The sequence below is a fragment of the Roseibium sp. AWQ4_290 genome (assembly GCF_056160985.1).
Window position 1 is genome coordinate 56336 of the sequence record NZ_JBSWYG010000016.1, and the last position, 57671, is coordinate 114006.

A 57671-nucleotide genomic window follows, 5' to 3' on the forward strand; every position below is an offset into this window, starting at 1 on the left:
AAATTATATCGGCATTCTGACGTCGGTGAACTGCTCCGGGTCTGTGGCCCGTTTCATCGCGGAAGCGGCCCAAAAGAACGGCTTGCTTGACCGGTTTCCCAATGTGGACGGCGTGGTGCCCATCGTGCATGGCACAGGCTGCGGTATGTCCGGGGTGGATGAAGGCTATGCGGCCCTGTTTCGGACCCTGTCTGGCTATGCGCAGCATCCCAATTTCGGCGGCATCCTTCTGGTTGGTCTCGGCTGCGAGGTCATGCAGATTTCCGATCTGGTCGGTGGCCGGCCGATCCGGGCCGATGGCGCCCTGCGCTACATGACCATCCAGCATGAGGGCGGCACCCGCCGGACCATCGAAAAGGGGCTGCAGGAGCTGGAAGGCATTGCGGCGATTGCCAACGCGGTCGAGCGAAGCCCGGCGCCGGTCAGCGCGATTACGGTCGGTATGCAATGCGGCGGCTCTGATGGGTATTCGGGTGTGACGGCGAACCCGGCCCTGGGCTATGCGTCGGACCTTCTGGTGCGCCATGGCGGCACCACGATCCTGTCCGAGACGCCGGAGATCTATGGGGCCGAGCACCTGTTGACCTGCAGGGCCGAAACCGAAGAGGTTGGCCGCAAGCTGATGGAGCGCATCCGCTGGTGGGAGGACTATACGGCCCGCAATGGCGGCGAGATGGACAACAATCCCAGCCCCGGCAACAAGCGCGGCGGCCTGACGACGATTTTGGAAAAGTCGCTCGGGGCCGTGGCCAAGGGGGGCACGGCCCCGCTTGCCGGTGTCTATGAATTTGCCGAGCGCATCGACAAGGCCGGGTTCGTCTTCATGGACAGCCCGGGCTTTGATCCATGTTCTGTCACCGGGCAGGTTGCTTCCGGGGCGAATATTGTCGTATTCACAACCGGGAGGGGATCTGTCTCCGGATACCAGCCCACCCCTTGCATCAAGCTCGCGACAAATTCTGAAATGTATGGCCGCATGTCGGAAGACATGGATGTCAATTGCGGCGACATCGTCAGCGAAGGTGTGAGCCTTGAGCAAAAGGGCGAGGAGATCTTCGAGCGGATGATCCAGGTCGCGTCCGGCAGTCAGACCAAGAGTGAAAAGCTCGGCTACGGTGGTGTGGAATTCGTGCCCTGGCAAATTGGAGCGGTGATGTGATGCGTCTCGACGGAAAAACCATTTTGATTACGGCGGCCGGCCAGGGCATGGGCCGGGCCACCGCGCTGGCCTGCGCGGCCGAAGGTGCCCGGGTGATTGCGACCGACAAGGACGCGGCCCTGCTGGCGGGTCTTGACGGCATGGAAACCCATGGCCTTGATGTCACGGACCCGGCAGCGATCCGGGACTTTGCCGAGGACCTTCCGGATCTGGACGGGCTGTTTAATGTGGCCGGGTTCGTTCATCACGGCACGGTTCTGGACATTTCCGATGAGGATTGGGCGTTCAGTTTTGACCTGAATGTCACCTCCATGATGCGTCTGAGCCGGGCCTGTCTGCCGGGCATGCTGCGCCGGGCGGAGACACGTGGATCGGCCTCGATCATCAACATGTCCTCCATGGCCGGATCGATCAAAGGGTTCCCGTTCCGCACTGCCTATGGGGCCACCAAGGCTGCGGTGATTGGCCTGACCAAGGGCATTGCGGCTGATTTTGTCAGAAATGGCATCCGCTGCAATGCGATCTGCCCGGGCACGGTTGACACGCCGTCCCTGCGCGGCCGGATCGAGGCGGCGCCGGATCCGGTGCAGGCGGAAAAGGACTTCATCGCCCGCCAGCCCATGGGCCGTCTGGCGGTGGTCGATGATGTGACGCCGCTGGCCATTTACCTTCTGTCCGATGAGAGCCAGTTTGTCACCGGACAGGCGCTGCTGGTGGATGGCGGTGTGACGATCTAGGCCTTTGGGGCACGCCCGGGCGTCTTACCGCGTCAGGAGGAGTGCACACCCGAGGTGTCCGGGCAGCGGAAGCGGGGGAAAACCCGGTTGGGCATGGCAATGGAGGTTGCCGTCAACAAGATTGGGGGGCGTAAGGGTGCAGGACCGCACGCTTCTCAAGATATCATCCTGGGGAGGAGAATGTGACGCCAGTCATCAAGATGACCGGCATTGAAAAGCGCTTTCCGGGGGTTCATGCCCTCAAGAATGTGCAATTCGAGCTGAAGGCCGGTGAAGTCCACGCCCTGATGGGCGAGAACGGGGCGGGCAAATCGACATTGATGAAGATCCTTGCCGGGATCTATCTGCGCGACGGCGGCGACCTTCAGATCGACGGCAAGACCGTTGATCTGACTTCGCCGCGGGCCGCGCAGGACCAGGGCATTGGCATCATTCACCAGGAACTCAGCCTGATGAATGATCTGACCGTCGCCCAGAATATCTTCATTGGCCGTGAGCCGCGCAAGCGCTTCGGCCGTCTGGATGAGGCGGCGCTGAACCGGCAGGCCGCGGATATTTTCGCGTCCATGAACCTGGCGCTGGACCCGAAAGCGGTTGCAGGCACCCTGACCATTGCCAAACAGCAGATGGTCGAGATCGCCAAGGCTCTGTCCTACAAATCCCGTGTTCTGATCATGGATGAGCCGACCGCAGCGTTGAATGATGCGGAGATTGCCGAACTCTTTGTCATCATCAATCGGCTGAAGGCCGAAGGGGTCGGCATCATCTATATCAGCCACAAGATGGACGAATTGAAGCGGATTGCCGACAGGGTCACGGTCATGCGGGACGGGGAATATGTGGCGACGGTGCCGGCCGCCGAAACACCGATTTCGAAGATCATTTCCATGATGGTCGGCCGCGAAGTGACGGAAGAGCCGGTCGAGGTGCCGGACCTGTCGGAGGCCGAAATTGCGCTGGAGGTTCAGGATCTGAGCCGGGGGCGCGATATCCGCACTGTGAGCTTTTCGCTGCGCAAGGGGGAAATCCTGGGGTTTGCCGGATTGATGGGTGCCGGGCGCACGGAAGTCGCCCGGGCCATCTTCGGCGCCGACCCGCGCGATAGCGGTACGATCAAGGTGCACGGCCGTAAGGTCAGAATTGCCTCGCCCCATGATGCGGTCGCGGCAGGCATTGGGTATCTGTCAGAGGACCGGAAACATTTCGGTCTTGCGACAGGCATGACGGTCCGGGACAATATCGCCCTGGCCTCGCTGAAGACGTTTACCGGGCGAGGCGGCGTGCTGAACGAAGCGGATATGCGTGGCACTGCAAGGGACTATATCCGCAAGCTCGGCATCCGCACGCCATCAGACGGCCAGGAGGTCCGGCTGCTGTCGGGCGGCAACCAGCAAAAGGTGGTGATTGCCAAATGGCTTTTGCGGGATTGCGATATCCTGATTTTCGATGAGCCGACCCGGGGCATCGATGTTGGCGCCAAGTCGGAAATCTACAAGCTTCTTGAAAGCCTTGCGGCCCAGGGCAAGGCAATCATCGTGATCTCGTCCGAACTGCCGGAAGTGATGCGGCTCAGCCACCGGATCGCGGTGATGTGCGAGGGGCGGCTGACCGGCATTCTGCCGGGCGGCAAGGAAACGACACAGGAACAGATCATGGAACTGGCCACCCGGCGCGCGGCGGCCATGCAACCGATCGGGGGGACAGCGTGAACACAATGGAGGAAACAAGACCGGGGGCGGCCAAACCGGCCAGCCTGCTGGCAAAACTGGCCGAGACGGGCGCGCATCAAAAGCTGCTCGCCTTTGCGTCACTGATTGTGCTGCTGATCGGGTTTTCGATTGCCTCGCCCAATTTCATGCAGACCTCCAACATGATCGCGATCCTGCAGGCGACTTCGGTCAACGGGGTGCTGGCGGTCGCGGCAACGCTGGTTATCATCACCGGTGGCATTGACCTGTCCGTGGGCACGCTCATGACCTTTTGCGCGGTTATTGCCGGGGTGGTTTTGACCTATGCGGGCATGCCGCTTCCGCTTGGTGTTGTGGCGGCCATCGGGGCAGGGGCGCTGTGCGGGCTCTGCTCGGGCACTTTCGTGGCCAAGATGAAGATCCCGCCCTTCATTGCCACGCTCGGCATGATGCTGATCCTGAAGGGCCTGTCCCTGGTGATTTCCGGCACCCGGCCGATCTATTTCAACGACACGCCGGGATTTGATCAGATTTCCCGGGGCTCGCTGATTGGCGAGGTGATCCCGGCGCTGCCAATCCCGAACGGGGTGCTGATCCTGTTTCTGGTGGCTCTGGCGGCATCCTACATTCTCGGCCGCACGGTTCTGGGGCGCTACACCTTTGCGCTTGGCTCCAACGAGGAGGCGGTGCGCTTGTCCGGAGTGAGTACCGATGCCTGGAAAATGGGGATCTATGCGCTTGCAGGCGGCATTTGCGGCATTGCGGGCATCCTGATCGCCTCACGGCTCAATTCCGCCCAGCCGGCCCTCGGGCTCGGTTACGAGCTGGAGGCAATTGCTGCCGTGGTCATCGGCGGCACGTCCCTGTCCGGCGGACGCGGCACCATTATCGGAACCTTGATCGGCGCGCTGATCATGGCGGTTCTGACCAACGGCCTCAGGGTCCTGTCCGTTGCCCAGGAATGGCAGACGGTCGTGACCGGCGCGATCATCATTCTAGCGGTCTATGCCGATATGGTGCGCCGTCGCCGGGCCGCGTGAGGATCTGGTCTGAACACACAAGAAGAGGGCGGCCGACGCCCCGGTTTGAAAGACGTTTGGCAAAGTGAAGAAAGAGGAGGAGTTTCAATGTTTTCACGTCGTTTTGTCCTGGGGGCGATCAGTGCCCTGACCCTCAGCCTGCCGTCAACGGCGGTGCTGGCGGAGGAAATGTACATCCCGCTTGTCTCGAAGGGGTTCCAGCACCAGTTCTGGCAGGCTGTGAAGCTCGGCGCTGAAAAGGCAGCCAAGGAGGAAGGCGTCCGGATCACTTTCGAAGGTCCGGACAACGAGACCATGGTGGACCGTCAGATCGACATGCTGGCCGCGGCTCTTGCCAACAAGCCGGCAGCCATCGGCTTTGCGGCCCTGGACAGTCAGGCCGCCATTCCGCTGCTGCGTCAAGCTGATGAGGCCGGCATTCCGGTCGTTGCCTTTGACAGCGGAGTTGACAGTGAAATCCCGGTGGCCACCGCTACGACCGACAACGTGGCCGCTGCCGCGCTGGCAGCCGACAAAATGGCTGAAAAGATCGGTGGCAAGGGCAAGGTGGCGGTTGTCGCCCATGACCAGACCAGCCGCACCGGCATTGACCGGCGCGATGGTTTCGTCAACCGCATCAACGAGGCCTATCCGGAAATTGAAATCGTCACGGTCCAGTATGGCCAGGGCGATCACCTGAAATCGACGGAGGTGACCAAGGCGATCCTGACCGCCAATCCGGATCTGAAAGGCATTTTCGGTACCAATGAAGGCTCCGCCATTGGCGTCGTCAATGGGGTTCAGGAACTTGGCAAGGATGGGCTTGTGATCATCGGATATGATTCCGGCAAAGCCCAGAAGGACGCCATCAAGAGCGGTGTCATGGCCGGGGCGATCACCCAGAACCCGGTTGGCATCGGCTATGAAACTGTCAAGGCGGCCGTGGCCGCGGCAAAGGGAGAGGACGTACCGAATCTGATCGATACGGGCTTTTTCTACTATGACGCATCCAATATGGATGACCCTGAAATTGCTGCGGTTCTCTACGACTGATTGACCCGCGAGCGTCCTGCGGTCTTCCGGCCGCCGGACGCTCGGCGCCTGTGACAGTGATCACCGTGCCGCTGCCTGACCTGGTTTGGCCGGGCAGCGGTTGATCCAGAAAAGCCAGTCCGCCGGACCCTCCGGCGGGCCGTTTGCACAACTGAAAGATCTGCTACATGAAACTGCTGAGATATGGTCCCACCGGACAGGAAAAACCGGGTGTGCTGGATGCCGAAGGACGTGTGCGGGACCTGTCCGCCCATGTCGCCGACATTTCCGGCGAGGCGTTACAGCCCGACACGATTGCCAAGCTAAAGGGGCTCGACAGCGCTGCGCTTCCCCTGGTGGACGGCCAGCCGCAGGAGAGCCTGCGTCTTGGGCCTTGCGTCGGGGCCGTCGGAAAATTCATCTGCATTGGCCTCAACTATGCCGATCACGCGGAAGAGTCCGGCCTGGATGTGCCGCCCGAGCCGGTGATCTTCGGCAAGTGGACCTCGGCGATTGTCGGTCCGAATGACGACGTGGAAATCCCGCGCGGCTCTGAAAAGACCGACTGGGAAGTCGAGCTTGGGGTCGTGATCGGTAAAGGCGGCAAATATATTGACGAGGCGGATGCGCTCAACCATGTGGCCGGTTTCTGCGTTATCAATGACGTTTCGGAACGAGATTTCCAGATCAACCGGTCCGGCACCTGGGACAAGGGCAAGGGCAGCGACACATTCGGGCCGCTCGGACCCTGGCTGGTGACCCCGGACGAGGTTGGTGATTTTGATCAACTGGGCATGTGGCTGGAAGTGGACGGAAAGCGTTATCAGAACGGGTCCACGTCCACCATGGTCTACAAGGTGCCGCACCTGATCAGCTATTGCAGCCAGTTCATGAGCCTGCAGCCTGGCGACGTGATCTCCACCGGCACGCCTCCGGGGGTCGGCATGGGCCAGAAGCCGCCGGTCTATCTGCGCGGCGGGGAAACCATGCGGCTCGGTATCGACAAGCTCGGCGTGCAGCAGCAATCGGTCAAACGGGCCTGAGCTTTCTAATACCTGCGGATCGGCCTCACTTGGCCGTTGCAATGAAGACGCCGTCCCAGGGCTCCGGGGGCGGCGTTGTTTTGTAAGCCTCTATGCGCCTGCAAAAGGTCCGGGCCAGCTGAGCAAGGTCCCCGCCGCCCGCGTCCGCCACTGCGTTGGCATGGGACAAGGCCTCGTCCCAGTCCCGGGCCCTGTAGCTTGCCAGCATGGCGCCGAACCGGGACTTGAGGGCACGGAACGCGTCCTCTTGAGCAAGATCTTCATCGCCCAGCAGGCAGAAGATCCGTTCCGGCTCCTGCTTGCCTTTGACGCGGATCAGGTCCGCTTCCACCAGGGCAAACCGGGGTAGGGCCTTTTGAGCGGTTGTCTCGCCGATTAAAATGGTCACACCATAGGTCTTGGTCTGGCCCTCCAGCCGGGAGGCGAGATTGACCGCGTCGCCGAGCACGGAATAGTCGAAGCGGAATTCGGAGCCCATATTGCCGACAACACAGTCTCCTGTGTTGATGCCGATGCCCACATTCAGCGGAAAGAAAACCTGGCCCTCCCCGGCCGCTTCCCGTTCGCGTTCTGCGTTAAGCGCCCGCATGCGGGCCACCATCAGCAGGGCCGCTTCGCAGGCATGGACTTCCTGATTGTCATCGTCCAGCGGAGCGTTCCAGAAGGCCATGACCGCATCGCCCATATACTTGTCGATTGTACCGCGTTTTTCCATGATGCCGTTGGAAAGCGGGGTTAGAAACCGGTTCATCAGGCTGGTGAGCCCTTGCGGGTTGTCGGCAAAGCTCTCGGAAATCCTGGTGAAATCGCGCACGTCTGAAAACAGCATCGTCATGGACCGGTGCTCCCCGCCAAGGGTGAGGCTTTCCGGGTGTTTGGCGATTTGCTCCACATAGTCGGGAGCCAGATACTGGCTGAAGGCGGACCGGATTTCCTGCCTCTGGATTTCCTCCCGGCGGTAGTTGATGAAGACCAGCAGAAGAAAGACACTGAGACTGGTGAACAGCGGATAGCCGGCGTCGATCAACAGGTTTTCGCTGGCAAACAGATACCAGCTGCCCCCGGCCCAGCTGGCCGCCAGAAGGAAGCCGAAGGCCAGTACCGGCAGGGCACCCAGGATCGGGACCAGCAGGATGGCCAGGAGCGACAAGGCCGTTGCTGCGGCCAGTTCGGCACCAAGGGCGAAATTCGGATGGGTTAGAAAAGACTGGCTGAGAATGTTCTCAAGGATCTGCGCATGCACTTCCACCCCGGGCATGACCGGATCAAGGGGTGTGGTCTTCAGATCCAGAAGACCCGTCGCGGACGGCCCGAACAAGATGAGGTGATTGCGGATTTTGGCCCCATCAAACGTGCCGCTCGCAAGGTCGGCGGCAGAGACATACCGATCAGGCCGGGAGGGGGTGAAATGGATCCAGATCCGTCCGTTCCGGTCGGTAGGAACCTCAACGCCGCCAACGACAAGGCTCTTGATGCCGGCGGCATCGCTTTTGATGGCAAAGGCATTCTGGCCAGTGGCCACCCGCAGCAATTCGACACTCAGGGACGGCTGGATCTTGCCGTCGGCCCTTGCTGCAAGAGCTGCACGGCGGACCACCCCGTCCGGGTCGGGATAGATGGAAAAGAGGCCCTTGCCCAGGGCGGCGTCCTCCAGCGGCTGGATGTTGCGCAGCAAGGACGGGTAGTTGAACAGGAAGCCGGTTGGATCCGGGCCAAGCAGGGCAACCGGCGTTTGCGCCTGGTCCGGGCGGGGCGCGCCGGTGCTGTCAGGCCTGCCCGCCTGACCGGCGACTACCCGCATCCGGCGCATGGTGTCTGCCAGAATCTGGTCCGTTCCGGGCAAGGCTGCCAGTTCCTTGCGGGCCGCCGCGCTGAGCCCGTTCACCGATCGGCTGTATTGCGTCGGCGACAGGCGGTCCGGTTCGGCAAAGACAATGTCGAACGCCACCGCCACGCCGCCCGCCTGGGCAATGTTGTTGAGAATTCGGGCGAGGGTGGAGCGCGCCCAGGGCCATTGGCCAAGTTCCGCGAGGCTCTTTTCGTCAATGTCGACAATGGTAACGGGGACTTCCTCATAGGCGCGGGGTTTAAGCACTTGGTAAAAGTCGAAGGTTTTAAGCCGGATCAGTTCGACCAAAAGCGGATCGGCGACCCGGATGGCGAGCAACACCAGCAGCAGCGCCAGCGCGGCTAGACGGGCGACCCCGAACACCGAAGACAGGTTTCGGAACACGGCCTTCATGGGGCCAGGACAGCGGCGCTCCGGCAGGTGCGCCAGTCAGGGGGAAGAACGTCAGGAGACAACAGTGTCGGGCGTTTGAACGCCGTTATCTGAAAAGACAAAATCAATGATCCCCCCGGCATCAATGGATTGAAGAACAGCCACGTCTTTGAAATCCGAAGCGGTGGCCGCGCCATCCCGGTCGACGCTGACAATTGCATTGCTGCCGTCCTGTGTGACCCTGACATAGGCGGACAGGTCAGCGGTGCTGAAATGAGCGTCCAGCAAGGCGGACAGATCGAGACGGTCTTCGCCCGCTTCAAAGTCAACAATGACATCGGCAATATCGGTCCCGGCCAGGCCGAATGTGTCGGCTCCCGCCCCGCCCGTGAGAGTGTCCAGGCCCGGGCCGCCATGGAGTGTATCGTCCAGATGGCTGCCCGTCAGAACATCATCCCCGGAGCCTCCCAGAACCCGGCTGATCCGCGTTCCGGGCACTGTCCCGATTGGTTCGGCTGGTCCGTCCGGCTGCTGGAATGTGCCAAGGTCCAGGTTGACAAGAACTGGTTCGTCCCAGCCGGAGAAATCGAGAATGGTCTCCCCGCCCGCCTCATAAAGCGCTGGCTGAGGCAGGGGGGGCGAGCTTCCGTCAGCGCCGCCGGACAGGTCCGGGGCATCTTCCGTGCCGGTGATGACGAAGCTCACGGACTTGACGATGCTGTCTCCGGCCGCATCCTGCACCGTGACATCGTAGGAAAAGCTGATCGTGTCTCCCGCCTCCAGGAAATCCAGATCCGCTTCTGCGGAATAGGACCATTGCAGAACACCCTGCCTGGCGCTTGTGGTGTAAAGGCCTGTGTCAGGATCCACGCCGCTGATCGCAAATCCCAGGCTCAGGATCGAAGCGAGGTCCGGAGACTGTGCATCCAGGTCGCCGCCGCTCCAGACGGGAGCCCCGCTCATCTCAAAGGAAAGTGTCAGCGTGTCGTCCTGATCGATGTCGTTGAAGATGACGAAGCCGGACCCGGTCAGCACCTGCGCGGACGCATCGGCTGCTTCCGTGAAGGCGGGCGGCGGCGTTACCGTCAGCCGGGGCGGGTCATTGAGGCCAGTTACCGTGATGGTGACCGTTGCCGGAACCTCGGAGACAAGGCCGGTGCTGTCGGTGGCGGTATATTGGAACGTGATGTCGCGGACCGAGCCCGCAGACAGGGAGCCAAAGGCACCATCGGTGCTGAAGGTAAAGGTGCCGTCGTCAAAGACATCAAGCCTGCCCGCCGCCGGAGCGCTGAGGGCCTCAAGCGTCAGGATGTCGCCAATATCCGGATCAGCCCCGAGAAACGGCGCTGTCACGGAGCCGTCGGCAGAGACGGTGAGGGCAATGTCATAGACGATGGGGGCGTCGAACACCGGCTCGATGGCAATGGGGACCTCGGCTGACAGGCTGGTGGTGCCATCAAATACCGTAACGGAGAGGCCACCCATCTCGCTGTCTGGTGCGGGCGTGTACACCATGCCGTCCAGGGCCGCATTGATCGCGCTTTCCGTTCCGGAGAAGGTGACCGTCTCGTCCGCAACGCCATCGCCCGCCAAAAATGTCAGCCCGGTTATCTGGGCAAGCGTGACGGTCGAGCGGGCGGTGATCGAAACGGTCCCATCCCCGTTGCCGGGGATCTCCACGGTCAGGCCGTTCAGGCTGAAGGAGACGTCCTCCCGGGTTGCCAGGGCATCAGGTACAACCACAGCCAGCGTTTCCTCCCCAGAGGGGGGCAGGGAGCTATCACCGGCCGGTTCGGGAGCGGAGGTGCCTCCTGGCGGAGGGGCGCTTGGTAAGGGCGCTGTGTCGGGCGCAAACGGGGACCTGCCGGACCGGTCGCCGGACGTGTCAGTGCCCGCTGGCCCGTCGCTGGCCCCTCCGCCCAGGGGAGAGAGATCTGGCCCCGAAAGGTCCGGCACCGGGCCGCCCTGGATCTGGCCGGGGCCTGCGTCGGTCTGGTCCGGGCTGTTGCCATTCTGCTGGCCGCCGTTTTGGCCATCGTTCTGGCCACCGTTTTGTGGCCCGCCGGGGCTTTGCTGGCCGAGACCTGCCGAACCGTAGGCACTGTAGGCCAGCTGGATCTGCCCTTCGGTTGCCGCGAATTCGGCCGGAGTTCTGGCCGTGATGACCGGCAGAGCGCCTGCCGACTGTACCAGGAAGGTGGAGTCGGTCGTGTCCACCGTGCCCAGGAGCTGGCCGGAGACCCTGTCGAACAATTGGTAGGAGCCCAGCTGCCCGTCGGGGTCGACAGCAAGGGCAAACCGGGTGGCTCCGTCCAGAGCGCTGATCTGTACGACTGGCGTTGTACCGCGAATGCCCATGGTGGCTGTCGGCGTCTCAACCCGCATGTCACCGGTCGGGGCCACCTGTCCGGTGACAAAGACAAAACTCCCCTGCACGAGGTTTATCACCATGGAATTGCCGGAGCCGCCTGGGGAATAGATCAATTCGTCCAGAACCATCCGGGCATCGGCCGACAGGGTGAACAGGGTTTCATCGGCAAAGATGATCACGAGCGACCCGGCGGCCGAAGTCTGGACAACATCGCCTTGAAACACCGGGTCTCCGGCCGCCAGCACCACATTGGTTCCGTCCGTTCGCTGGGCGGTCACCGTGCCGCTGACCGTTTGAACCGAGCCGATGGGGGCACTGGCTGCGGCGCCCCCGGCCTGGGCAAATTGGGTCGAGGCTTGCGGACCGGCGAGCTGGGCAACCGTTTGACCGTCGAGAAAAGCCCCTTCGGGGGTGGTCAGGGAGGCGGGTGGCGAATGTATGAAGTAACCGATGATCGTCAGGCTGCCGTGGTCCGGGTGGGTTATCAGTAAATCCGGTCCCTGACGCGTGTATTCGCCCTGAAACAGCAGCGATGCGTTGGCAATGAGGGGCGGCGCGCTGGCAGTATCCAAAACTGCAGCTTTCTCCGTCTCCGCAGCGGCGCTTTCGGCATTCGGATGACTAAACACGGCCCACGTTCATTTCATCGTAATTTATCACGATAGTCGTGATAACTAAAAGACTATTTGTTGCTTTAACGCTTTTTTAACAAAAAAACTTTGCTGCGTCCAAATAAACTGCGTTAAGCTTATTGTGTGTCTCGGAAATTTAATTTTTCCGGTCTGTCGGGTTTTTAAAAAAACGCTGGGTAACTTTGGCGTTTGAAAAGGGCTGTCCCAGCGGTTTCAAGGGGTGGGTTTCGGGCAGGATGATGTGCAGCAGGAATGCGAGGTCGGCGGTGTCAGGCCTCTATCCGGTGAGGCCGCCTCTGGCGCTGTGGAAGCCTTTTTGGTCAAAGACCTTGCTGTCTCTGGTTCTGTTGTCGGGTTTCACGCTGTCCGGAGAGGCCATGTCCCTCCGCGAGGCGGTCGACCGGGCGGTGTCCACGCACCCTCAGGTTCTGGCGGCTGCGGCCAGCCGGCGGTCTACCGGCTATGACTATGCCCAGGCACAAGGGGCCTATCTGCCAAAGGTGGATCTGGAAGCGTCTTTTGGGGCGCAATATGTCGACCGGCCGAATTCGCTTTCTGAGGCGGATAATCGCGCCTGGCGCAATGCCCGGGATGCAACACTGGTGGCCCGGCAGGTGTTTTTCGATGGTTTTGCACGGGCCAATGAGATCTACCGCCAGTCCGCGCGGGTGGACGGATCTGCTGCGCGGGTGATGGAACGGGCGGAGCTGATTGGCCTGGATGCCGTGGAAGCGTTTCTGGATGTGGTCCGTCATCACCGGATCTTGCAGGCAGCAGACGTCAATATCCGCGAACATGTGCGGCTGCTGGACATTGTGCGCACCAAGGTCGAGGGCGGTTCGGCAACGGAGAGCGAGTTGCGCCAGGCCGAGGAGCGTGTTGCGGCTGTGCATGCGGTGCGCGCGGATGTGCTGCGGGAACTCGGGGCCGCCAAGGCCCGGTTCGAGGCCGTCATCGGAGTGCCTCCCCCGGCACTGTCTGCGCCGGGGCGCCCGGATGCTCTGCCAAAAAGCCAGGCGAAGGCCATTGCGGCGGCGCGCGCCAACCACCCTTCGCTCCGGGCCGGATCTGCGGATGTGGATGCGGCCAGGGCTGATTATGACAAGTCCCAGGCGTTGTTCCTGCCGAGCCTGGGCGTCGAGGGGCTGGCATCCGTGGGCGAGGATCTGGACGGCACACCCGGGCGCAACAACGAATTTGCCGTACGCATGACCATGTCCTGGAACCTATTCAATGGCACGATCGACACCAGCCGCAGGCGGCAATTGGGCGAGCAGGTGACGGAAACCAAGTTGCAGCTCGATTATGTGAGGCGTCAGGTGGATGAAAGCGTGCGCAGGTCTTGGAGCGATATTGCGGCCAACGATCTCCGTCTGAAAGCCCTGCAGCAGCAGAGCGTTGCCGCCAAGGCTGTGATTGTCAGCTATGAAAAGGAATATGAAGCGGGTCTCAGGGATCTTCTGGACCTGCTGATTGCGCAGAATTCGGTCTTCACCTCCCGTGTCCAACTGATCAGTTCTCAGACGATTGACGTCTTTGCGCGCTATCGGCTGCTGGCCTCAACAGGCAGCCTACTTGCTTCCGTCGGTGTTTCTGCCCCATCGGAAAGCCAGCCCGGACCGGAGGAGTTGCCATGGTTTGTCGGGTCGCAAGGGCTGATCGAACCCTTGCGCAAGTGGTGAGGGGCCGCCATGGAAGAGGGGGAACCGATCATCCGGCGGGACAGCCGCCGCGCTGATCTGGATGGGGAGGCCCCTTCCGGCATGGCACTCTCCGGGGGCGCTGCGCTGGCTCCCTTGGCCGATGCGGTTGAGACGCCGCAGACAGGCCTGCTGGAGGCGCTGGTGCATGTGGCCCGGTTTCACGGAATTGCCGTCAATCCGGGCGAGCTGACACGCGGGCTGCCCTCGGCCGGGCCTGGCCTGAGACTTCAGGATCTGGAGGAGGCCGCCCGGCGGGTTGGGCTTGTCGTGCGGATCGAGCAGCGTGCGGTTGCAGGTCTTCCGCAGGTCGCTTTGCCCGTCATCGTTGTGCAAAGGGGGGAACCGGCTGTGGCCGTGGAGGCGGTTGACCGGGCGAAAGGGACCGTGCGGATCCCGGAAGATCTTGTGATGGGGCCAGGGTTTGGCGGCTTTCGGGACGTGCCGCTTGAGGCGTTCGAAGGGCGCGGTCTGCCGGTGGTGGTGTTTGTGGGACTGGTGCCGGGCGGGCGAAGGAGGCAGCAACAGGAGGACACCCCGAAGGACTGGTTCTGGTCGGCGGTGCGCCGGTTCTGGCCGAATTACCTGCAAGTGGTGGTCGCGGCTCTGATCGGCAATCTGCTTGCGCTGGCCAGCCCGCTTTTCATCATGAATGTCTATGACCGGGTCATTCCCAATCTGGCGATCCCCACCCTTTGGGCATTGACCGCTGGTGTTCTGATCGCCTTTCTGTTCGACTTCATTTTCAAGATGCTGCGCATGGGGCTGGTGGATGAAACCGGGCGGCGGGTCGATATGGCGGTGGCGGGGCGGATGTTTGATCACGTCTTGCGGCTGAAACTGTCCGGGCGGCCTGCCTCCACAGGTGGGCTGGCCAATCAGGTCCGGGATCTTGACAGCGTGCGCGATGCTTTGACCTCCTCCACGGTGATTGCGGCAACCGATCTTCTGTTCATCGGTATTTTCGTGTGGGTGATGTGGTTCCTGGTTGGTCCGCTCGCCTGGGTGCCAGCCCTTGCCGTGCCGCTGGTTGTTGCGGTGACGGCTCTGGTGCAGCGGCCGCTCTCAAAGGCGCTGGCCCAGAGCCAGGCCGATGCGGCCCGCCGCCAGTCGGTTCTGGTGGAAACGGTCGGGGCGCTGGAAACGGTCAAGGTGAGCGGCAGCGAAAGCTGGTTCCGGCGGGCCTGGGACCGGTCCGTGGCTGCCACCAGCCGCTCCACCACCCGGGCCCGGTTTTGGGCCAATGTCGCTGCCGCTTTCACCGGTGTTGTCTTTCAACTCGTGTCGATTGTCATCGTGGTCTGGGGCGTCTTTCTGGTGTTGGAGGGCCGGATCACAATCGGCGCCCTGATTGCGGCAAATATACTGGCTGGCCGGGTGTTGAGCCCGTTGAACAATATTGCCCAGACCCTGGCGCGCTTGCTGCATGCACGCAGCGCCCTGCGCAGTCTCGACCGGCTCATGGAGGCGGGCACGGAAACCGGCGTGAGCGCCCGCGCCCTGACCTTTCCGGCTGACCCCGGCCTTGCCTTTCAGGATGTCTGCCTGACCTATCCGGGCAGGTCCGTGCCCGCGCTGGACAAGGTCAGCTTTGCTCTCAAGAAAGGCGAAGCGGTCGGTGTGATCGGCCGGGTCGGCTCGGGCAAAAGCTCGCTGGTCCGGGTTCTGGCCGGTCTTTATGAGCCGCAGGCAGGCACCTATCTGCTGGGCGGTGTCGACACGCGCCAGTTTTCCGCTGCAGATCTGAGGGCCTCTGTCGGCCTGTGCCTGCAGGATGCGGAACTGTTCACCGGCAGTCTCAAAGACAATATCCTGATGGGCGCTGCCGATGCCTCGTCCGCAGATCTTGAAAGAGCTGTGCATCTGGCCGGTGTTGATACTTTTTCCGCCCACCATCGGGAGGGGCTGGAGATGGCGGTCGAAGAGCGCGGGCGCAGCCTGTCAGGTGGCCAGCGGCAGGCGGTTGCGCTGGCCAGGTGTCTTATCCGTCGCCCGGACATTTTGTGCCTGGATGAGCCGAGCGCCTATCTCGATATCATGTCGGAGCGCCAGCTGTGCCAGCGTTTGCGCCGGATTGCGGAGGAGGGGGTGACGCTTGTCATCGCCACCCATCGGGACGGGCCTTTGGACCTTGTTGACCGCCTGCTTCTGCTCGACCGGGGCAAGCTGGTGATGGATGGGCCAAAGGAAGACGTTCTGGCGCGGCTCAAGGCCGGTGCGCAGACAAGTCTCCGGGGAGGTGATGATGTCCCGGCTGGATGAGGTCTTTGCCAATGATCTCAGGGCCGCACTGGACCAGCGGCGTCAGGCCGGGCTCTGGGGCGTGCTTCTGGCGGCTCTGGGGCTGCTTGGCGCTTTGGGGATCTGGGCGTCGCTGGCGGAACTGGAAGAGGTGACGACGGGAGCCGGGCGGGTGATCCCGTCGAGCCAGATCCAGGTGGTGGAAACTCTGGAGGGCGGGCTTGTTGCCGAGATCTTCGTTCGGGAAGGGGATGTGGTGGCACCCGGGGACCCCTTGCTCCGGATTGATGATACCGGCTTTGCAGCGCGGCTCGGGGAACTTGAAAAACAGCGCGCGGCCCTCAAGATCCGGGTTCAGCGTCTGCAAGCAGAAGCAGAAGGACACCAGCTGGACCTGAGAGAGGATGGGCAGGCGCCACCGGAAGCGGCCCGGGAGCTGGCGCTTTTTGAGGCGCGCCGGATTGCCCTGCGCCAGGAACTGTCGGTGATCGAACAGCAGCTGTCCCAGCGCCAGCTGGAAAAGGCCGAATTGCAAACCCGGCTGGAAAGCGCCGGTGTTTCAGCATCGCTGCTCGACGAGGAACTGGCCCGGGCGCGGGAGCTGGCGGAGGCAGGCGCCTATCCGAAAATGGATCTGCTGCGCCTGGAACGGGAAGCCCGGGGCGGGCAGTTGGACGTGGCGGTGTTGAAGGCGTCAATCCCGCGCGCTGAAGCCGCCATTACGGAAGCTTCCGCGCGGCGCGACAGCGCTGTGCTTGGTTTCCGCGCCAGGGCGCATGAGGCCTTGATCCAGACCCAGACCGAGTTGACCATTCTGGAGGAAACCATCACCTCAGCGCGGGACAAGGTGCGCCGTACAGTGCTGCGGGCACCGGTGCGCGGCATTATCAACAAATTTTCCGTTGCCACCATCGGAGCTGTTGTCTCACCGGGTGAGAACCTTTCAGAGATCGTTCCGCTGGAAGACACGCTCCTGATCGAAGCCCGTATCCGGCCTCAGGATGTGGCTTTCCTGTATCCCGGGCAAAGTGCCCGTGTGCGGGTAACAGCTTATGATTACACGCTTTATGGTGACTTGCCCGGTACGGTGGAACGCATTGGGGCGGATACGGTCACGGATGAGGACGGGCAGACCTATTACCGGGTCATTTTGAAAACCGAGCGCAACTGGCTCGGAACGGAAAGCAGTCCTTTACCAATCCTTCCGGGAATGGTTGTCAGTGCCTCCATTTTAACCGGGAATAAAACGGTCCTCGACTATCTGTTGAAGCCCATTATCAAGGCGCGTTCGGAAGCTTTTCGCGAGAGATGAGCACAGACCGGCCCGCCTGAACCGGGCAGGGTCGATGGCATTTGCAAAGGGATACCGCGTCGGGCTGACGCTCCTTCTGGGGCTCTGCGGTGCTGCAGGGCTGGCGACCGCTGGTCTGACGTCTGCGGGCGCGGCGGCTGCTGCCGAGTTTAGCCGGGCCGCCAATGCTGGCCGGCATTTTCAATTCACTGTTGCGCCCGGCCGTCCTGATCCACAGCTGAAGCAGGCTGCCTTTTCAAGTGATGTCTCAGGGTTTGAAAAACGGTCCGACACGGTTCTGGCGCGGCGCTGGTCGCGTGCCCGGGCCAGGCTGGCGGCTGAGGCAGGGTGGCTTTCGTCTTGTGGTCACGGTGCGTGCCGGGACCGGCGGGCAGCGGTCTGGCAGCGCGCGGTGGCGCGTGTCAAGTCCAGCCCCCGTCATGGGCAACCGGCTCTGGTGCAAGCGGTTCTGTCGCAGCGGCTCCGCTATGTGCGGGACAGCGCATTGGATGACCATTGGGCCAATCCGCTGGCGACCCTTTTGTCAGGCGCCGGGGACTGCGAAGATCATGTTCTGCTGAAACGGGCGCTGCTGGTGGCTGCAGGCTACCGGGAAGACACCTTGCGCCTGATGGTGCTGGAGACAGCGCAGGGCCAGGGGCATATGGTTCTGCAGATCACGGGTGATCAGTCCTTTGTGCTCGACAACCGCTCCCGCTATCCGGTGCCTGCCGAGGCGCTGAAAGACGACCGGGTTGTCGCCGTTGCAACGGGGGCGGGGTTTTTCCTTGTCCAGACTGCCGGTCAGAGACCTGCACTTTAATAGAGCACATTCTTTTTCAAAAACTGAATATGGTGTGATATAATTTTTCAGAGGTGCCTTTCATGCCGACTGACCCGTTTGACCTGCAGTCCAAAGCCGCCGTTGATACGGTGCCGCGGGCTCCTGCCTTTATCGTGACGCTTTATGGGGATGTTGTCGCCCCGCGTGGTGGGACCCTTTGGATGGGTGATGTGGTTGCCTGTTGTGCGCAGCACGGCATCAATGAAAGCCTGGTGCGCACGGCCATGTCGCGGCTGGTGGCCGCAGGCAAGCTGCGCGGCGAACGGGTGGGGCGCAAGAGTTTCTACCGGTTGACGGAGGCGGCAGAGGCCGAATTTCAGACCGCAGCCCGGGTTCTTTATGCCCCGCCGCCGCTGGCGCGGGGCTGGCTGATAGCACCCGGCGCACAGGGGCCTTTGCCTGACGGATGGGCGTTTTTGGGCTCCGGTCTGGCCATTGGCCCGAACCGCTCCGATCTGCCCGCTTTGCCCGGCCTTGTTCTTTCCGCCGAGACCGTCAGCACGCGGCAAGAGTGGCCCGCGCTGAGCCGGGCGCTGTGGGATCTGGACCTTGTTGCGGACCGATACCGGTCCTTTTTGCAGCGGTTTGAAGGGCTGGTGGACCTTGCCGCCAGCGCTGACCCAGGCAAGGCCATGCCGGGAGAGCGGGCGCTCGCGCTGCGTCTTCAGCTTGTGCATCATTACCGTCATGCGGCGCTCAAAGATCCGCGTCTGCCAAGAGAAGCCTGGCCGGATGGGTGGCCGGCGGAAACGGCCCGCCAGCTCTTTGTGCGCCTTTATCTGGCGCTTGTGAACGAGGCCGATGCCTTCATCGGGCACGGGTTCCGGGATATCGGCGGACTGCTGCCGCACCGGACGGGGGCAACCTGCCTCCGTTGCGACCGGCTTTTGCGGGAGGCGGCCGGGTTTGCTTGACTGCGGAAGTTGGGACGGGCTCGTTAATACATCACATTTTTTAGAATTTTTGTTTTTAGTGTGATGTAATATGCTATCGTTGGTCAGCTGCCGGGCAGGAGGAGTGTCCGGCAGACCCGCATGGGAGGAGAGGCCATGTATGCGCAGCTTGTGAAATCTGAGGGGCTGAAACCCCGCTCAGACATGACGCCGGAAGAGCAGTCCTTTCAGGACCGGGTCGACCGGGGCGATAAGATCGAGCCGAAAGACTGGATGCCGGAGGGCTACCGCAAGACTTTGATCCGGCAGATCGGCCAGCATGCTCATTCGGAAATTGTCGGCCAATTGCCGGAAGGCAACTGGATCACGCGGGCGCCGACCCTGGAGCGCAAGGCGATCCTGCTGGCCAAGGTGCAGGATGAGGCGGGCCACGGGCTTTATCTTTATTCGGCCGCCGAGACCCTGGGTGTGTCGCGGGATGAGTTGCTGGAGAAGCTTCATTGCGGGCAGATGAAATACAGTTCCATTTTCAACTACCCGACCCTTAACTGGGCGGATATTGGCGCGGTCGGCTGGCTTGTGGACGGAGCGGCGATCATGAATCAGGTGCCGCTGCAGCGCACCTCCTATGGGCCCTATAGCCGCGCCATGATCCGCATCTGCAAGGAGGAAAGCTTCCACCAGCGCCAGGGCTATTCGATCATGATGAAAATGGCCTCCGGGACCGAGGCCCAGAAGGAAATGGCGCAGGATGCCCTGAACCGGTTCTGGTTTCCGGCTCTGATGATGTTCGGTCCGTCCGACAAGGACTCGGTCCATTCAGCCCAGTCCATGGCCTGGAAGATCAAGATGAACACCAATGACGAGCTGCGCCAGAAATTCGTCAACGAAACCGTGCCTCAGGCCGACTATCTGGGGCTGAAAGTTCCGGATGAGAAGCTTGCCTGGAACGGAGACAAGGGCGGTTATGACTTTTCAGAGCCGGACTGGACGGAGTTTTTCGACGTGATCAAGGGCAATGGGCCATGCAACCGGGAGCGGCTGGAGGCACGGGTGTCCGCCTGGGAGGACGGCGCCTGGTTTCGGGAGGGCTTGAGTGCCTATGCGGACAAGGCGGCGCAGCGCCGTCAAATGGCTGTGGACGCGGCGGAATAGGCTGGATCAAAGACGAGGGGAGGACAGGCCGTGAGCAAAAAGGAATGGCCGCTTTGGGAGGTCTTCATTCGCGGACAGCACGGGCTGAACCACCGCCATGTGGGCAGCCTGCATGCGCCGGATGCGGAAATGGCGGTCAACCATGCGCGTGATGTCTATACGCGCCGCCGGGAAGGTGTGTCGATCTGGGTGGTGCCGTCAAAGGAGATTACGGCCTCCAGCCCTTCAGACAAGGGACCGTTGTTTGATGCGGCGGACAGCAAGACCTACCGCCATCCAACCTTTTTCGACATTCCGGAAGACGTCGGGAAGATGTGATGGAAACGGCCGTTAACACGAAAGCACCTTTATTGCCAGAGACCGGGGCGGCAGACCCCTTTGTGCGTGATGCTGCCTTGCGGCCAGCGCTGTTCGACTGGCTGTGCCGGATGGGCGACAATGCGCTGATCCTGGGCCACCGCACCTCTGAATGGTGCGGCCGGGGGCCGGTGTTGGAAGAAGATATTGCGCTGGCTAACACGGCGCTTGACCTGATCGGCCATACCCGCCTGTGGCTGGAGCTTGCAGGGGAGGTGGAGGCGGCCGGACGCAGCGCTGACGACCTTGCCTATCTGCGCGATGCTATCGCTTTCCGCAATTGCCTGCTGGTGGAACTGCCGAAGGGCGACATGGCCGTGACGATGATGCGTGAATTTCTGTTCGATGCCTTTCATCATCTGCTGCTGAGCTGGCTGGCAGCGCAGTGCCGCAGCGCACGCATCCGCGAGATCGCGGCAAAGGCCCTCCGGGAAGTCAGTTATCATCTGGACCGGGCGTCCGATCTGGTGGTGCGCCTGGGTGATGGCAGTGCGGAAAGCCACCGGCGCATGCAGGACGCACTTGATCGCCTCTGGCCCTATACGGGCGAATTGTTCACCGCAGACGCGGTTGATACGCAGATGATGGACGCCGGTCTTGCCCCGGACTTGCGCGCCTTGCAGCCGGAGTGGGACCGCCTTGTCCGCGATACGCTGGAGGAAGCCACGCTGACAGCGCCTGCTCCGGGCGGCTATGCCCACCTGGGGGGCAAGCAGGGCCGGCATACGGAACATCTGGGGTTTGTTCTTGCCGAAATGCAGTTTCTCCAGCGGGCCTATCCGGGCGCGCAATGGTAGGGGGTGCGGCCATGCCAGCGATGTTGACACCAACCAAGGATATGTTGGCTGAAGGCCTGCCTAAGATTGAGGAAATCTGGGCCTGGCTGGCCGAGGTGCCGGACCCGGAAATTCCGGTTGTCTCCATCACCGACCTTGGGATCGTGCGGGAGGTCCGTTATGACGGCGCCACCCTGGTGGTGGCAGTCACGCCGACCTATTCGGGCTGCCCGGCAACAGCGGTGATTGATCTCATGATTGAGGAGAAACTGCGGGAAAAGGGCATGACAGCGCTTGCGCTGGAGCGGCGCTTGTCGCCGCCCTGGACCACAGACTGGGTAAACACTGCGGCGCGGGAAAAGCTGCGGGCATTCGGAATTGCCCCGCCTGTCGATGGCACGGCGCCGGACCGCATGAGCGCGAAGGCGGCCCGGCTTTCCGGCACAGCGGGTCTTGTTGTGGCCTGCCCGCGCTGCGCTTCGGCTGAGACGGAGCGGGTGAGCCAGTTCGGCTCGACCCCCTGCAAGGCCGCCTGGCGCTGCCGGGCCTGCCTGGAGCCCTTCGATTATTTCAAATGTTTTTAGAGCTCCGGCACATACCAAAGCCCGGGGCCGGGCAGGAGATAAGAAAATGGCACGGTTTCATGCCCTGGAAGTGACCGACATTCGCCGGGACACCCGGGATGCGGTTGTGCTCACCTTGAAGCCGGACGCAAACGCGGCCAAGGATTTTGCCTTCATTCAGGGCCAGTATCTGACCTTCCGGCGGGACTTTCACGGCACGGAGCTGCGCCGGTCCTATTCGATCTGCGCCGGGCTTGATGACGGCCTGCTCAAGGTGGGCATCAAACGGGTCGAGGGCGGGGCCTTTTCCTCCTGGGCAAATGAGCATCTTAAGGTCGGGGACCGGCTGGAGGCCATGGCCCCTATGGGCCGGTTTTTCACACCTCTCGACCCGGAGCAGCCCAAACACTATCTCGGCTTTGCGGGCGGGTCTGGCATCACGCCGGTTCTGTCTATCCTGAAGACCGTGCTGGCGCGGGAACCGGAGAGTTCATTCACGCTGGTCTATGCCAACCGGCAGACAAGCTCCATCATGTTCCGTGAAGAGCTGGAGGATCTGAAGAACCGCTATCTTGGCCGCTTCTCGCTCATCCATATTCTGGAAACCGATGCTCAGGAGATCGACCTTTTCTCCGGCCGGATCGATGCTGAGAAAATGGACGGGCTCTTAACCCATCTGATCAATCCGGAGACGGTCGACACAGCCTTTATCTGCGGGCCGGAGCCGATGATGAAGGTCATCTCCGGGCGCCTGAAGGCCCATGGGCTTGGGGACGACCAGATCCGCTATGAACTGTTCAAGTCGTCCCAGCCTGGACGGCTCAAGCAGCGGCCAAAGATGGCGGCTGAGGACCGTCACGCGGGTGCCTGCGATGTCTCGGTCACGCTGGATGGAACCACACGGCGCTTTTCCATGGCGCGGGACGGGACGTCCGTTCTGGAAGCGGCGCTGGAGGCCCATCTGGACGCGCCCTATGCCTGCAAGGCCGGGGTCTGTTCCACCTGCCGGGCCAAGGTGCTGGAGGGCTCGGTGGAGATGGAAGCCAACCACGCGCTGGAGGATTACGAGGTTCGCGCCGGCTATGTGCTGTGCTGCCAGAGCCGCCCCACCTCCGCCCGGCTGGTCCTGAGCTATGACGATTGAGCCTGCGGGCCAACATCAACGCATGCCAAATAAAAGAAAGGACACTCCATGAGCGGAGCGGGAGCGAAGGTGCGCCGTCTGGAAAGCTATCTGGAAGGGGCCTGGCGTCCGGGGCAGGGCGAAGGGCGGCCGGTGCTGAATGCCGCAACGGGCGTTCCCCATGCCCTGATCGGAACAGAGGGGCTGGACTTTGCGGCCGCGCTTGATTGGGGCCGGGCTGTGGGCGGTCCGGCCCTGCGCGCCATGACCCTGCACGAACGGGCCTTGATGCTGAAGGCAGTCGGCTTGAAGCTGATGGACGAAAAAGAGCTGTTTTATGCGGAGAGCTTTGCCACCGGTGCCACGCGTTCGGACGGCTGGATCGACATTGAAGGCGGCATCAGCACCCTGTTGACCTTTGCCTCCAAGGCCCGTCGGGATTTGCCAAACACCAAATTGCTCACCGAAGGCCCGGTAGAGCTTCTGTCCCGGGATAACAGCTTTTCTGCCCAGCATATTCTGACCCCGTTTCAGGGCGTTGCCATTCACATCAATGCTTTCAACTTTCCCGTCTGGGGCATGCTGGAAAAAATAGCCCCGGCACTGATTGCCGGTATGCCCTGCCTGATCAAGCCCGCCTCCCAGACCGCCTATCTGGCCGAGCTGGTGGTGCGCCGCATTCTGGCCACCGGCCTGTTGCCAGAGGGCGCACTGCAGATCGTGACCGGGTCGGCCGGGGGGCTTCTGGATCATGTGAGCGAGCAGGACGTGGTCACCTTCACCGGGTCTGCTGCAACCGGGCACAAGCTGAAATCCAGCCCGGCAGTACTGGCCCATTCGGTGCGGTTCACCATGGAAGCGGACAGTCTGAATGCTGCGATCCTTGGCCCGGACGCAGGACCCGGCACGGCGGAATTTGATCTCTTCGTGAAAGAGGTCTGCCGGGAGATGACGGTAAAAGCCGGACAGAAATGCACGGCCATCCGCCGGGTGATCGCTCCGCTGCGCCATGAGGGGGCTCTCATGGAGGCTATCTCTCAGCGTCTCGCCGCCACGCCGGTTGGCCTGCCGGACGATGAGCGCGTGCGCATGGGCGCGCTGGTTTCGCTCAAGGACCGGGAGGATGTGAAAGCCAAGGTGCAGGCGTTATCCTGCGAAGCGGAGATTGTCTGCGGCGGGCTGGACTTGGTTGATCTTGTTTCCGGCGATGTGAAGCACGGCGCCTTCATGGCTCCTGTACTGCTGCACTGCGCAGATCCACTGTCAGCCGGGGCGGTTCACGCGGTGGAGGCCTTTGGGCCGGTGGCCACCGTGATGGCCTACCGGGAGCCCGAGGAAGCTGTGGTACTGGCGCAGAAAGGGCGGGGCTCTTTGGTCTCTTCTCTCTTCACTGATGATGCGGCAGTTGCCCGGGAGATTGTCGCTGGCCTTGCGGCTTTCCACGGCCGGGTGCTGATCGGCAACCGCCGCTCGGCGAAAAGCTCCACCGGGCATGGCTCGCCACTGGCACCTCTGGTTCATGGCGGACCGGGCCGCGCCGGGGGCGGCGAGGAAATGGGCGGCATGCGCGGGGTCAAACATTTCATGCAGCGCACCGCCCTTCAGGGCACGCCGGAGCTTTTGTCTGCGGTCACCGGCCAATGGATGGAAGGGGCGTCTGCCCAAAGCGGGGGGCATCCGTTCCGCAAGTCCCTGGCCGGATTGGCAATCGGGGATCAGATCGTGACAGAGGCGCGCGAGGTGTGTCAGGAGGATGTGGAGCATTTCGCGGAGTTTACCGGCGACACGTTCTACGCTCATATGGACAGCGATGCGGCCAGGGCCAATCCGTTTTTTGATGAAAGGGTCGCCCATGGCTACCTGATCGCGTCTTTTGCTGCCGGTCTTTTTGTCGATCCGGCACCGGGGCCGGTTCTGGCCAATTACGGCGTCGATAATTTGCGCTTCCTGACCCCGGTCTATTTTGGCGACAGCCTCAAAGTGCGTCTGACCTGCAAGGAGATCAACCCGCGCGCAACCGCCGATTATGGCGAAGTGCGCTGGGACTGTCAGGTCACCAAGCAGACCGGTGAGATTGCCGCGCAATATGATGTTCTGACCCTGGTAGCAAAGGACTGGGCGGCGCCAAAGGACAGCACCTGATGCCAACCTCACCATCCAATAGGGTCTTATTTATTGAGGCTTGTGTGAGGCGCGGGGGGATAAGGCGCAGTCCCCCTGTCTCCTGCCCTTCTTGAGAAGGGCGCAACTGCCGGAAATGCGCGGCAACTTGGTAAAATCATCAATTTAAGCTATTATAGGGCCGGTTTGATGAAGATGCTGGCCGCAGACGTTTTTTTGGCAAGCAGGCATCCCCCGGGCTTGAAGATGGGGCCGGCAGGAAATTGACAACGGACCAGAGCGCGCCGCGTTCTTGGGGAAACAAACCGGTTTGTCATGTGTGTTGAGTTTTTTGTTTTCAGGCGGCCAAAGGCAATCCGATGAGTTTCGGCTTGTGGCCAACGACGCGGTAGCGGCTTTTTTGGAGCCTTTTTCACGCGCTCCGGTGTGCAATTGGACAAGTGGGCAGTCGGCTGGCCGGTCTTTTGCCAGCCGGGACGTTGGGCGCAGGCCGTGTGTCATTGAAACTGCGGTCTGCTGTGATCGACTGAACCGAAGGATTTCAGATATGCAGACGCGTTTTAATCCTGCGACACACGGGTTTCATTTCAGCAACAAGGACATTCGCTGGAGCTATTTTGGTGCCAGCGGGCGGCAATTATGCGGCGGTATGTCCTTTGCAGCGCTTGATTTTTACTATTCCAACACCCCGATACCCAGCGATACGACACCGCCCGCCGAGCACTCGACCTTGCATGGATATATCAACCGCCGGCAGTTTGATGCCCACGGATTTGCCTTTCCCTATTTTACCGGCTCCGCCGCGGATACGAGACCGCAGCAACGGTACGAGGACAGCAAGAGGCAACAGTTCAGGTTGTTGAAACCTTACCTGGACCGGGAACAGCCCTATCCCATTCTGCTGGACGGGGGCGGGACGCCCTCCCGCAGCCACTGGGTGGTTGCCATCGGCTATGATCTTGTCAACGGAAGCCGGGACAGTGTCGCGCGGCTCCATGTCTATGACAACAATCAGCCAGATACAGTTCGCCAGCTGACGCCCATGGACAGCGTCCATCGCTGGCAGCTGCTTGGCGGATCGCAATATGATGCCTTCGTAGCAGGCACATGCTACCGGCTGGTCCGTCCGACGGCGGAGGAAATGGCACGGCCTGCACATGCAGGCCAGGCGCTGCGTGGCACCAGCCCTGGCGGGCACGGCATTGGGCCGTTGTGATTTGAACGTGGCGCAAGTGTCGGCTGCGAACAGGCAATGCGGGCCCGCCCGGCCGAGGTGGCCCAGTGTCAGGTCCTCCAGTGTCAGCTGGTCCGGTGCAGGGGGCGGGTGAAACCAAAAAGGCTGCAGCCTCATGACTGTAGCCTCTTTGTGTCTGTTGCGTTGAAATCTGTGATTTCAGGCTGCGAACGGCCAAGCCCTTGAGGAGCGGCTGGCTTTAAAAATCCCAGTCTTCGTCTTCGGTCGCCACCGCCTTGCCGATGACATAGGACGAGCCGGACCCGGAGAAGAAGTCGTGGTTTTCGTCCGCATTCGGGGAAAGCGAGGCCATGATGGCCGGATTGACCTGGCAGACACTGTCCGGAAAGAGCGGCTCATAGCCCAGATTCATCAGCGCCTTGTTGGCGTTGTAATGGAGGAAGTGTTTTACATCCTCGGTCAGGCTCACCCCGTCATAGAGGCTTTCGGTGTATTTCGACTCGATCTCGTAAAGGTCGAGCAGAAGCGAGAAGGCAAAGTCCTTGATCTCCTGCCGCTCCGCGTCCCCGGTCTTTTCCAGCATGCGCTGGAACTTGTAGCCGATGTAATAGCCGTGAACGGCTTCATCGCGGATGATCAGGCGGATCAGATCGGCCGTGTTGGTCAGCTTGGCCCGGCTGGACCAGTGCATGGGCAGATAGAAGCCGGAATAGAACAGGAAACTTTCCAGAAAGACGCTGGCGATCTTCTTTTTGAACGGCGAAGACGCAGCGTCATATTCCTGGAGGATCAGTTTGGACTTGGCCTGAAGGAATTCGTTTTCCTCCGACCAGCGGAAAGCCTCATCCACATCCGCCGTCCGGCAGAGGGTGGAAAAGACAGAGGAATAGCTGCGCGCATGGACCGCTTCCATGAAGGCAATATTTGTCAGCACCGCTTCTTCATGGGGCGTGAGCGCATCGGCCATCAGGGTGGGCGCCCCGACCGTGTTCTGGATCGTGTCGAGCAGGGTCAGGCCGGTGAACACGCGGATGGTGAGCTGCTGCTCGTCCTCGTGCAGCGTTGCCCAGCTCTGAATGTCGTTGGACAGGGGCACTTTTTCCGGCAGCCAGAAATTGACCGTGAGCCGGTTCCAGATTTCCAGGTCCTTGTCGTCTTCCAGCCGGTTCCAGTTGACGGCCCGGGGCACGGGCCGGGCCAGATTGGGAAGGGGTGTGTGCAGGGTCATTTGGGCTCTCCTAAAGCGAGCAGGACACGCAGCCCTGCACTTCGGTCCCTTCCAGGGCCATCTGGCGCAGGCGGATGTAGTAGATGGTCTTGATGCCCTTCTTCCAGGCATAGATCTGAGCCCGGTTGATATCGCGGGTGGTGGCGGTGTCGCGGAAGAAAAGGGTCAGGGACAGGCCCTGATCCACATGCTGGGTCGCCGCCGCATAGGTGTCGATGATCTTTTCCGGGCCGATCTCGTAGGCATCCTGATAGTAGTCGAGATTGTCATTGGTCATGAAGGGCGCGGGATAGTAGACCCGGCCGATCTTGCCTTCCTTGCGGATCTCGATTTTCGACACGATCGGATGGATCGACGAGGTCGCGTTGTTGATATAGCTGATCGACCCGGTGGGTGGAACGGCCTGAAGGTTGCGGTTGTAAAGGCCGTGGGTCATGACGGCTTCTTTCAGGGCGCGCCAGTCGTCCTGCGTCGGCAGGGTGATGTTGAAGGCCGCGAACAGCTCCTTGACCCGGTCCGTCTCCGGCACCCAGGCCGTGTCGATGTATTTGTCGAAGAAGGTGCCGTCCGCATAGCGGCTCTTTTCAAAACCCGTGAAGCTTGTGCCGCGCTCGCGTGCCAGCGCGTTCGAGGCGCGGATACAGTGATAGGCGACCGCGTAGAAATAGAAATTGGTGAAGTCGACCCCTTCTTCAGAGCCGTAGTGGATCTTTTCGCGGGCCAGAAAGCCGTGCAGGTTCATCTGGCCGAGGCCGATGGCGTGGCTTTCGTCATTGCCCCGGCGCACGGATGGCACACTGTCAATGGCGCTCATGACCGAGACGGCGGTCAGCGCGCGCACGGCCGTTTCCACGGTGGCGCCCAGATCGCCGCCATCCATCGCCTTGGCAATGTTCAGGGAGCCGAGATTGCAGGAGATATCCGTGCCCAGGTGGGAATAGCTGAGATCGTCCCGGAACTCGGACGCCTCGTTGACCTGCAGGATTTCCGAACACAGGTTCGACATGTTGATGCGCCCGTCCACCGGGTTGGCCCGGTTGGCGGTGTCCTCGAACAGGATATAGGGATAGCCGCTCTCAAACTGGATTTCCGCAATCGTCTGAAAGAAGCTGCGGGCGCGGATCTTGGTCTTGCGGATGCGCGGATCGTCCACCATCTCGCGGTATTTCTCGCTCACCGAAATCTGCGAGAACGGCATGCCATAGACCCGCTCCACATCGTGGGGCGAGAACAGGTACATGTCCTCGTCCTGCTTGGCGAGTTCGAAGGTGATGTCCGGGATCACGACCCCGAGGGAGAGGGTCTTGATGCGGATCTTCTCGTCCGCGTTTTCCCGCTTGGTGTCGAGAAAGCGCAGGATGTCCGGATGGTGGGCGTTCAGATAGACCGCCCCCGCGCCCTGGCGCGCGCCAAGCTGGTTGGCATAGGAAAAGCTGTCTTCCAGAAGCTTCATCACCGGAATGACGCCGGAGGACTGGTTTTCAATGCCTTTGATCGGGGCGCCGGCTTCGCGGATATTGGTCAGAAGCAGGGCGACCCCGCCGCCGCGCTTGGACAGCTGCAGCGCGGAATTGATGCCGCGGCCGATGGATTCCATGTTGTCTTCAAGGCGCAGCAGGAAGCAGGAGATGAGCTCGCCGCGCTGCTGCTTGCCCGCATTCAGGAAGGTCGGGGTCGCCGGCTGGAAGCGGCCGGACAGGATCTCGTCCATCAGCCGCATGGCCAGGTTTTCATCGCCGTCGGCCAGGGTCAGGGCCACCATCACCACCCGGTCCTCGAACCGCTCCAGGTAGCGCTTGCCGTCAAAGGTCTTCAGCGTGTAGCTGGTGTAATACTTGAAGGCGCCCAAAAAGGTTGGAAACCGGAATTTGCGGGCATAGGCCGCCTCGAACACGGACTTGACGAAGGCCGCGTCGTACCGGTCCAGAACTTCCTGCTCATAATAGCCTTCTCGTACCAGATAGCCGAGCTTTTCTTCCAGCGAATGGAAGAACACGGTGTTCTGGTTCACATGCTGCAGGAAATACTGCCGGGCCGCTTGCCGGTCCGCATCAAACTGGATCTGCCCGCCGCTGTCATAAAGGTTCAGCATGGCATTGAGGGCGTGGTAGTCAACGGCAGCAGCCTGCTGGGCAGGCCGGTCTAGGACATCTGTTGCCAAAATTTCGTCATCCCGTGGTCAACGCGGGCAAGGTCCGTGTCGGTTCCGGCCAGCTCGAAGCGGTAGAGCACCGGTACGCCGCATTTTTTCGACACGACTTGCCCTGCATAGGCGAAAAAAGACCCAAAGTTGCGATTGCCGGAAGCAATCACCCCCTTGAGGAGCGCGCGCGTGGGCGCATCATTCAGGAACCGGATCACCTGCTTTGGAACGGCCCCGCGTCCTTCCCCATCCGCATAAGTCGGAAGGACGAGGACGAAGGGCCCGGCGACGTCTGGAAGCGCTGCGGACGCATTGCGGGGAATGCGCAGGGCGGGCGCACCGAGCCGTTCGATAAAGCGGTGGGTGTTGCCGGAGGCGCTTGAGAAATAGACAAGCGTTCCCATTGGATCAAAGCCGCCGGAGGTTTAGCTGAGCGCTGCAATCTTGTCCGGGCGGAACCCGGCCCAGTGGTCGCCCATGGCTTCAACAACCGGCACCTGCTGATAACCGAGGGACTGAACGTGCTCGAACGCTTCGCTGTCTTCGCTCAGGTCGATAATGGTGTAGTCGACGCCCTTTTTGTCGAGCGCACGGTAGGTGGCGTTGCATTGCACACAGGACGGCTTGCTGTAAACGGTGATGGTCATTGTTTCTTGCACCCCGAGTCGGTCTTTTCATGGGAACGGCAGCGCGCAAGAAGGGCCTGTGCCGAGGCACATGGTCATCCCGCCCCGCGGACCCGCCGTCCGTTAGCGTTTTTACATTCAAGGCAGGTCTCCTGGCTCACAGGTCAATGCCGGTTTGATCCGCCTTCCCGGAGATCTCCAGTGGCGTCTGGATCCCAGCTTCCTGTTCACAGTTGCGGGGGCAGCACCGGGTTTGCATCTGCCTGCGCACCGGTTTCCCTCTTAGCCGGCAATGCAAAAGAATCGCCGGGCCCTGAACACTAAATACAGTAGGTAAGTGAGTTCTGGTGTCAATCTGTAGGTGGTTCGGGATTTTGCTCAAATCAGAGGCAGAATGGACCGGGACGCTGTTTTGGGCCGGATCAGCAGCGGAAACCGGAGGACGGACCCCGTTGCAAAACCGGTGGACAATTGTTGGTGCTGCTGTGACTGATGGTCAGTCGTTGGGGCGTCTGCCGGATACGGGGCCGGGACCGTCAAGATGTTGTGCCAGAGAGCCTCTGGGCAATTTGCACCGCAATCTGGCTTCACAGAAGGGAGGGCGTCCATGATCAGTCCTCCATGTCTGCGAAGATCGCGTCCTGGTGAACCAGGTCGCCCAAAAGGCTGTGGGTCAAGGCGAGGGAAAACAGGAAACGGCCGCCGCCAAGGTCCCGGTGGGTGATGGCAAGCGCGCCCGGGCTCAGCCAGGCGGGCAGCCGCAGCCGCACGGTTCCAGCTTGCAGGAAATAGTGGTCGCTCGTGAAGACCAAGGCGTTGGGGCGGGCGCTGACGCGCAAGGCCATGCCGATGCCGCAGCCGATATATTCTTCCAGGCCGGTTGGACCGGCGAAGCGCTTGGAGCTGTGAATGACCTGCGGAAACCCGCGCGCCCGGCCATATTGGCGCAGCCAGAACTGGCCGTCTCCGGCACAGTCCTCCGTGACGGAGACGACGGCGGGCTGGTTAAGGCAGCTCAGGTCATGGGGCAGCGGGGCGCCCACCAGCCGTGCCAGCTGGGAGAGGCAGGCTCCGGCCCGGCTCCTGCGCATGGCAACCACCTGGCCCTGATAGACTGTGCTGGCCCCGCCGCGCAGCCGTTTGCCAAAGCGGCGGCGGATGGCGGGGGACAGGCTGGCCCAGGCAGTTTCGCCCAGCAATTTGCGAAAGCGCAGATCGGCCTGCTGTCCGGTCCCGCCAGGAGGCGGGCGCCGGGGGGCGCAAAGACGGGCTGCGGGTGGTGGAGGGCTCGTTGGGATCTGCATGATACACCCTTTCCTGTTAGGTTTGTTGTTTCTGTATAAAGAGAAATTAATAGACAAAAATTTTTCGACTTGTCCTCAGCCAGTTCTGGTTCTGGTTCTGGTTCTGGCGACAGGTTCAGGACTTGGCCTTGTTTCCCGGAGGGCCTTTGGCCCGAAGGGCTGGCGCCATGAGGACCCGGAGAGCGACGGGGACAGGGGAACTGGCATCTGCTGGCTCCTGTCTCTTATCCGGCCTTGCGGCCACTGATCTTCGCTAGGGACAGGACCTTGGTGCCCAGTTTCATGAGGGCGGCGAGGTTTGATTTCGGCACGCCCAGCATCTGCGCCGACCAGCTGTCAGCCGTTGCCAGAAACTCTTGCATCGCCTGTATACGCCCCAGAACTTCCGGATTCAGGCCGGGCTCGGTCCTGGCCTGGCTGGCGCACATGTCGATGGCCCGGATCGCCGGATCGATCTCCCGTTCCTTGCGGCCTCTGGCAATCAGCAGGGCCATTTCCCAGACATCGGTTTCGGCAACAAAATGCTCGCGCCGGTCACCTGCGACCGGAACCCTCTTGATCAGCCGCCAGCCGGCGAGCTCCTTCAACGAGTTGGAGACATTCGAGCGTGCAATGCCCAACTCCTCGGAAATCTGTTCCGCATTCAGCGGATCGGTGCTGAGATAAAGCAGGGCATGGATCTGGGCCACGGAGCGGTTGACCCCCCACTGGCTGCCCATATCCCCCCAATAGAGGATGAATTGCGCTTTTGCGGTTTTATCAGATATTTCTGTCATAACAGAAATATCTGACTTTCATGGGCAGGAGTCAAGGGGGGAGATGAGGCAGCGACGGCAACGGGGGCCGTGGCGGGGCTGGTGTCATATGCCGGTGGCCCAAAAGGTCTTCCTCTTGGGGTGGGACAGCGGCCCGTTCCGAAAGAGGAGCCCCCTCTCAGACCAAGTCGCTATCGTTTGAGAGATGAAAGCGCGGTGTTTCAAAAAGGACAGAGGCGGGAAAGACAAAGACCCGGTTCAAACGTTGCGCAAGGCTTTCTGGATGATATCCACGCAATCCTCCGGTGATTGCACGGATGTATCAAGCCGCACACGGTGTTCCTCCTCCCAAGGGGCGAAGAAGCGCCCAGCCACGTCCTGCCATGTGGGCACTGTGTGTCCGGGAAGATCGCTTTTGCGGCTTTCCACCCGCCTGCGGTGTTCGGCCCGGTCGGAGCAGACCAGTTCCACCAGGACAAGATCGGCCCCGCAAGAAGCACTGCAATCGGCAAACAGGTTCCGGGTGACGGCGAGGGAATTCACTGTATCCGCAATCACGTCGAGACCGCAGGACAGATTGTCCTTGGCCACGGCAGCAAGGGCGAGATAGCCCGCGTCCCCGGCCTCTTGAATGTCGAGACAGCTGGTTTCAATCGCTGTTTCAAGGGAATCAACACGCAGGTGTACGGCCTTGATACGTCGGGCCAGAGCCCGGGCCACGGTGGTCTTGCCGACGCCGGGCAGACCCGACAGGGTGATCAAACTGGTCATGATGAGGACATAGCAAACGGTTGGCTCAAACGGAAGATATTCCGAGGCCCATGCGTCCGCTATCGCTTTGTTTCAGACACACTCAGGGAAAACGGAAGTCTGTCTGCGCGCGCAAAGGCGAGCATCTGGTCTGTAGCATGCCAGATGCGGTCAAACAGAGGTCTGGGTTCCTGACGCCGCGCAGCCTCTTTTGTACGGTGCCTGGCGGCGGAGATTTGGCTTTCTGCTAATATTGATGTGTCCTCCGCAGGTCGTCCCCGGCTCGACCGGAGCCCCACTCTTTGTCCAGCGCCGGGGCGGTTTCATTCGGCGTGCGCGGATGGCAGGCTGCAAACGGTTTTCGTCTTGGCGGGCCTTGAGGAACAGGAAAGCCCGATTCCGGGATGCTTCCCGCACGACACATGACAGTGTCTGGTGGACAGGCGCGTAGATCCCCGATCAGGCCGGGAATGACCTTTTGGGCAGGCGGCGGCCTTGGCCGCAATCCGTGCCACCTGCTCTCCGACATCGGTTTGTCATTCCCGCAAAAGCAGGAATTCAGCACACATCTGCGCGCCTATACACAGCAAGGCTTGCGGCAAGCCGGATCCCGGCACTGCGCTCCGCTCCGGCAGGGACAGTTGAAGGGATGGAGCCTTGACAGGATTGTCGTCAGGTCGCCTTCTTCAGCCCGTCCAGGATCAAGGTGGTGGCCAGGGCCGCGTAGTCGTCCCGTGTGATCGGGCCGTCGTCCCGGAACCACATATAGACCCAGTTCATCATGCCGAAGAGGGACATGGTGACCGGCATTAACAGCGGGCGGGAAGGGGTGTCGAGCGCGGGGTGGATTTCTTTCAAGACAGTGGAAAAATACCGCACGATCCGGCGCTCAATCTCGACGATCTCGGATTTCTGGGCCGCGTTCAAGGCCGGACCGGCATTGAGCTGGACCTTGTGCTGATCGTCTGCCCCGCGATAGCTGTCCAGCACAGTAGCCACCAGCAGCTTGAGGCGCTCTTCGGGTGGGTAGGCGGCAAGCCGGGGAGCGGCCAGAGTGTCTGCAAGAGCGGTTTCCACGTTCTCCAGATGGGTGCGGATGATTGCAAAGATCAGCGCGTCCTTGGAGGGGTAATAGTGATAAAGCAGCGATTTTGAAACGCCAGCTTCCTGGGCAATCTGGGACATGGACGCTTTTTCCATGCCCTGGGAAGCGAAGACAGTGGCGGCCGTCAGCAGCAGCCCGTGTTGTTTTTCTTCAAAATCTGCGGCGCGGGGTCTCGCCATGCCATCAAGTCTCCGGGGTTTGACGTGTCTTGTTTGTCCGTGCGGTCACCCTGCTGTCTCGGAAAGGCAGGCGCTGCGCCAAAGTCAGTCCTCCTTCGGCCGGTTGTCCTGCACCCTCTGGGCCTTGCCCTGGGAACGGGGCAGGCTGCCGGGCTCATGCACCTTCACCTTGGCGCTGATGCCGATGGTGGATTTGATGTGGTGCGCAAGCTCGGTGGAGGCTGCATGTCTGGCCGCACTGTCTGCAGCGTCCGGCGCGGCTTCAGCATGAACGGTCATGGCATCCATACGCGCCTCGCGCACCAGCTCGATCCGGAAATGGGCGTTCAAGCCGCCGCATTTAAGGATCTGCTCTTCGATCTGGGTGGGAAACACATTGACCCCGCGCAGAATGATCATGTCGTCGCTGCGGCCGGTGATTTTTTCAATCCGCCGCATGGGCCGGGCGGTTCCCGGCAGAAGCCGGGTCAGATCTCCGGTCCGGTAGCGCACCATGGGCAGGGCTTCCTTGGTCAAGGTGGTGAAGACCAGCTCGCCCTTTTCGCCGTCCGGCAGGACTTCGCCGGTCGCCGGGTCGATGATTTCCGGATAAAAATGGTCTTCCCAGAGATGCAGCCCGTCCTTGGTTTCCACGCATTCCTGGGCCACCCCGGGCCCGAGAATTTCCGACAGGCCGTAAATGTCGACCGCATGCATGTCGAAAGCTTGCTCGATTTCCCGGCGCATGGCGTTGGTCCAGGGTTCGGCGCCGAAAATGCCGACTTTCAGGGATGAGCGGCGCGGGTCCAGCCCGAGCCGGTTGTATTCGTCAAGGATCGACAGCATGTAGGACGGGGTCACCATGATCACGTCCGGTTTGAAATCCTCGATCAGGGTCACCTGGCGCTCGGTCATACCGCCGGAGACCGGCACAACCGTGCAGCCGAGCTGCTCGGCGCCATAGTGGGCGCCAAGGCCGCCGGTAAAAAGGCCATAGCCATAGGCATTGTGCAGGAGGTTGCCCTTTCGTCCGCCGGCCGCCCGGATCGAGCGGGCCACCAGCGCGGCCCAGTTGGCAATGTCACCGGCGGTGTATCCGACCACTGTCGGCTTGCCGGTCGTGCCCGAGGAGGCATGGAGGCGCACAAGCTTGTCCCGGGCCACGGCAAACATGCCAAACGGATAGGTGGCGCGCAGGTCCTGTTTGACGGTGAAGGGGAACCTGGCCAGATCCGCAAGACAGTTGAAATCGCCCGGATGGACGCCATGGGCGTCAAACCGCTGCCGGAAGAAAGGGGCATTGTCATAGGCGTGGGCCAGAGTTCTGGCGATACGCTGTTCCTGCAAGGCCGCAATCTCGCCGCGGCTCGCACGTTCAATTGGATCGAGATCGGCGCGATCCGGTGTCAGGTCTATCATGAAGCTCCTCCCAAAGCTTGCGTCAGCCTGTCTGGCCATCCTCCGGCAAGAGAGGCTTGTTGAGGGCCCGGGACTGGCCCCGGAATTCGGCAATCACGGCGCCGTCCGCGCGGCTGACGCGGATGTCGTAAAGGCCCGACCGGCCCGTTCTGGAAATCTCCCGCGCCTCAGCGGTCAGAACATCGCCCAGAGCGCCGGGGGTGATGAAGGTGACCGCGCAGTGCTGGGCCACCGTCACCTGGTTGTAGCTGTTGCAGGCAAAGGCAAAGGCGCTGTCGGCCAGGGTGAAGAGATAGCCGCCATGGGCAATGCCGTGGCCGTTGGTCATGGTCTGCGTCACTGTCATGCGCAGGGCCGCTTCGCCCGGGCCAACGCGCACAAGCTCCATGCCGAGCGCGCGCGAGGCCAGGTCATTCTCCCAAAGGCGGGCGGCGCAGGCCTCTGCCAGGGCCTGAGGGGTCATGTGCTCGGGAGCGGTCATCTCAGCGTCCCTTGAAGGCGGGCGGGCGTTTTTCCAGAAAGGCGGTGACGCCTTCGGCATAGTCCCGGGTTTCCCCGGCAAGGCGCTGACAGTCCCGTTCCATGTCAAGATGGGTGTCCAGATCCTGGGACGCGGCGGCCTGGATCAGTTTCTTGGTGAGCCCCAATCCGGTTGTGGGGCCTGCGGCCAGCTGTTCGGCGAGGGCCGTTGCCGTGCCGCTCAGGCTGTCATCGTCCACCGCTTTCCAGATCAGGCCCCAGTCGGCAGCCTGTTCGGCGCTGACCGGCTCGGCCAGCAGGGTAAGCGCCTTGGCCCGGGCTTCGCCCAGCAGGCGGGGCAGGGCCCAGCTGCCTCCGGCATCCGGCACAAGGCCGATTTTGGAAAAGGCCTGAATGAAGCGGGCCGAGCGGGCAGCCAGGACAATGTCGCAGGCCAGGGCGATATTGGCGCCCGCTCCGGCAGCAACTCCGTTGACGGCACAGACAACCGGTGTGTCGAGGCTGCGGATCAGCCGCAGGAGCGGGTTATAGAAGGTCTCCAGCGTGTGGCCGAGATCGGGCACGCTGGCGCCTTTGCGCGGGTCCCGGTCGCCAAGATCCTGACCAGCGCAAAAACCCCGTCCGGCTCCTGTCAAAAACACCGCGCGGATATTCTTGTCGTCCCGGGCCCGTTCCAGCTGGCTGCGCAGGGCCAGATGCATGTCTTCGTTAAAGGCGTTCAGCTTGTCCGGCCGGTTGAGGGTCAGGCGCAAAACACCTTGTTCCAGGTGTGCAAGGACGGTCTCAGTCTCGCTCATGTGTCCTCCCGGGGATCTTGTCGAGCGTTCTCCCTGACCAGCATTTTACATAAACCGTCCGGTCGATCAATTATTGAGCGTGAGTCGGTTCGGCAATTGGCTGCGTTTGAGCTTTTTACCGGATTTACGCGGTTCTACATACGGGAGCAGACCTTTTTCGCCTTTCAAATCCGTTCCGGTGCCGAAATGGATCACAGGAAAGGTAATTTATTTTATTATACTTTAGTCTAATAATGCAGATGGTTCGGAGGAGGTGGCAGCGGTGGTCGCAAGCGTGTTTCGCGCTCTGGTTCGATCAAAAGTTGTAGGTGTTTTTGGCCTGAAAACACTTCTGGCAGGTCAGGATAATCGATTTTTGTAGGTATTGCTGAGGAAGCAAACCGGTAAAATTAAATTGAATATAAATATCGTGTTCGTTCGCTCTGATGTTTGTGAGCTTAAAAAACTTCGTATTACGCTTCCGGCGTAAGTTTGGATCAATTTTTTATTTACTTGACCATGCGTATGAAATTTCAACTGAAATCCGTTCTCACAGGAGAGAACTCCATGTCCTTTTCCGCAACAGCGCCCAGGCTGTTCTTGAAGCGTTCAGCCGGTCCCAGGCGATCATCGAGTTTACACCCGATGGCCGGATTCTGGACGCTAACGAGAATTTTCTGACTGCCATGGGCTACAGCCTGTCTGAGATCAAGGGTCAGCACCACCGGCTCTTTGTGGATCCGGCCTATGGCGATAGCCAAGAGTATCAGGCGTTCTGGGGGGAGCTGGCAGCGGGTACATCTAAAACGGCCGAATTTCTGCGGTTTGACAAAAAAGGCAACGAGGTCTGGATCCAGGCGTCCTACAATCCGGTGCTGAATGGGTCTGGCAAGGTGGTCAAGGTGGTCAAAATCGCCTCCGATATCACCGCGCAGAAACGGCGCAATGCGGATTTCGAAGGCCAGATTGAGGCGCTGAACCGATCGCAGGCTGTGATTCACTTTGAGCTGGACGGCACCATTCTGGACGCAAACGAGAATTTCACCGGAGCGGTCGGATATTCGCTGGACGAAATCAAGGGCCGCCATCACAGAATGTTCGTGGAGGATGAGTACGGGCTCAGCAGCGAGTATGCCCGTTTCTGGGAAGAGCTTGCAGTTGGCGCGTTCAAGGGCGGTGAATTCAAGCGTATCGCCAAGGGTGGCCGGGAAATCTGGCTCCAGGCCACCTACAATCCGATCATGGACACGGCCGGGCGGCCGTTCAAGGTGGTGAAATTTGCCACCGACATTACCGAGCAGGTTCTGGAGCGCCAGCGCCGGAGGGAGGTGCAAGGCAGCATAGATTCGCAACTGTCTGACATGGCGCAGTCGATTTCCGCAGCCGCGCAGCAGGCGGGAGAATCCGCCTCGGCTTCCGAGCAGACCTCGTCCAATGTTCAGACCGTTGCAGCCGCCTCCGAAGAGCTGGTTGCCTCGATCCAGGAAATCAGCCGTCAGGTGCAGGTTGCGCTTGAAGTCTCCAACAATGCGCAAGGGGAGGCGGAACGTTCCAGCGAGATCATGTCCGGCCTGTCTGAAGATGCCAAGACCATCGGGTCAGTCATCGAGCTGATCGACGGAATTGCGGATCAGACCAACCTGCTGGCCCTGAACGCGACCATTGAAGCGGCTCGGGCAGGCGAGGCGGGCAAGGGTTTTGCGGTGGTGGCCTCCGAGGTGAAGAGCCTGGCTTCCCAAACGAGCAAGGCGACGGAAGAAATCTCCGCGCAGGTCAGTTCGGTTCAGGAAACGACGGAGCGGGCCGTGGTGGCCATCAGCTCCATTCTGGATGTGATCAAGAGTGTCGCGGAAATCGCCACCAGCATTTCAACAGCGGTCGAACAGCAGACGGCGGTCACCAACGACATTTCGTCCAACATGCAGTCGGCCGCCCAGGGGGTGGAGCTGATTACCTCCAACCTGCAGTCAATTACATCTGCAGCGGTTCAGGTGGAAGAGGCGACCGGATCTGTGCGGGAAGCTTCAAAGTCACTTATGTAGCGAAAAGAAATGGCCGGACCGGAAAACGGTCCAAGCCGGGACCTCCTATTGTGCCGCGTCGAAAAGCTCCGGTCCCGGATGTGGTGCGGCGGTGCGCGAGCGTCCATGGGTGCTGATCAACCGGGTCAACAGCCGCTGCAAACGGACGGTGCACTCTCCCAGCTCATAGCGCGCCAGGATCGTCTTTCTGGCTTCCTTGCGCATGTCTTCAAAGCTTTGGGGGGCTGTCAGGGCCTCATGGATCCGTGCGGCGGTCTGATCGGTATCCCAGAAGGGCACGAGCCGGCCGTTCTGTCCATCGCGGACGACTTCCTGCACCGGTGCGGTCGCCGAGGCAATGATGGGAGCGCCGCAGGACATGGCTTCCAGAAAAGACCAGGACAGCACGAAGGGATAGGTCAAATAGACATGGGCGGCAGAGACCTGGAACAGGCGGATCAGGTCCTTGTGAGGGATTTGCCCGAGAAAGTGGATCCGCTCCGGCGCCAGTCCCGTTTCGGCCAGAAGCCGGGTGCGCCAGTTCGAACCATCTTCAGGGCCGTTGCCATAGCTGACCCCGTCGCCGCCAGCAACCACGAACCGGGTCCGGGGATCTTGGTCTGCGGCGCGGGCGGCGGCGCGCATGAATTGCGGAAAGCCCCGGTAAGGTTCCAGATCGCGGGCCGCGAACGTGACCACCGGGTCGCCTGCCCGCAATAAGGAGCCATCCGGCAGCCGGAAGGTGGCGAGGGCATCGGCGCGCGCGCGCGCAGTGTCGATGCCTTCATGCAGAGCGACAATTTTCGACTGATAGGCATCAGGATATCGGCTCTTTTGCCAGTGTGTCGGGCTGATGCCGTAGTCCATCTGGTCGAGCGTGGCCAGCTGGATGGTGTTGCGCAGACGCATTGTCTGTCGCTGGGCCATGTCGCGTGTGTCGCTGGGCGCAAACCCGACATCCCCGCCCTCGGGCTGGAAATAATATTCGCAAAATCCCAGCATGGGGGTGTCCGGCAGGGCGTCTTTCACGAACATCATGCCGCCCCAGGCAATATGGCCCACCACAAGGTCCGGTGACCGGCCCGCACGGGTCAGACGGTCCAGAATGCCGGCAACCCGCCGGCCGGCCTCCACAAAGGGAACCGGGGCGGCCGCCTTGGCGGCTTGTCCGGTCCCGGGCGCTGGGGCATTGCCATACCGCAGCACCCGGAGCCCGGGAACGGGCCGGTCAACAGTTTCGCAGACAAGGGTTACGGTCCAGCCATCCAGAATCAGTCGCCGGGCAATATGAACAAATTGCCCGGGACCATGCCGGTGCACAAACACAATATGCATTTGGCTGTGACCCTGGTTTAGAAGCCGTTATTGGCCAGGTGGCCATTGCGCTGCTGGAGATCCGTTGCCCAGATGACTTCCAGCTTGCGCAACAGGGCAAAGGTTTCCTCAAGGGCGGCCCGGTCGCGCTCATTGCGCACGATCTGGGCTTCGTTGACCTCATCGGCCACCTTGATTGCCTTGCACAGCGCTTTGCCCTTGTCCGTCAGGCTGATCCGCGCCGATCGCTTGTCCCGCGCGGAGGCGGTCCGGTCCACATAGCCGGATTGAACAAGCTGTTTCAGGCTGTATGAGGCATTGGAACCAAGATAATGGCCCCGGTCCATAAGATCTCTTACCGACAGATCGTCATCGCCAATGGTGAACAAAAGCATTGCATGAGAGGGAGAGATGTCATCGGCGCCGATCCTGTTGAGATCGACCCGTAGACGGTCAAGATACCGCCGGTACATTCTCTCGATAACCCGGACAAGTTCGAAGTGACTCGCATTCGCGAAGGGGCTGACTTCCGTGTCCCGGTTTGAATCTGACATACCGTATGCAACTTTTTCTGCTTTTGAGTGTGGAATGTCGATTCTTCCATTTAATTGGTGTGGTGCATCAGTGAATATTTTGTGCATACGCCCCAAACTCCCGCCAATTTTCGAATTAAATTCGAAATAACATCATCGTAATGTTGCTCCCTGTCTTTCGCACAAGCGTCATTTTTTATTTATAATTTTATCTTTCAGTTGGGAATCAGCTGCCTGCCACAATTAAATCCCAAATTCCTCTCAGTTTAGACTACAAAGCCTCGTCATTCATAGGGAAAAGATGTGTCGTTTTCTAGGCAAATACTAAATTTTTTCGCACCTGCGAGCGCATCTTTGGGTTGAAACCTTGGAGTTTTTTACATGGAAGATCGGGGTAACTCAGCGGCGGAAGACCCGGTGAAGCTTGTGCGGGAGGCCCGGAAGACATTTGCAACTGGTCTGATCGTTGCAGCGGGGCTCAGCGGCTTCATCACGCTCCTGCAGCTCACGACACCTTTGTTCATGCTTCAGGTTCATGACCGGGTTTTGAACAGCCAGAGTCTCGACACGCTCGGAATGTTGCTCATTATCGCGGCCGGTGCGCTGGTGCTGTTCGGAATTCTGGAGTTCATCCGCAGCCAGATTTTTCAGGTGATGGGGACAGAGCTGGTCCGCCGGCTCAATCACTCAGCAATTGAGGCCGGTGTGAAGTCCTCGCTGGAAAAGGGGGGCAGCCTGGCCTCCGAAGTGCTGCGGGACCTCAATGATCTGCGCAGCTTCATCACCAGCAACGCCATCAGCGCCCCTCTGGAAGCCATCTGGGTGCCGCTGTTTCTGGTGGTGCTGTTTCTGCTGCATCCGCTTTATGGCCTGATGGCCGTCATTTCAGCCTTTATCCTGATTGGTCTCAATCTGGTGTCTGACATGGCGACACGCCCACTTTTGAAGGAGGCCAATTCCGCCAATCTGGAAAATGTTGCGACCATGGCCTCCACCCTGCGCCATGCGGAAACAATCGAGGCCATGGGGCTGATGCCGGCCCTGGCCCGGCGCTGGCGCAAGAAGCAGGTCCATGCCAGTGAGCTGATGGCCTATGGCAGCCGGCGGGGCAAGGCGATCCATGCCTTCACACGCAGCTTGCGCTTCGGCATGCAGATCGCGGTTCTGGCCCTTGGTGCAGATCTGGTGATCCAGGGGGAGGCAACGGCGGGCACCATGATTGCCGCAAGCATCATCACCGGGCGCCTGCTGATGCCTTTTGACAACATGACTGAGAACTGGCGCCAGTGGGTTTTTGCCTTCACCGCCTGGGGGCGGGTACGCGACATTCTGGAAAACCATGCCTCCCAGCGCCAAAGCATTCCAACACCGCCAAGCCAGGGGCCGCTGACGGTCGACAAGCTGGTGTTTGCCGTGCCCAACACGCCGGTGCCGGTGATCAAGGGGATCTCGTTCACCCTTGAGCCGGGGGACGTTCTGGGGGTTGTCGGCCCCTCGGCTGCAGGAAAATCCACGCTGGCCCGGCTGCTGGTGGGGGCCTTGCAGCCGACGACGGGCGGCGTTTTCCTGGACGGTCACAATGTCTATCTGTGGGAGCGGGCGTCCTTCGGCGCCATGACTGGCTATCTGCCGCAATCCGTTTCGCTGCTGGACGGAACCGTGCGGGAAAACATTTCGCGCATGTATGAAGCCGATCCGCAAATGGTCATTGATGCGGCCCGGGCGGCGGGCGTCCATGAAATGATCGGCCGCATGCCGCTTGGCTATGACACGCCTGTGGGGGACAACCGGTTCACCTTGTCCGGCGGGCAGAAGCAGCGCGTTGCGCTGGCGCGGGCGCTGTTCGGCAAACCGCGCCTTCTGGTGCTGGACGAGCCCAATGCCAATCTGGATACGGAAGGCGAGGTGGCGCTCTTGCGGGCCATTTCCAGTGCCAAGGAAGATGGAGCGATTGTGGTGGTGATTGCCCACCGCCCGGCCATCATGGAAGCGGCCGACAAGATCCTGGTGCTCGAAGATGGCCGGATCAGTCAGTTCGGCGACCGGACAGATGTGGTCAGCAGCATTTCCCGGCGGCTGCCCAAGCCGGGCGCTGAAACTGCCCGGAGCTCTAGCGGAGAAGTAGCATGATGCGCCATTCGGATCAGGACAGGCACAGGGGCGGCGGCCAGAATGGGGAGGGTAATGGGAGCGGTGAAGGCACTTTGCCCGATCTTGTTCAAAAACCGTTCTGGCAGCAGGACGATGCCTTGGGAGACGAGCGGGGGCAGGGGTTGCGTGGCCCGCTGGTGGCTGCAGCGCTGGCGATTGTGGTCGGGTTTGGCGGTTTTATGCTGTGGGGCTTTACCGCTGATCTCGACAGTGCGGCGGTGGCCACCGGCAAGGTGGTTGTGGACAGCAAACGCAAGACCATCAGTCACCTGGAAGGCGGCATTCTGCGCCGGTTGCTGGTCCAGGAAGGCGACTTTGTGACCGCGGGCCAGCCGCTTCTGGAACTGGATGACACACGCGCGCGCGCAGAGCTGGCGCAATTGCGCGGCAAGAGAATCAGTCTGCTGGCCAGGCTGGCGCGGTTGCGGGCCGAGCGGGACCTGAAAGACAGGATCGAGATGCCAGCAGAACTGGCCGGAAGCGACGCAGACACCGTGGCTGATGTCATGGCGGCAGAAGAGCGGTTTTTTGAGAAGCGGCACAAGGTCTATGAGGGCAAGGTCGCCTTCCAGCAAAAGGAAATCGAGCAATTCGCGGCCCAGATCGAGGCCGCCGAAGCGCAGATCAAGGCCAACACGGACCGGCAGGCCTTGCTGAACGAACGGGTGGAGGCCTTGAGTGGTCTTGCCAAGAAGGGCTTCACCTCCAAGGCGATGCTCAATGATGTGCAGCTTGAACTGAGCGAGCTGATCGGGGATGGCGGCGAGCTGGTGGCGCAAAAGGCGCGGGCGGAAAAGGCCAGGCAGGGGGCGGAGGTCGCGCTGCTTCAGGCCGAGCAGGAATTGCAGAGTGACATTGCCAGCAAGATCCTGGACAGCCAGCTGGAACTCAACATCACCAACGAGAAGATCATTTCGGCCAAGGATGTGCTGGACCGGCTGGTGGTGCACGCACCCCAGGGCGGCATTGTCTATAATATTGAGACGCGCACGCCGGGCGGTGTCATTGAGCCTGGGCGGACCATCATGGATATTGTTCCCCAGGACGAGAAGCTGCTGGTGGAGGTCCGGATGAATCTGAAAGACATTGATCAGGTCCGTGTCGGGTCAGAAGCGAGAATTAGGCTCACAGCCTATGACCGGCGCAATGTGCAGCCGCTGGAGGGGGCGGTGACCTATGTGGGGGCGGATCAGACCGTGGACCAGCAAACCCAGGCGGCCTTTTACGTGGTGCGCGCGGAGGTCAGCCCCGAGGAACTGGCAGGCAATCCGGTGGTGGCCCTTTATCCGGGCATGCCGGCAGAGGTGCTGATCGTCCGGCGGGCCCGCAAGGCCATGGAATATCTGTTCGAGCCGATCACAGACAGCTTCAACCGGGCCTTCCGGGAGGACTGACCGCCCTCTTTCAGGCTCTTTCTCCGCAGGGCGCGGCGACCGCGCCTGCCGGGGAGGTCTTACCCTTCGGCTGGTGCGCTCAGTGCGTTTTTCTGTCGCCAGGCGCGTCAAGGGGGGCTCTGTGCGCAAAAAAAATCTGCCCTGCCAGAAATTTGTGCATCGCAATAAAACGCGCTGCCGAATACGAATTTTTGATAAAATTCGTTCCTTTCGATTGCTTATTTTAGCGTGTGGGCAGGTTGAATCGGACTTCGCGCAAATTTTTCATAATTATCTGAATTAAAAGGATTAAATGGGTTAGAGGTCAAAATTTCGCCAGCTTCAAACGATAAAATTGCATCGAAATTCGAAGCAAATAAAATTCATTAGTCTTGTATATTTAAAATATCATCTTTGTAATATCTGCTAAAATATAGATTAATCAAAGCTTTGTCGTAATTCCTTCAATATTCTTCTCTTTTAATGACGTAAGAGTCGTGTATTGTAATTTTGCATCGCAAGAGACGGGGTTTGTGCGGTGCAGGGTGCCGCGGTTTCCGGGGCGTTGTTTAAGTGAGGTAAACTTCAGGAGTAAGCTATGGCCACGATTGAAGGCAGTGCTTTCCAGGACTTCCTGCAAGGGTCAAGTGCCCAGGATTTCATTTTTGGTCTGGGTGATGCCGATGTGATCATCGGCAACGAGGGGGATGACTTCCTCTTCGGCGGTACGGGCAGCGATCTGATCGCTGGCGGAGACGGCGCAGACAAAATCTTCGGTCAAGGTGGCGATGACGTCATTCTCGGCGGAGATGGCGCGGATACCATCAATGCAGGTGCCGGCAACGACTATATCGAAGGCGGTGACGGCGGTGACATCATTCTTGGTGGTGCCGGCAACGACATCATCGACGGCGGTGCCGGCAATGATCTGATGTTCGGCGGGGCCAGCAATGATGTGTTCGTCTTTTCCGGCGGCGGTGGCAATGACATCGTCATGGACTTTCAGGACGGCGACATCGTTCAGATCTCGGCGAACATCAACAACACCGGAATTGGGTCGGCCGAAGATGTTGCAGACCGTGCCACGCAGGTCGGTAGCAACACGGTTATCGATCTGGGCAATGGCGACACCGTCACGCTCAACAATGTCGATGCGGATGATCTGAAAGACAGTCCGGACAGCTTTATCGTCGTGTCCTAACACGGCCTTGCCCGGGCGCCTGCATGTGCAGGCGCCCGGCTCACTGCGGCTTTGCCGGCAGTCTTCTTTGCGCGCACTGAAGTTGGAATATGCTCGAAACTCTCGGCACCTATGCGGAAACCGCCTATGAGGCGCCGCAATTCATGCAGCTGACGCCGGATGTCCATTTGGTCGTCTGGGACCCTCCGCATGCCGTCAATGCGGCCCCGAGGCTGGAAGAGGCGTCGGGCAAGCCTTTCGAGGCCATGGCGAGTGTCCGCCTTGCTCTTCTGGACGGCCGCTCCCGAATCATCTGGGCCCTTTCTTTGAAGGGCAGAACCGCTCTCACCCTGAAACTGACATCCGGTGTGTTCGGCTCCGGGGCCGAACTTCAGGCCGATGCCGGCAAGGCGCAGGCGTCAGCGGACCCGTTCGCGCTGACCAATGGCCTCACCCAGACCGCCTGTGCCTCTCTGGTCACCACCATATTGAACACCTGGTCGGGCATGTTCCGGCTAACCCGCTCACGCAGCTTCATCGGCTTTGCCGGCAAGCTCCTGCGCTCGGTAAATGACACGCCGCCTGTGGCTGAATGTGTGGCTTCGGTCGGCGATGTCCGTCTGGTGGAAACGCTTCTGAATAGGGAGTGCACGGAGATTTTCTCCGCCGTTCTGATCGGGGACACCGGGCTGGTCCGGCTTGATGGGGATGCGTTCAACGCGGCCTATAACAGCGGGCGCAACCGCCTGTTTCTGGGCATGGCCGAAGCGGCTCAGCTGCCGTCGCGCGGTCATCTTGTCCTGTCCGGACCTTGGGGTCTGGCAATCCGCCGCCTGGAGACGGCGGCCGCCGGTCGCTCGCTCGTCAGCTGGTGGGGCGCAACAGCGCGCAAATTGCCGGACTTGCGCGACTATCTGATTGCGCGGCTGGCCAAGCGCACAACCGCCACGCGCGCTGCGCTGCGCGATCTTCAACTGTCCGAGCCCATGCCTGCCCGGCGCCACGGGACGCTTGGGGAAACAGCTGCCTTTTGTGCGGTCGAAACGGCTCTGGCGGTCGAAAGCGGGGTCCTTGTGGGCGGCTGGCTGCGCGACCCGGGCAGGTCCTATCAGGGCTTGAACGTGCTTGTGCCGCAAGGCGAGCCGGTGCCCTTGCAGCTGCACAGTTTCGACGGCGTGCTGCCGGAGAGCCAGGGCGGTTACCAGATCAAGCGGTTCGTGGCTTTTGCGCCGGTCCGCGACGGGCTGCAACATCACATCCAGCCGCGTCTTGAAGTGACGCTGGCCTCCGGGGACCGGTCGCTTCTGGTGCCGCCGCCCCAGCCCTGCGATCCGGGCGAACGGCGGGCGAGCGCGCTCTCTGTGATCCCGACCCGGCAGGCAACGGATGCCGTGATGACGGGTTGTCTGGCCCGTCCGTTTTCCGACCTTCAGGCGGCCTTCCGCAACCAGGTGGGCCCGCCGGACGAAATCACCATCGGCACCCCGCCGGATACGCCGCTCGTCTCCATCGTGATACCGCTCTACAAGGTCTACGAGTTCATCAAGGCGCAGCTTGCGGCCTTTGCGGCCGACCGGTGGCTGGCGGAAAATGCCGAACTTCTCTTCGTGCTGGATTCGCCGGAGCAGGCTGTCCATGTGGAAGATCTGCTCATCGGATTTCATCTGCTTTATGGCCTGCCGGTGCGGCTGATCGTGATGGACCGCAACGGCGGCTATGCGCTGGCCTGCAATGCCGGTGCGTCCCGGGCCAAGGGGCGCTATCTGGCGATGATCAATTCCGATGTGGTGCCGCTGGAGTCCGGCTGGCTGGAGGAACTGTGTGCCTGTCTGATGACGGATGGCCAGGCCGGGGCGGCTGGAGCCAAGCTGCTTTATGCGGACAACGCCATCCAGCATGCGGGCCTGAAATTCATTCAGGACGAAAAAGGGCGCTGGTTCAATCACCACTATTTCAAGGGCTTTCCCCGCGGCTTTGCCGGGGCCAGCACGTCGCGGGAGGTGCCGGGTGTCACCGGGGCCTGTCTGGTTCTCTCCCGTGCGGATTTCGACGATGTCGGCGGGTTCAGCACGGATTACATCATCGGCGATTACGAGGACAGCGATCTATGCCTCAAGCTGAGGCGCAAGAACAAGAAGATCTACTACCTGGGCGATGTGGAACTCTATCATTTTGAACGGGTGTCCATCAGCAAAAGCGGAGATTATACGCGCGGTGTTGCCTCTCAATACAATCGTTGGCTTCAGCAGTTCAGATGGGAGAAGGACATTCAAGATGTCATGGCTGCCATCGGGGCGCGAGATGAGGTGACGGCCAGATGAATTCACTCGTGAAAATCAGAGATGCGGTCAGACTCAAATCTGCTGCCATGGGTGCGGACCGGATGGCGGATCTGCAAAACGCGATCCGGCGGAACCGGTTTTTGCCTGTGCCGCCGCAGGAAGACAATTTTGTCGGCGATGGTGACTATCTGGGCATTGGAGCGGAGTTTCTCGGGTATTTTGCAGGGCTTGGCGGATTGCAGGAGCATGAGCGGGTGCTTGATGTCGGCTGCGGCATCGGGCGCATGGCTGTGCCGCTGACCCAGTATCTTGATCCGGACACCGGCACCTATACCGGGCTGGACCCGGCTTCCTCCGGGATTCAGTGGTGCACGCGCAACATCAGCCCGGCTTATCCGTCCTTCCGTTTCATGCATCTGGACATTGCCAATGCGCTCTACAATCCCGACGGCTATATCAAAGGCTCCGAGATTGCACTGCCCTTCGCCAACGGCTCGTTCGACTTTGCAATCATGACCTCTGTGGTCACCCACTTGCCACCCAACGAGATCGAACCCTATTTCCGGGAAATCTCCAGGTTGCTGGACCTGGGCGGGCGCCTGTTTCTGTCGGCCTTTGTGATGCTGCCAGAGCAGGGCGGGGCAGAGAGCGGCCTGACCCCGCGCATCACCTTCCACCGTGCGGGCAAAGGCCCCGGCTGGTACATGGATGCCAACGCGCCGTTGGCAGCAGTTGCCTTCGATGACGGGTTTCTGGATGCGGTTCTGAAGGCCGCCGGATTTCAAATCGCCGTCAAGCAGCTTGGCCATTGGCGCGGCGCGACAGGCCGCCAGCATTACCAGGATTTGTTTGTGGCGGTCAAAACCGCAAAGGGGCAGGGGGCATGAGGATTCTCGTCTGCGCCCATAACCATCCGGCGCTGCATCCTGGCGGAACGGAGACGGTCGCGCTTGATCTGTCCAAAGCTTACCGGGAGGCCGGGCACGAGGCGCTGTTTGTGGGCGCCACCAACCAGCTTCACCGGGAGCCCCATCCGGGCACCAGTTTCCAGGCGATCAGTGACAGCGGCGATGAAGTGCTGATGTGGGCGGGGCATTTTGACCGCTTCAACATGAGCCAGGTGGACTTGCGTGCCTTTGTGCCTGACATGACCGCGCTGCTGGAAAGCTTCCGCCCGGATGTGGTTCACATCCATCATCTTCTGCTGTTTGGCGCGGAACTGCCGGTCCTGATCCGCAAGGTCCTTCCTGGCGTGCGGATCGTGATGACACTCCATGACTATTACGCGATTTGTGCCAATGACGGCGTCCTGATGAAGAGCCCGGAGGAACCTTGCGCGGCATTGGGGCCGGGAGGCCTGTGCAATTGCCTGGAGGCGGCGGCCCCCAATGACATGCGCCTGCGGGAGCGCTTCCTCAAAACCCATCTGGCGGCGGTCGACCAGTTCGTGGCGCCAAGCGCATTCCTGCGGGATGTATATGTGCGCTGGGGACTGCCTGCGGACAAGATCTCGCTCATTCGCAATGGCCGGCCTGCGGAGACGGCAGCGCCGGGCCGGGCCGCAAGTGAAGAGCCCAAGCGGGTGTTCGGATTTTTCGGCAATCTGACGCCCTGGAAAGGGGTGGAGGTCCTGTTGCAGGCTGCACGCCTGCTCAAGGCGCGTGAGGTTGCCTTTGAACTGCGGGTGCATGGTGGGTCGCCGTTTCAGAGTCCGGACTTCGTAGCACGGCTGGAGGCGTTGTTTGAAGAGACAGCGCCTCAGGTGGTGCGTCTTGGCCCCTACAAGCCGGAGGACGTGGCGGAGCTGATCAAACCGGTCGACTGGGTCGTGGTGCCTTCGCTCTGGTGGGAAAATGCCCCTCTGGTGATTGCCGAGGCCCAGCAGCACAAGCGCCCGGTGATCACGACCGGCATTGGCGGCATGGCCGAGGCGGTGCGCGACGAGTTGGACGGGCTCCATGTGCGCAAAAATGATCCGGCCGGATTGGCCGAAGTCATGGCCAGTGCCATCGAGGATGCGAAGCTTTACCGGAAACTGGTGAAGAACACCCGCAAGCCGCCAACCGTTGCGGCGGTTGCTGAAGATTATCTCCAACTCTTCCGTGACGGCCCGGAGGCCGTGCGGGACCCTGCAGCCTGAAAAGAGCGCCATGACCGCCGCCAACCTGGAAAAACGACCCGAGACCAACGTGGACACCAAGGCTCCACAGACCACCGGCCATAAGAGTGAGAGCGTCGTCTCCGGCGAAAAGACCCCGAAGATCCAGGGCCGTGTCGATGCATTCGAACAGGGCCGTCTTCTGGGCTGGGCCTGGGATGCCGCCAATCCGGGCGACCGGATGACAATCCATGTCTTGCATGATGGCGAGCGGATTCTCAGCAAATTGGCCGAGACGAAGCGCATCGACCTGCAGCGCAACGGCATTGGCGATGGTGGTTATGCGTTTGACTTTGAGCTGCCGCAGGCGGCCGCTGCGGCGCCGGATGGCTTGTCGGTGATTGCCGAATCCCCGAAGGATGGTGTGCAGCTGACCTTGCCGCGCCCAAGTGCGGAAGAGCGCGCAGCAGAAGCCGCTGTTGCCCTCCCGCTGGCGCTGGTGATGAAGAAGCTCGACCGGGTCATTACCGTTCAGGGACAGGCTGCGCTCGGTCAGCGCGATGCCACTGAGCTCTTGAAAGAAACCACGGCGCGGATCGATACGCTTGCCTCCAAGGAAGGCGAACTGGGCGAAGCGCTTGGCCTGCTCAAAGGCGGGCAGAGCGACCTGTCGCAACGGGTCAAGGAAATCGAGGTCTTTCTGCTGCGTTTCGATGCCACTTTGAAGGGCTTTGACGACCGGCTGACGGTGCTGAAGGACCGGAACCGGAATTCGCTGCGGGTGCATATGCTGATCCTGGCGGTTTTGGTCGGCTTTGTCGGCGGCATGGTGGTGGCCGCTGCGGGCGGTTTATGGAGGTAACGGCAATGGACCAGATTGTCCGTCTGGAGGGAGCGCGTAAAATGTCCGGCACAGCGCCGGACACTCAGGCGGAGCCTGCGGCGGCGTCTGCTCCGGCTGAGGCGGTTCTGCCCCTGGATGGGCGCACTCTGGTCTTTGCGGCGCTTGACCGCGACACGGTTGTGATTGCCGGGGCCGGTGACACGTTTGCGGTCAATCTGCCGGTCATCTTGAATGAAGACCCGCAGCAGACGGTTTCCGGCACGTTTGTCAGCTTCCCTGACAAGGCCAAACCTGCAGATGGGCGGGTGCCCTTTGCCGCCGTCCTGTCCCTCGCCGGGTGTGCGCCAGGCCGGATTGGGCGGGTCACCATCCGCAGCAACGGCCGGTCCCATGTTTATAATATCGCGCAGGGGCCAGTCGAATTCGCGGTGCTTCTTGCGATGGTCTGCGCCACAGTGCCCCAGACCGAGATGAGCATCGTCGATCTCTTGGTGGATGCGCTGTTCTCCGAGCGCTCCGCCCAGGCCAATCGGCAAGCGGCCCCGAAAATCCTGCAGCGGGCGGCGCGGGCCGACGGATTTGTCGAAGTGTTGGGTGGGTTTGATGAAGGGGAGCTGTATCTTCAGGGCTGGTCGCGGGATCTGACCGCCGGGGCGAGCCGGGTGTTTGCCGTTACAGAGGCCTTGCATCTTGCCGAGCTGACCTGCTGTCTCTTTGAACGCAAGGATACGAAGGGCAAGGCGGCCGGATTTGCCGGACTTCTGGAGACGGGCAGCATCCTGGACACAGGCTCCTTGAAAGGGCTTTTCTTTCGTGGCCGCAGTGGATGGAACCGGATTGACGTGCATGAGCGCTGCGCGCGCCCGCCCGTGCGAAGTTTGCCCGGTCAGATCCGGGCACTGCTGCCCGGGCTCGGGCCTTCCGGGGATAGCCGCAGCAGGCTGGAGCAGGCCGCGCAGCGTTTTGACGGCAGCGAAACCGTCAGCGCTCTGGATGTGCCCGTCCGGGTCGGGCTGGATCTTTCAACGGCCGCTGAAGGGGCCGGTCTTCTGCTCTCCGGCTGGCTGTTGGATCCCGAAGGCCATGTGGAGGCAGTCCATTTGCGCAGCCCGTCTGGCCAGGTGCGGCTGGATACGGCCTGGACCCCCCAGACCCGCCCGGATGTGACACGGGCCTTTGAGGATCTCTCTCCTTTTTTGGCCGGAGCGTCCGCCAGTGACCGGTCCAGCCACCGGCATGGGTTTTTGGTGTTTGTTCCCTTCGACGAAATCCATCCAGCGGGGGAGAGGGCCGCGTCAGACAGCGCTTATCTTGAGATCAGGCTCAAGGACGGGCGCTCGGCCTATGCGCCGCTGGCGCTGGGCAAGACATCCTTGCGCAGCGCATTCCAGCGGCTGCTGGCAGGGCTCAACCCGGCGGTCTGTTCTGAAACAGACGTCGTGGAACGCCAGTTCCTGCCTATGTTCCAGGGGGCGGTGTGGCCGGAGCCGAAGGTCGACACAGTTCTGGATATTGGTGCTGTGCCGGAGACAGCCCCGCGCGCGCTTGTGATCGGCCTTGATGAGGCGGTTGAAAAGCTCAGGACGCTCCTGCCGGTTCTGGCGCTTGACCCTTTTTTGAAAGGGACACCTCTTGTTTTGAGCGGAGCTGCCCCCGTGGTCAGCGCCCAGTTACAGGAAATCCGCCGTCTGGCAGGGTTCTACGCTATGGCTGTGCGCGCAGTTCTGGCCAATCATGTGGATGACACGCTTGATGCCCTCCAGATGGGGATGGACGCTGCCCCGGCCGCAACGGTGGTGTGTCTTGGCGCAGGCGTTGTGCCGCCGGGGCCCGGCTGGCTGGAGCCGCTGATGCTGGCCTATCAGTCCCGGGCAGAGGACTGCCTTGTGACCCCGACCCTTCTTTACGAGGACGAGACCATCCGCTGGGCAGGCAGCTGGATTGAGCGCGAGGACGGGGCTGCGGCCTTGAAACAGCATTATCTCGGCTATCCGCGCCGCACGGTGCACGGCATCAAGACCCGGGAAGTGATCGCTGCGCCCTTTGACTGCTGTGTGCTTCCCAGAGAGGCGGTCGCCGCGGTTGGCGGGTTTGCCCGCTGCTATCTGGGTACGGATGAGAAGGGCATGGATGCCACCTTGAGGCTCAGGGCCAAGGGGCTGAAGTCGTTCTGGGTGCCGGAGGTGGAAATGGTGCATCCGGAAGCGGCAACCGGAGGCGGGCACCTGTGGACCCGGCTTGCGGGCGAGATGGACCGCAGGCAATTCGACCTGGCCTGGGCAGGCTCTCTGGACAGTTTGAAAGGGGAGACGTGATGGCGGAGGCCCGGAAACGCAAACTGGCGCCGATGGCTGATACGATGCGGGTGCTGATCATTTCGCATGGTCATCCGGCCCTGTCGCTCGGGGGGGCGGAAGTGGCCTCTTACAATTTGCATCTGGGGTTCAAGGAAGCCATGGATGCTCAGTCGTTTTTTCTGGCCCGGGTGGGGGATGACTATCCCCGGCACGGCCGGTCCGCGCTGATGGGGGTGCCGGAGGCTGATGATGAGCTGCTCTTTCACGCTGACGACTATGACCCGTTCCTGATTTCCAACAGGAACACCAAGGATCTGAAGGCCGATTTTCACCGGTTTGTGCGGTCTCTCGGGCCGGATGTGGTGCATTTTCATCATTTCATCGGGCTGGGGCTGGAAATGCTGCATCTGGTGCGCGAAGCGCTGCCGAAATCGGCGCTTTTCGTAACGCTGCACGAGTTTCTGCCGATCTGTCATCATCATGGGCAGATGGTCAAAACGGGCAGCAATGCCCTGTGCCGGGCGGCTTCTCCGATTGCCTGCCATGGCTGCTTTCCGGACATTGAGCCAGGCGCCTTCCTGCGCCGCAAGAGGTTCATCCAGTCCTTGCTGGACCTGGCGGACGGGTTCATCTCCCCGAGCGGCTTTCTGGCGGAACGTTACCGGCAATGGGGGCTTCCGGGCGACAAGATCCATGTTCTGGAAAATGGGCTGAATGTGGCGCAAATGGCGGAGCCAAGGGCGTTGAAAGGGGAGGGCGACCGGCGCTCCCGCTTCGCCTATTTCGGCCAGATGACGCCCTACAAGGGGGTAGATGTGCTTCTGGAGGCGGTTCGGCGGATTCCGGAAACCGTATGGGGCGAGGATGCCTGCCTGACCATCTTTGGCGGCAATCTGGAACGCCAGCCGGAGGCGTTCCGGGAGACAATCGCCAACAGCCTCAAAGCCGCTGGTGTCCGTGTGCGGTTTGCCGGAGCCTATCAGAACAGGGACATGCCCGCCCTGATGCGTCAGGTGGACTGGGTCATGATGCCCTCGGTCTGGTGGGAGAACTCCCCGGTCATCATTCAGGAGGCGTTCTTTCACGGGCGTCCAGTTATTTGCAGCGGGATCGGCGGCATGGCGGAAAAGGTCCGTCATGGCGTTGACGGCCTTCATTTTCTGGCGGGCAGTCCGGAAGATCTGGCCGACCGGATGTCAGAGGCCCTGCAACAGGACACGCTGTGGGAGGAGCTGAGGGCGGGCATTGCCGCTCCGAAGGATTATCAAAGCTGTGCGCTAGAACATCTTGAGGTCTACAGGGCGGTTCTGGCTGGCCGTTCCGCTCCGGCAGAAGATCTGCCGGAGGACCTGCAAAAGAGCGCGTAAATATTAAAGGAAAAACATATGTCACGCGTTTTGGTCATGATCCCGTCAGGGGAAGTTTATAACCACGACAATGTGCGCTGGTATGGCTGCCAGGATGTGCAGAGGAGTATCAATCACTATCACAATATCGGTGATGCCTTTGTCTTCGATTCCACCCTGAAGCTTTTGAATTTCACAAAGCTTGAAACCCTCACCATCAAGGCTTTTGTGGAAGAGGATGTGGACCGGCTGCGCGAGTCTTTCGACTATGTGGTCCTGCGCGGGTCCAACTACATTCATTCTGGAATGAACTGGGAACTGGCCGAGCCGGTTCTGCGGCGTCTCGGACTGCCGGTGCTGGCTTTCGGCATCGGGGCGCAGGCGCCGGTGAACGGGCGGATCGAGTTGAGTGAGAGCACCAAGTCCGTGCTGCGATTGATGGCTGAGTCAACCCGGAGCATCGGGGTGCGGGGCGCCTACACGGCCGAAGTTCTTTGGGAAATCGGGATCCGCAACACGCGGATCATCGGCTGCCCGACTGCCTTCCGCAGGAATGACCCGGACCTGAAAATCATGCTGCCCAAGGTGGAAAATGTGCGCAAACTGGGGCTGACAGTCCGGCGGGAAGTGTCGCCTGCCTATGCGCAGGACATCAAACAGTATCTGACCTTTCACCGGGACCTGATCAAGTCCTTCGCCAAGCGCTTCGACACAACGCTTCTCGCCCAGGGGGAGGTGGAAGAAAAGAAGCTGGTTCTCGGTACGCCGGAGCAGAAGGAAGAGGCATTGGCCGCGCTGAAGGAAAGTGCCTGGGTGTCGCAGTGGTATCTGGATGAGGAGGTTGAGGCCCTTTACCGCAGCCGTCTGTTTTATTCCGATGTGGTGGCCGACTATGACGACGCGGTAAAGGCCTGTGATCTGGTTCTGGGCTACCGGCTGCACGGCAATCTTATGGCGCTCGCCAACGGGGTGCCGTCCATTTATTTCACCTATGACAGCCGCACGCGAGAATTCGCCGAAACGTTCAAAATTCCCAGCTTCGACGTGTTTTCCGAACAGGTCTTCCGGTTGAGCGACTATTGGGACCAGTCCCGGTTTGACGGGTTTAACAGGGCCTATCAGGCTGCTTATGCTGCAATGCAGCATTTTTTGAGCGAGAATAAAATCGACCATAAAATGGTTCCTTCTCACGGTGTCCTTGATAAAGGACGCGCCTTCGCAGCTTGCTGAAAGTCAATTTAGTGCGAATTTAGAAGTAAATAATAGTAAAATAGAGCATAAATATATTATATTTCGCGATTAATTTATGTATCTTATTTTAAATGCATAAAAGATTTGACTTTTTACTGTATTGCGCCGCATTATTGTCACAAAGAAACATGAAATTTAAGTCGTTGTATTTGGTGATCTAGCTGTGGGGAGCTGTGGATAGGCTGCCCATGCTGAGCAAAACTGGGGGCTCCTATGACAGTTGTGGCCACGCAAGAGGCATTTCCCGTCGACACGCAGGTAAATGAGGAGAGGCTCCTGAAGGATCTGACTCTGATTGCTGTCGGGGTAGCGCGTCACGACCTTCCGGCTGCCCTTTTGGGTGCAGTGCAAACTGTCTGGTTCGAAGGGGTTTCAGAGGGGCAGGCCGTTTTCTCCGACGAGACCGGGGCGGTCTTTCAGGTGATCGAAGCACCGCTTTTGCCCGTTGCGGTTCTGGCTGATCCGGGGGCGTCTGGCGAGACGGAGATCCTGACCAAATGGCTGCAGCGGCACGGTGTTGTGCAAATGCCTGCTACCGTCGGCTGGAGCCGGGGCCGGGAGAATGAAGCCCTGTCTGCGGTTCTCGGGTTGGTGGCCGACCATGTGAAGGCTGGGGCGCGGCGTCTGGTTCTGTCCAATCGGGAACTGCGGACCCTGCGCAGCCTCAATGACGATCTGCAAAACAGGTTCGCCGCGCTTGAAGCGTTTTTGAACCGGCACGGCCTGCAGCCGCTCGACCTGATCTTCAGCAACGAACCGGCGGAAAACCCACTCAACGCCAATGTTCTGGCCAGCGCCTCTGATGAAGGCATCAGCCAGATCCTGCCCGTGCCGAGTTCCGGCGTCAGCGGGGTTGCGCTCCATGTGGACCAGACGGGCAGCCGTCCGGATCTGAAATTGCGGGCCCAGCTGGTCACGCTTGAGGATTTGCGGATCGTCGATACGTGGCAGATTTCCAGCGGCGACCTGACGACGGGCTGGAATGTGTTTGGTCTGTCCAAATCCACGGCGGGTCTCAACAGGACGCTTGAATTCCGGCTGCTGGCCGAAGCGGGGGATGACGAGGTGCCGGTGCTGTCGGTGGGCAGTCTGCAACCCATCGAAATGTTCCAGGTTCGGGATGCCTCAAACGGCCTGCCAGTGCTGAAAAACAGTCTGGCGCTGCAGGTCTGGGGTGGCATTCCCGGGGTCTCCATGCCGCCGGCTGCCAACTATATCCCGGCTCAGTCCCAGGATGTGGGCAACAAGGAAGGGTTCCGGGACATGCCGATTGCGCCGGGCATTCTGGAACATGCCAGCCTGGCCAATACGGATGAAGTGTCCTTTGACTTTGAAGCGATCATGCCGCTGCCGTCTGAACGGGCTATTGGCTGTCATCCGCCTGCGGACGGCATGACCATCGGTGAGCTCCCGGCCGCCTGTCCGCCACAGATCATCCGCCTGTCCGCCAAGGCGTTTATCGACAATAGCCGGGCGGCCGATATCGAATTCGCCATAGCAGTGGCCGGGACGCTGGAGGCCGCCAAAACCCTGCTGCGGGAAGAGCGCCAGGTCAGTGTCGGCGAAGCGTTTTCCGGTTGGAAGACGGTGTCGTTTGGGGAAAGCACCCAGTTGAGCGCCTTTGCGGCCGAACAGGTTGGGGCCTGGCAGAATGTCTATTTCGCAACGCGCATGAGTGAGGCGGGCAACAACGACTTCGCCTGGGCCAAATTCGCCAATTTCCGCGCCGTTGTAAGCGGGTGACGCACGTGCTTAACAAGCCCCTGCCCCCGAAGGACCTGCCGAATGTGCGTTATGCCCAATTCGGCAGTCACGAAAAACCGGCGGCAACGATCGCCATTTTGATCCCGGTCTACAAGCACTCGGTCCTCCTGACGGAGGCCGTGGATGCGGCGCTGGCCCAGGATGCGCCGTTCAACATTGCCGTTGTGATTGTCGATGACGGCTGTCCCTTTCCCGAAACAGCCCAGACCGGCCAGGCCTATGCGCTGGCCCATGACAATGTCTATTACCTCAGAAAACCCAATGGGGGCCTGAGTTCGGCGCGCAATTACGGGATCGACTTTGCGCTGAGAA

Annotated in this window: 46 protein-coding genes and 1 riboswitch (2 of these 47 running past the window's edge); of the genes, 31 read left to right on the forward strand and 15 right to left on the reverse strand. The window is 60.9% G+C overall.

Annotated features, from left to right (window positions below; translation table 11 throughout):
* The 6 genes from ACXAH0_RS16745 to ACXAH0_RS16770 all read left to right on the forward strand — a co-directional run.
* On the forward strand, positions 1 to 1159 hold the 3' portion of the coding sequence (locus tag ACXAH0_RS16745; RefSeq protein ID WP_475175546.1) for a UxaA family hydrolase. 365 nt of this gene lie to the left of the window's left edge; the window shows 1159 of its 1524 coding nt (coding positions 366-1524); its start codon lies off the left edge, out of view; its stop codon occupies positions 1157 to 1159.
* Positions 1159 to 1896 (forward strand): SDR family oxidoreductase, encoded by a 738-nt coding sequence (locus ACXAH0_RS16750; RefSeq protein ID WP_475175750.1) that lies wholly within the window; start codon positions 1159 to 1161, stop codon positions 1894 to 1896. Before ACXAH0_RS16745 ends, ACXAH0_RS16750 begins: the two co-directional genes overlap by 1 nt.
* A gap of 200 nt (positions 1897 to 2096) precedes the next feature.
* Positions 2097 to 3605, forward strand: coding sequence for a sugar ABC transporter ATP-binding protein (locus ACXAH0_RS16755; RefSeq protein ID WP_475175746.1), 1509 nt, complete (start codon positions 2097 to 2099; stop codon positions 3603 to 3605).
* 5 nt (positions 3606 to 3610) lie between these two features.
* Positions 3611 to 4624, forward strand: a complete 1014-nt coding sequence (locus tag ACXAH0_RS16760) for an ABC transporter permease (RefSeq protein ID WP_475193129.1) — start codon at positions 3611 to 3613, stop codon at positions 4622 to 4624.
* An 87-nt stretch (positions 4625 to 4711) separates the two neighbouring features.
* Positions 4712 to 5656, forward strand: coding sequence for a substrate-binding domain-containing protein (locus ACXAH0_RS16765; protein ID WP_475193134.1), 945 nt, complete (start codon positions 4712 to 4714; stop codon positions 5654 to 5656).
* Between the two features lie 167 nt (positions 5657 to 5823).
* The gene (locus ACXAH0_RS16770; RefSeq protein ID WP_475175540.1) at positions 5824 to 6678 is read left to right on the forward strand and encodes a fumarylacetoacetate hydrolase family protein; all 855 of its coding nucleotides are present in this window, start codon (positions 5824 to 5826) and stop codon (positions 6676 to 6678) included.
* Positions 6679 to 6703: 25 nt separating this feature from the next.
* Here ACXAH0_RS16770 and ACXAH0_RS16775 read toward each other — a convergent pair whose 3' ends face one another.
* On the reverse strand, positions 6704 to 8920 hold the full coding sequence (locus ACXAH0_RS16775; protein ID WP_475193140.1) for a CHASE2 domain-containing protein: 2217 nt from the start codon (positions 8918 to 8920) through the stop codon (positions 6704 to 6706).
* A 51-nt stretch (positions 8921 to 8971) separates the two neighbouring features.
* A complete protein-coding gene (locus ACXAH0_RS16780; protein WP_475193144.1) occupies positions 8972 to 11842 on the reverse strand; it encodes a type I secretion C-terminal target domain-containing protein in 2871 nt (956 codons plus the stop codon).
* A 437-nt stretch (positions 11843 to 12279) separates the two neighbouring features.
* Between ACXAH0_RS16780 and ACXAH0_RS16785 the strand changes: the two genes are divergently transcribed.
* The 12 genes from ACXAH0_RS16785 (at position 12280) to ACXAH0_RS16840 (ending at position 26182) form a co-directional block, all read left to right on the forward strand.
* Positions 12280 to 13584 carry a TolC family outer membrane protein gene (locus tag ACXAH0_RS16785; RefSeq protein ID WP_475193148.1) on the forward strand — a complete coding sequence of 435 codons (1305 nt, stop codon included), beginning with the start codon at positions 12280 to 12282 and terminating at the stop codon, positions 13582 to 13584.
* A 9-nt stretch (positions 13585 to 13593) separates the two neighbouring features.
* Positions 13594 to 15864 carry a type I secretion system permease/ATPase gene (locus ACXAH0_RS16790; protein WP_475193152.1) on the forward strand — a complete coding sequence of 757 codons (2271 nt, stop codon included), beginning with the start codon at positions 13594 to 13596 and terminating at the stop codon, positions 15862 to 15864.
* Complete coding sequence (locus ACXAH0_RS16795) at positions 15848 to 17155, forward strand: HlyD family type I secretion periplasmic adaptor subunit (protein ID WP_475193155.1); 1308 nt, start codon at positions 15848 to 15850, stop codon at positions 17153 to 17155. The genes ACXAH0_RS16790 and ACXAH0_RS16795 overlap by 17 nt, the downstream gene beginning before the upstream one ends.
* Before the next feature lie 34 nt (positions 17156 to 17189).
* Positions 17190 to 17957, forward strand: a complete 768-nt coding sequence (locus ACXAH0_RS16800) for a transglutaminase-like cysteine peptidase (RefSeq protein WP_475193158.1) — start codon at positions 17190 to 17192, stop codon at positions 17955 to 17957.
* A 62-nt stretch (positions 17958 to 18019) separates the two neighbouring features.
* A complete protein-coding gene (locus ACXAH0_RS16805) occupies positions 18020 to 18892 on the forward strand; it encodes a PaaX family transcriptional regulator C-terminal domain-containing protein (protein ID WP_475193161.1) in 873 nt (290 codons plus the stop codon).
* 135 nt (positions 18893 to 19027) lie between these two features.
* Positions 19028 to 20026 carry a 1,2-phenylacetyl-CoA epoxidase subunit PaaA gene (gene paaA / locus ACXAH0_RS16810; RefSeq protein WP_475193163.1) on the forward strand — a complete coding sequence of 333 codons (999 nt, stop codon included), beginning with the start codon at positions 19028 to 19030 and terminating at the stop codon, positions 20024 to 20026.
* Positions 20027 to 20056: 30 nt separating this feature from the next.
* Positions 20057 to 20344, forward strand: a complete 288-nt coding sequence (gene paaB, locus ACXAH0_RS16815) for a 1,2-phenylacetyl-CoA epoxidase subunit PaaB (protein WP_475175524.1) — start codon at positions 20057 to 20059, stop codon at positions 20342 to 20344.
* Between the two features lie 110 nt (positions 20345 to 20454).
* Positions 20455 to 21180, forward strand: coding sequence for a 1,2-phenylacetyl-CoA epoxidase subunit PaaC (paaC, locus tag ACXAH0_RS16820; RefSeq protein ID WP_475193298.1), 726 nt, complete (start codon positions 20455 to 20457; stop codon positions 21178 to 21180).
* Positions 21181 to 21191: 11 nt separating this feature from the next.
* On the forward strand, positions 21192 to 21743 hold the full coding sequence (gene paaD, locus ACXAH0_RS16825) for a 1,2-phenylacetyl-CoA epoxidase subunit PaaD (protein WP_475175523.1): 552 nt from the start codon (positions 21192 to 21194) through the stop codon (positions 21741 to 21743).
* Between the two features lie 46 nt (positions 21744 to 21789).
* Entirely contained in the window at positions 21790 to 22866 is a 1077-nt protein-coding gene (gene paaE, locus ACXAH0_RS16830; protein ID WP_475193169.1) for a 1,2-phenylacetyl-CoA epoxidase subunit PaaE, read from the forward strand.
* A 48-nt stretch (positions 22867 to 22914) separates the two neighbouring features.
* Positions 22915 to 24987: a phenylacetic acid degradation bifunctional protein PaaZ gene (gene paaZ / locus ACXAH0_RS16835; RefSeq protein WP_475193174.1), complete on the forward strand. Its 2073-nt coding sequence runs from the start codon at positions 22915 to 22917 to the stop codon at positions 24985 to 24987.
* Positions 24988 to 25513: 526 nt separating this feature from the next.
* Positions 25514 to 26182, forward strand: coding sequence for a hypothetical protein (locus ACXAH0_RS16840; protein ID WP_475175516.1), 669 nt, complete (start codon positions 25514 to 25516; stop codon positions 26180 to 26182).
* A 217-nt stretch (positions 26183 to 26399) separates the two neighbouring features.
* On the opposite strand, the gene nrdF is transcribed toward ACXAH0_RS16840, so the two are convergent.
* From nrdF to paaG, 11 genes are all read right to left on the reverse strand, one after another.
* Positions 26400 to 27389: a class 1b ribonucleoside-diphosphate reductase subunit beta gene (gene nrdF, locus ACXAH0_RS16845; RefSeq protein WP_475193181.1), complete on the reverse strand. Its 990-nt coding sequence runs from the start codon at positions 27387 to 27389 to the stop codon at positions 26400 to 26402.
* Between the two features lie 10 nt (positions 27390 to 27399).
* Positions 27400 to 29550: a class 1b ribonucleoside-diphosphate reductase subunit alpha gene (nrdE, locus tag ACXAH0_RS16850; RefSeq protein ID WP_475193186.1), complete on the reverse strand. Its 2151-nt coding sequence runs from the start codon at positions 29548 to 29550 to the stop codon at positions 27400 to 27402.
* On the reverse strand, positions 29532 to 29936 hold the full coding sequence (nrdI, locus tag ACXAH0_RS16855; RefSeq protein WP_475175509.1) for a class Ib ribonucleoside-diphosphate reductase assembly flavoprotein NrdI: 405 nt from the start codon (positions 29934 to 29936) through the stop codon (positions 29532 to 29534). The genes nrdE and nrdI overlap by 19 nt, the downstream gene beginning before the upstream one ends.
* A gap of 21 nt (positions 29937 to 29957) precedes the next feature.
* Entirely contained in the window at positions 29958 to 30179 is a 222-nt protein-coding gene (nrdH, locus tag ACXAH0_RS16860; protein ID WP_475175507.1) for a glutaredoxin-like protein NrdH, read from the reverse strand.
* A gap of 104 nt (positions 30180 to 30283) precedes the next feature.
* Positions 30284 to 30489: riboswitch (cobalamin riboswitch) on the reverse strand.
* Positions 30490 to 30769: 280 nt separating this feature from the next.
* Positions 30770 to 31462, reverse strand: a complete 693-nt coding sequence (locus tag ACXAH0_RS16865) for a DUF4166 domain-containing protein (RefSeq protein WP_475193192.1) — start codon at positions 31460 to 31462, stop codon at positions 30770 to 30772.
* Positions 31463 to 31686: 224 nt separating this feature from the next.
* Entirely contained in the window at positions 31687 to 32238 is a 552-nt protein-coding gene (locus ACXAH0_RS16870; protein WP_475193195.1) for a GbsR/MarR family transcriptional regulator, read from the reverse strand.
* Positions 32239 to 32475: 237 nt separating this feature from the next.
* Complete coding sequence (locus ACXAH0_RS16875; protein ID WP_475193198.1) at positions 32476 to 32988, reverse strand: P-loop nucleotide/nucleoside kinase family protein; 513 nt, start codon at positions 32986 to 32988, stop codon at positions 32476 to 32478.
* A 651-nt stretch (positions 32989 to 33639) separates the two neighbouring features.
* Positions 33640 to 34251: a TetR/AcrR family transcriptional regulator gene (locus tag ACXAH0_RS16880; RefSeq protein WP_475193202.1), complete on the reverse strand. Its 612-nt coding sequence runs from the start codon at positions 34249 to 34251 to the stop codon at positions 33640 to 33642.
* An 84-nt stretch (positions 34252 to 34335) separates the two neighbouring features.
* Entirely contained in the window at positions 34336 to 35649 is a 1314-nt protein-coding gene (gene paaK / locus ACXAH0_RS16885; protein WP_475193205.1) for a phenylacetate--CoA ligase PaaK, read from the reverse strand.
* A 22-nt stretch (positions 35650 to 35671) separates the two neighbouring features.
* Entirely contained in the window at positions 35672 to 36130 is a 459-nt protein-coding gene (paaI, locus tag ACXAH0_RS16890; protein WP_475193208.1) for a hydroxyphenylacetyl-CoA thioesterase PaaI, read from the reverse strand.
* Position 36131: 1 nt separating this feature from the next.
* A complete protein-coding gene (gene paaG / locus ACXAH0_RS16895) occupies positions 36132 to 36926 on the reverse strand; it encodes a 2-(1,2-epoxy-1,2-dihydrophenyl)acetyl-CoA isomerase PaaG (protein ID WP_475175493.1) in 795 nt (264 codons plus the stop codon).
* 521 nt (positions 36927 to 37447) lie between these two features.
* Between paaG and ACXAH0_RS16900 the strand changes: the two genes are divergently transcribed.
* Positions 37448 to 38947 carry a methyl-accepting chemotaxis protein gene (locus ACXAH0_RS16900; protein WP_475193300.1) on the forward strand — a complete coding sequence of 500 codons (1500 nt, stop codon included), beginning with the start codon at positions 37448 to 37450 and terminating at the stop codon, positions 38945 to 38947.
* Between the two features lie 45 nt (positions 38948 to 38992).
* Here the strand turns inward: ACXAH0_RS16900 and ACXAH0_RS16905 are convergent, their stop codons facing one another.
* Positions 38993 to 40261, reverse strand: a complete 1269-nt coding sequence (locus tag ACXAH0_RS16905; RefSeq protein WP_475193211.1) for a glycosyltransferase — start codon at positions 40259 to 40261, stop codon at positions 38993 to 38995.
* Between the two features lie 17 nt (positions 40262 to 40278).
* Positions 40279 to 40794 carry a MarR family transcriptional regulator gene (locus tag ACXAH0_RS16910; RefSeq protein WP_475175488.1) on the reverse strand — a complete coding sequence of 172 codons (516 nt, stop codon included), beginning with the start codon at positions 40792 to 40794 and terminating at the stop codon, positions 40279 to 40281.
* 360 nt (positions 40795 to 41154) lie between these two features.
* On the opposite strand from ACXAH0_RS16910, the gene ACXAH0_RS16915 reads away from it, so the two are divergent.
* The 12 genes from ACXAH0_RS16915 to ACXAH0_RS16970 all read left to right on the forward strand — a co-directional run.
* Positions 41155 to 42903: a type I secretion system permease/ATPase gene (locus tag ACXAH0_RS16915; RefSeq protein ID WP_475175485.1), complete on the forward strand. Its 1749-nt coding sequence runs from the start codon at positions 41155 to 41157 to the stop codon at positions 42901 to 42903.
* Entirely contained in the window at positions 42900 to 44318 is a 1419-nt protein-coding gene (locus ACXAH0_RS16920) for an HlyD family type I secretion periplasmic adaptor subunit (protein ID WP_475175484.1), read from the forward strand. The genes ACXAH0_RS16915 and ACXAH0_RS16920 overlap by 4 nt, the downstream gene beginning before the upstream one ends.
* Before the next feature lie 577 nt (positions 44319 to 44895).
* Positions 44896 to 45498 carry a calcium-binding protein gene (locus tag ACXAH0_RS16925; RefSeq protein WP_475175482.1) on the forward strand — a complete coding sequence of 201 codons (603 nt, stop codon included), beginning with the start codon at positions 44896 to 44898 and terminating at the stop codon, positions 45496 to 45498.
* 89 nt (positions 45499 to 45587) lie between these two features.
* Complete coding sequence (locus tag ACXAH0_RS16930; protein WP_475193215.1) at positions 45588 to 47798, forward strand: glycosyltransferase family 2 protein; 2211 nt, start codon at positions 45588 to 45590, stop codon at positions 47796 to 47798.
* Positions 47795 to 48646, forward strand: coding sequence for a class I SAM-dependent methyltransferase (locus tag ACXAH0_RS16935; RefSeq protein WP_475193220.1), 852 nt, complete (start codon positions 47795 to 47797; stop codon positions 48644 to 48646). Before ACXAH0_RS16930 ends, ACXAH0_RS16935 begins: the two co-directional genes overlap by 4 nt.
* The gene (locus tag ACXAH0_RS16940) at positions 48643 to 49899 is read left to right on the forward strand and encodes a glycosyltransferase family 4 protein (RefSeq protein WP_475193223.1); all 1257 of its coding nucleotides are present in this window, start codon (positions 48643 to 48645) and stop codon (positions 49897 to 49899) included. The genes ACXAH0_RS16935 and ACXAH0_RS16940 overlap by 4 nt, the downstream gene beginning before the upstream one ends.
* A 10-nt stretch (positions 49900 to 49909) precedes the next feature.
* Entirely contained in the window at positions 49910 to 50719 is an 810-nt protein-coding gene (locus tag ACXAH0_RS16945; protein WP_475175475.1) for a hypothetical protein, read from the forward strand.
* Between the two features lie 5 nt (positions 50720 to 50724).
* Entirely contained in the window at positions 50725 to 53016 is a 2292-nt protein-coding gene (locus ACXAH0_RS16950) for a glycosyltransferase family 2 protein (protein ID WP_475193228.1), read from the forward strand.
* Complete coding sequence (locus tag ACXAH0_RS16955; protein ID WP_475193233.1) at positions 53016 to 54365, forward strand: glycosyltransferase family 4 protein; 1350 nt, start codon at positions 53016 to 53018, stop codon at positions 54363 to 54365. The genes ACXAH0_RS16950 and ACXAH0_RS16955 overlap by 1 nt, the downstream gene beginning before the upstream one ends.
* Positions 54366 to 54383: 18 nt before the next feature.
* Complete coding sequence (locus ACXAH0_RS16960) at positions 54384 to 55574, forward strand: polysaccharide pyruvyl transferase family protein (RefSeq protein WP_475175469.1); 1191 nt, start codon at positions 54384 to 54386, stop codon at positions 55572 to 55574.
* Positions 55575 to 55808: 234 nt separating this feature from the next.
* Complete coding sequence (locus tag ACXAH0_RS16965) at positions 55809 to 57338, forward strand: DUF6212 domain-containing protein (RefSeq protein WP_475193239.1); 1530 nt, start codon at positions 55809 to 55811, stop codon at positions 57336 to 57338.
* 5 nt (positions 57339 to 57343) lie between these two features.
* Positions 57344 to 57671, forward strand: partial view of a glycosyltransferase gene (locus ACXAH0_RS16970; protein WP_475193242.1) — the 5' end (the start) only. Its footprint extends 2462 nt past the window's final position; only the first 328 of its 2790 coding nucleotides appear in the window; its start codon is at positions 57344 to 57346; the stop codon falls past the right edge of the window.

Bases quoted from the DNA above. Each gene is read 5' to 3' on its own strand.
- ACXAH0_RS16760 (WP_475193129.1), top strand. From the start codon at position 3,611: ATGGAGGAAACAAGACCGGGGGCGGCCAAACCGGCCAGCCTGCTGGCA.
- ACXAH0_RS16930 (WP_475193215.1), top strand. From the start codon at position 45,588: ATGCTCGAAACTCTCGGCACCTATGCGGAAACCGCCTATGAGGCGCCG.
- ACXAH0_RS16905 (WP_475193211.1), bottom strand. From the start codon at position 40,261: ATGCATATTGTGTTTGTGCACCGGCATGGTCCCGGGCAATTTGTTCAT.
- ACXAH0_RS16800 (WP_475193158.1), top strand. From the start codon at position 17,190: ATGGCATTTGCAAAGGGATACCGCGTCGGGCTGACGCTCCTTCTGGGG.
- paaK (WP_475193205.1), bottom strand. From the start codon at position 35,649: ATGATAGACCTGACACCGGATCGCGCCGATCTCGATCCAATTGAACGT.
- ACXAH0_RS16960 (WP_475175469.1), top strand. From the start codon at position 54,384: ATGTCACGCGTTTTGGTCATGATCCCGTCAGGGGAAGTTTATAACCAC.
- ACXAH0_RS16940 (WP_475193223.1), top strand. From the start codon at position 48,643: ATGAGGATTCTCGTCTGCGCCCATAACCATCCGGCGCTGCATCCTGGC.
- ACXAH0_RS16755 (WP_475175746.1), top strand. From the start codon at position 2,097: ATGACCGGCATTGAAAAGCGCTTTCCGGGGGTTCATGCCCTCAAGAAT.
- ACXAH0_RS16750 (WP_475175750.1), top strand. From the start codon at position 1,159: ATGCGTCTCGACGGAAAAACCATTTTGATTACGGCGGCCGGCCAGGGC.
- ACXAH0_RS16795 (WP_475193155.1), top strand. From the start codon at position 15,848: ATGTCCCGGCTGGATGAGGTCTTTGCCAATGATCTCAGGGCCGCACTG.
- ACXAH0_RS16910 (WP_475175488.1), bottom strand. From the start codon at position 40,794: ATGTCAGATTCAAACCGGGACACGGAAGTCAGCCCCTTCGCGAATGCG.
- paaA (WP_475193163.1), top strand. From the start codon at position 19,028: ATGTATGCGCAGCTTGTGAAATCTGAGGGGCTGAAACCCCGCTCAGAC.
- ACXAH0_RS16950 (WP_475193228.1), top strand. From the start codon at position 50,725: ATGGACCAGATTGTCCGTCTGGAGGGAGCGCGTAAAATGTCCGGCACA.
- paaD (WP_475175523.1), top strand. From the start codon at position 21,192: ATGCCAGCGATGTTGACACCAACCAAGGATATGTTGGCTGAAGGCCTG.
- ACXAH0_RS16765 (WP_475193134.1), top strand. From the start codon at position 4,712: ATGTTTTCACGTCGTTTTGTCCTGGGGGCGATCAGTGCCCTGACCCTC.
- ACXAH0_RS16925 (WP_475175482.1), top strand. From the start codon at position 44,896: ATGGCCACGATTGAAGGCAGTGCTTTCCAGGACTTCCTGCAAGGGTCA.
- ACXAH0_RS16955 (WP_475193233.1), top strand. From the start codon at position 53,016: ATGGCGGAGGCCCGGAAACGCAAACTGGCGCCGATGGCTGATACGATG.
- ACXAH0_RS16880 (WP_475193202.1), bottom strand. From the start codon at position 34,251: ATGGCGAGACCCCGCGCCGCAGATTTTGAAGAAAAACAACACGGGCTG.
- ACXAH0_RS16785 (WP_475193148.1), top strand. From the start codon at position 12,280: ATGTCCCTCCGCGAGGCGGTCGACCGGGCGGTGTCCACGCACCCTCAG.
- ACXAH0_RS16805 (WP_475193161.1), top strand. From the start codon at position 18,020: ATGCCGACTGACCCGTTTGACCTGCAGTCCAAAGCCGCCGTTGATACG.
- paaG (WP_475175493.1), bottom strand. From the start codon at position 36,926: ATGAGCGAGACTGAGACCGTCCTTGCACACCTGGAACAAGGTGTTTTG.
- ACXAH0_RS16770 (WP_475175540.1), top strand. From the start codon at position 5,824: ATGAAACTGCTGAGATATGGTCCCACCGGACAGGAAAAACCGGGTGTG.
- nrdH (WP_475175507.1), bottom strand. From the start codon at position 30,179: ATGACCATCACCGTTTACAGCAAGCCGTCCTGTGTGCAATGCAACGCC.
- paaI (WP_475193208.1), bottom strand. From the start codon at position 36,130: ATGACCGCTCCCGAGCACATGACCCCTCAGGCCCTGGCAGAGGCCTGC.
- paaC (WP_475193298.1), top strand. From the start codon at position 20,455: ATGGGCGACAATGCGCTGATCCTGGGCCACCGCACCTCTGAATGGTGC.
- nrdI (WP_475175509.1), bottom strand. From the start codon at position 29,936: ATGGGAACGCTTGTCTATTTCTCAAGCGCCTCCGGCAACACCCACCGC.
- ACXAH0_RS16915 (WP_475175485.1), top strand. From the start codon at position 41,155: ATGGAAGATCGGGGTAACTCAGCGGCGGAAGACCCGGTGAAGCTTGTG.
- ACXAH0_RS16935 (WP_475193220.1), top strand. From the start codon at position 47,795: ATGAATTCACTCGTGAAAATCAGAGATGCGGTCAGACTCAAATCTGCT.
- nrdF (WP_475193181.1), bottom strand. From the start codon at position 27,389: ATGACCCTGCACACACCCCTTCCCAATCTGGCCCGGCCCGTGCCCCGG.
- ACXAH0_RS16870 (WP_475193195.1), bottom strand. From the start codon at position 32,238: ATGACAGAAATATCTGATAAAACCGCAAAAGCGCAATTCATCCTCTAT.
- paaZ (WP_475193174.1), top strand. From the start codon at position 22,915: ATGAGCGGAGCGGGAGCGAAGGTGCGCCGTCTGGAAAGCTATCTGGAA.
- ACXAH0_RS16875 (WP_475193198.1), bottom strand. From the start codon at position 32,988: ATGACCAGTTTGATCACCCTGTCGGGTCTGCCCGGCGTCGGCAAGACC.
- ACXAH0_RS16840 (WP_475175516.1), top strand. From the start codon at position 25,514: ATGCAGACGCGTTTTAATCCTGCGACACACGGGTTTCATTTCAGCAAC.
- ACXAH0_RS16945 (WP_475175475.1), top strand. From the start codon at position 49,910: ATGACCGCCGCCAACCTGGAAAAACGACCCGAGACCAACGTGGACACC.
- ACXAH0_RS16775 (WP_475193140.1), bottom strand. From the start codon at position 8,920: ATGAAGGCCGTGTTCCGAAACCTGTCTTCGGTGTTCGGGGTCGCCCGT.
- ACXAH0_RS16865 (WP_475193192.1), bottom strand. From the start codon at position 31,462: ATGCAGATCCCAACGAGCCCTCCACCACCCGCAGCCCGTCTTTGCGCC.
- ACXAH0_RS16965 (WP_475193239.1), top strand. From the start codon at position 55,809: ATGACAGTTGTGGCCACGCAAGAGGCATTTCCCGTCGACACGCAGGTA.
- ACXAH0_RS16790 (WP_475193152.1), top strand. From the start codon at position 13,594: ATGGAAGAGGGGGAACCGATCATCCGGCGGGACAGCCGCCGCGCTGAT.
- ACXAH0_RS16920 (WP_475175484.1), top strand. From the start codon at position 42,900: ATGATGCGCCATTCGGATCAGGACAGGCACAGGGGCGGCGGCCAGAAT.
- paaE (WP_475193169.1), top strand. From the start codon at position 21,790: ATGGCACGGTTTCATGCCCTGGAAGTGACCGACATTCGCCGGGACACC.